The sequence below is a fragment of the Hoylesella loescheii DSM 19665 = JCM 12249 = ATCC 15930 genome, from assembly GCF_000378085.1.
GTDB lineage: Bacteria > Bacteroidota > Bacteroidia > Bacteroidales > Bacteroidaceae > Prevotella > Prevotella loescheii.
Genome location: NZ_KB899223.1, coordinates 1 through 57,671 on the forward strand (window position 1 = coordinate 1; position 57,671 = coordinate 57,671).

Consider the following 57,671-nt stretch of genomic DNA (forward strand, 5'->3'; position numbering starts at 1 on the left):
AGCACCTCTTGCTCTCGGGGGCTGCGAGCCCCCTGCCGCAGGGCACCCCCTCGGTGTTTTTCATGGCCTTGTTTTCATTCACGCAAAAAAGGCCAGCCCAAACTTGGACGGCCAACAAACAATGCTTAACTTTGCAAACGGATGGCAGCTGTAAACCAAATTTGGACTTTGGAGAAGGACATGACAACCTAAATACAACATAAGGATTTTTCTTGTCAACCAAAGGAGTATTTAACAACGAAAAGTGTCAACTAATCTCAGTACACTACAACTTGTCTGTAGTCACGCTACAAGCCTTTTGTAGTGGCAGTACAAAGGGTCTTGTACTGCCCTAGCAGCAAAAAAGCGTTCTGTTTAAGCAAAAAAGGCTTTCAACATAGTAAGCTTCTGCGCTACCCTTGCTCAACCAACATGGGTAAATATAGCCGTGTTTGCAGTTCGGCAAGCCAAGCCGAATGCGCAATTAAAGCATCTATCTGCGCTGCTGAAAGTGCCACAAGACTTGTGCCAACATGTCGAGCCAAATCCACACTTTCGGCACTGGGTGCGCATTCTTCAAACTTACTCCATACCACGTTTGCCTTGATGTGCTGCATAATGGTGGCTTCCGCTTCGGTTCGGGGCGTTCCTTTATCCTTCAAGGCAGATATTTCGGCCTCGCTGATACCATGTGCCTGCCACACATCGGGATGCACATTGCCGTTGCGAAGATTGTTAACGAAGCCCTGCAACAGGCGTTCGCTGCAATCCCATTCAAGTGGCACGTAAGCAAAATGCTCCTTTTCGGTAACCCCCTCGTAAAGGTTGTCGCTGCGTTGCATCTTCTTTATGCGGTTCATCATCATGCTAATGGTATTCATAGCGAGGTTAAAGAAGTGCGTGGTACCCATTGCATTCACCTTTCCATTACCCGCATCGCTCACCACGATGTAGTCGCAATGAAATCGGCTTTTGTCTTGGCTCAGCTTATGCGCCCCTTGATTATCGTACACACCACCATCAATCAGCTTGGGCGGTTCTGGCTTTTGCTCGCAATCATCATACTTACCGCGCACAAAAGCTGCTCCAATGGTTATCGGTGTAAAGCCGTATGGCACACACGAAGAGGCCATCACGGCTCGTGAAAGTGGAAAGCCGCTGGCATCGAACATGGATTGGCCATTGATGCGATAGGCATGTTCACCCATCATTCCACGCGAAAAAGTAAATGGCAACTGCGTAGCAAGGTTGGTTGAATTGATACAAAGCAGGGGAGTTTCGGGCAAGTCGGACAGCGTTTTACGCTCGAAAAACACCTTATCGTAAAGTTTTGAGATGAGTTTGCTTGTTGGTAAGGCCGTAAACGAGTTCTTCAAGATGGCTAATAGCGCAAGGGTCAATGCGCATACACCTACTAACGTGGCTACACTACCTGCCCAAATGGGATGGTTCGGCCATAAAGCGCCCATCACCAACGATGTGATATAGCCCAAAGCCACGGCAAAAGCAAGCACAAGAACACCTAAAAAACCTACATAAAGGAACGAAGACCAAAGTACACCACGTTGCAAACGCGCCTTAAAACCTTGCTCGAACGCCTCGTAATCGTCTTTATGTAGGGCGTAATAGGCCGTGGTTATCGACCCACCCGACACCGAAGAAATTACATCTACCTTGTTGAGGATGCCCAACTTGTGCAATGCCCGCAACGTTCCTACATGATAAGCGGCAGCCCGATAGCCACCTCCTGATAGGGCTAAGCCTATCTTCTTTTTGTCGTTGTTCATCTTTAGTTTTTATTAGGAGTAATCAAAGGAGTTGGTAGTAAAGGGAGTAAGGAGTAAAGGTTGTAAGGAGTAACGGGAATAAGGCGGTAAGCAAGTAAGCTGTAAAGCTAGTTAAAACTAGAACATCTAGAACACATAAAATATCTAGAACAACTAAAAACAACCTCGCCTATCAGCAATCCGCCCCATCTTCTCCTCTTTAATACACCTTAATATCAGTAATAACCAATGCCCCCACTTGTTCATTAAGTCGTCGAACAAGTTGTGTTCGCATCATCGTGAGGTCGTGGCGCAGTGCGGGATTAGTGATTTTAACAAGCAAGGTTTGGTTCTTGATAAACTTCTCAGTGGTATAACGCGCCACCATTGGTCCTGCCACCGTCTCCCAAGCGTCGATTAGGCGCTTTTGTTGCAAAGGTGTTTCAAGTCCTTCGTCACGTAGAAGCTTCATCAATATTTCGCCCAGAGGCTTCACTTCACGCCTAAACATTGTCACCTCCTTTCTCGGTTATCTCCCCGTTTTCAACGTAAAAAAGCTTATATTCAGTTGTTCCCGACTGCAATATGCGGTCTAGATGCTCGCGGTTGGTGTCTGTTATGAATATCTGTCCATAGCTATCGCCCGACACCAACTCCACAATACGCTCCACACGCTGGCTATCTAGCTTGTCGAAAATGTCGTCGAGCAAGAGCAAAGGTGTGGTTTTAGATGCCGTTCGCTTTAAAAAGTCGAACTGTGCAAGCTTCATGGCCAAGGCGTATGTTTTGCTCTGACCCTGGCTACCCTCGCGCTTTAGCTGATAGCCATCTATTAGCATCTCCAAATCATCACGATGAACACCATGCAAAGAGTAGCCCACAGCCCTATCCTTATGCCTATCTTTGCGTATCACTTCGAGCAAATCGCCTCGCTGGCAATGCGAGATATAACGCAGCGAAACCTGTTCCGATCCACCCGAAATTCGTTCGTGAATGTTTTGAAACACAGGGATAAACTCCTCTACGAAGGCCGCACGCTTGGCATAAACCACCTCGCCTTGTGTCGCCATTTCCTCTTCCCACAGTTCTAGCAAGGCTAAGTCGGGTTCGGCTTCCATCCTTAGCAAGGCGTTACGTTGCTGCAAAGCCTTGTTACATCGGGTTAAGGCTTCAATATAAGTGGTGTCGTATTGCGCAATCACCATGTCCATCAGTCGTCTGCGCTCTTCACTGCCACCGTCGATAAGTGCTGCATCGGCAGGCGAAACCAACACCAAGGGAATCAACCCAATGTGCTGCGACAATCGTTTGTAAGCCTTCTTGTTACGTTTAAACTGCTTTTTCGCACCGCGCTTCATGCCGCAATACACATTTTCGGCATCGCCCACCTCGCTAGAGTAGTCGCCCTCCACCACAAAGAAGTCTTGTTCGTGGGTGATAAGCTGCGAATCAATCGGGTTGTACGCACTTCTACAAAACGAAAGATAGTACAACGCATCGAGAAAATTGGTCTTTCCCGACCCATTATGCCCGATGAAGCAATTGGTTTTGGGCGATAGCTGCAAGTTGACAGCACGCAGGTTTTTATAATTGATAATTGAAATGCTATTCAAAATCATAAATCGAAACAAACAGTTAACTCTCTTGCAAAGTTACGCCATTTGGGTATGAAAAACGAAAAAAGTAGCTGATATGTTTCACTATATGCGAGAAAATCAGTAATTTTGCCCCACTTCTTAGAATAATAACAACGTTTAAATATAATGGCAAACAAAAACAAACAAGGCGTTGCCGAAACTTTCGACGCATCGCAAAGCTCTGAAGCATTCTTTTCGAAGAACAAAAAAATGATACTTGGCGCTGTTGCTGCCGTAGTTCTCATTGTTGCTGGCTTCTTTATGTATAAGTCGCTCGTGGCTGGACCACGCGAAGAAAAGGCTAGCACAGCATTAGCCAAAGGACAGGAATACTTCAATCAAGAGCAATTCGACAAGGCCCTGAACGGCGATGGAGCTGGTTATGTGGGCTTCGCACGTATTGCCGATGATTACAGCGGTACCGATGCGGCCAACTTGGCCAACCTATACGCTGGTCTTTGCAATGCTAACCTCGACAAATGGGAAGCTGCCAAGAAGTTCCTCGACGCCTATTCACCTGCCTCGGATGCCATGGTTAGCCCCGCTGCCGTTGCAGCATTGGGTAACGCCTACGCACACCTTAACGATCTGGACAAGGCTGTTGACAACCTGAAAAAGGCCGCTAAACTAGCCGATGACAAAGATGCCGACGGTGCAAACAGCAGCCTTTCACCCCTGTTCCTTATCCAAGCAGGCGAAATTCTTGAGTCGCAAGGCAAGAAAGAAGAGGCTTTGGCCATCTACCAAGACATCAAGAAGAAGTATGTTAACTCCATACTCGTACAGGGTTCGGAAATTGACAAGTATGTGGAACGTGCTTCAACGAAATAATGGCTACCGCATTACATAACCTTTCGGAATACGATTTATCGAAAATTCCCGATGCTAGCAACATGTGTATTGGCATCGTGGTGTCTGAATGGAATGCTGAAGTGACTGGCGCACTGCTAAATGGTGCCGTACAAACACTAGAAAGACATGGCGCACTGCCCGAGAACATACACGTAAAGACCGTTCCTGGCAGCTTCGAATTGGTTTATGGCGCACACCAAATGGTGCTTAACGGCGGCTATGATGCCGTTATCATCTTGGGTTGTGTTATCAGGGGCGAAACCCCACACTTCGATTATATCTGCCAAGGTGTTACGTATGGTATCGCAAAACTTAACGCCACGAGCGAAATACCTGTGGTGTATGGCTTGCTAACCACCAACGATCAGCAGCAGGCACTAGACCGATGCGGAGGTAAATACGGCAATAAAGGCGACGAATGCGCCATAGTGGCCATTAAAATGGCTAAATTTTAAGGCCTCGTAAGCCAAAGCGAACCAACATAAGACTAGATAAATATATGGGCGGAACACGTGGATTGTTCCGCCCGTATCGTTTAAATACATAGAAAACAATGAAAAATTTTGCCGCCATAGACTTCGAAACGGCCAATTTCAGAAGGGAAAGTGTGTGCAGCGTGGGCCTAGTGCTGGTAGAAGAGGGTAAGGTTGTGGGTAGCTATTACCATCTGATACAACCCACGCCCAACTATTTTGAAGAGCGGTGCGTTACCGTTCATGGGCTTACCACTGCCGATACCAATGGCCAACCCACATTTCCTGACGTATGGGCAGAGATTGCTCCGCTGATACGTAACAAACCACTTGTGGCGCATAACAAAGCTTTCGACGAGTCGTGCCTTAAAGCGGCTTTCGCCGCCTACGACATGGAATACCCCGATTATCCTTTCTACTGCACGCTATTGACAGCACGACATAAGCTGAAAGAGGCTGGATTGACCGACTTTAAGCTTCCTACTGTGGCCAGCCACTGTGGATACGAATTGGATAAGCACCACCATGCGTTGGCCGATGCTGAGGCCTGCGCGGCGATCGCACTGAAAATACTCTGATTGGGAATATCGTTCCCCATCGTTTACCCTATAAAACAAAGCACGTATGAAACTGCAACAACTTTTACAAGGTTATCAATTCGACGACCTCATGCCCGTTGTCGCCGACATGTTTCCTGGCACGGGCAAGTTTCGAGCAGCTCTCGAACAAGGCTATAACATCCTTATGGACCTACAACCTGTAGCCTCGAAGAAGAACATCCGCTACAGAATAATGGCCGATCCCAACAGCGACGCATCGTTTATGGGTGCCGAAGACGCGGCTTTCGACACTACATGGGAAGTTTGCTTGGGCAAAGAGGTGGTGAAAGAAAAGGGCGTAGACCTCACCGACATTGAACTTGCGGCCAACTGTTTGGTAAATGTCTGCCTCATCGGACGACATCCCAAGGCCTTCGACGAAGCCTATCGCTCATTGAGTAAGGCATAAAGACAAGTTGAAAAAGCAAAAGATGGTTTGCGGCAATTGCCCCAAACCCACATAAACAAAAGTTTCGCGGGGCGCTTATGGTAGTTTATATCACTCACCATAAACGCCCCGCGAAGCGTATTTACATATCGAAGTGGCTTACAACACTACTTCTTTTTCAAGCGTGCAAATTCCTTTTTAGCCTTCTCCAGCTGTTTGCGGAAACCCTCATCAGCATGCAGACGCGCCACGGCAGCACTTGCTGCGATACGTGCAGCGTCAACATCGCTTTGATAATGATAGCCCACAATCACCCTACTCTCGCCATACTCGTAGCCACGCACCAATATCTCGTCTTGCCTTTCAGGATTAATCTCGGCCAAAACCAAAGCCATGGCCCAGCCACGAGCAGTATGTCCCGAAGGGAAAGAGCCTGTATGGCGCAGTTCTTCCTCATCGTGGGGAACAGATGTACGTTCTCCAAACTGCACGTATGGGCGTTTACGCATGTATTTCTTTTTTCCACCACGCACTGAAAGTCTGCCATCGTTCTCCACACACTCCATTAAATAGTACAGTTCGGGTGTTGTACTTTTAGTGATAAGCATGCCAAAGGCCTCTGAAAAGCCTTTAAGCACCGAGTCGGGATCAACCGATGCATCGTAAATGGCCTGCTTTCCGCGTTCTGTATTGCGTATCGACTTGCCCCACTGATAGCGATCGAAATCTTTGAGGTAAGCAATGCTCGACGTATCGGGTGGTGCAGGGATGAATTTAGTTTCATCAGCCAAATCCGTTTTCTTTAGAAACGATGGCCAGCGATTATTCTTGGAGGCCTCTTGGGCATTCAAACACAGCGTAGCAAACAAAGCCACGAAGACAAAAGCAGTTTTCTTCATTTTGGTTTTAAGTTTTGTGTATTCTATAAGTTACCCTTTTCCAACACCTGCGCAATAACTTCGGGGAAATGAGTTTGTTCTAATTGGTGCACCTTCGCAGCAATATCGTCGGGCGTGTCGCTGTCAGTTACAGGCGTTGAGAACTGCGCGATAATCTCGCCAGCGTCGCAATCGTCGCTCACCCAATGGATGGTGATGCCCGTTTCTTTCTCTCCCGCCGCTTTAACAGCCTCGTGAACATGGTGTCCGTACATGCCTTTCCCACCAAACTTAGGTAGCAGGGCGGGATGGATGTTGAGCATGCGCCGATGAAAAGCAGAAACAAGGAAGGGTGGAATCATCAATAAGAAACCAGCCAAGACAATGAAATTCACCTTGTGGGCTTTCAACAAGGCCATCACTTTGGCTTCATCGTTAAACTCGGCTTTGGTTAATACGGCCGTAGGAACATGGTGGTTTGCGGCACGAACAAGGGCGTAAGCATCAGACTTGTTGCTCAATACCAAGGCGATATGCACGTTGGCATCATCGGCAAAGTGCTTGATGATGTTTTCGCAGTTGGTTCCACTACCCGAAACAAAGATGGCAATGTTGGTCATAGGGTTTGTATATGCGTTATTGTTTATGTTGGTTAATGTCGTTATCACCACAAAAGGGTGTAAGGAAAGACGCTTGTTGCAAGTTTGTGCATACCTCCAAGTAGTAGGAAATGCTCGCTTACAATCTGCGCTCGATAAACTTATTCGTCGCCCTCGTCTTCATCATCGAAGCCGAACATTACAGGATCGACAAAGGCATCTAATGCTCGTCGCTCTTTCTTCGTTGGTCGACCCGTGCCGTGCGCCCTGTCTATAAACCCACTTATACGGCTCATTTGCAACAGTTCGTATTGCTTCGGGTCGGTAACGTTCTCGTAAATCTCGGGTAAAAGCTTTGCTCCCACACGCTGTTCGATGGCTTTCAGCACCTTGAACGAATAGGTTACGGGGGGCTTCTTCACGCTCACCACCTCGCCTTCCTTAATGGTTCGGCTCGGTTTCATGTTCATCCCATTGAGCGTAACACGTCCGTTCTTACAAGCGTCGGCCGCTATCGAGCGAGTTTTAAATATCCTCGCGGCCCACAGCCATTTATCTATCCTTGCCTCGTTCATCTCCAAAGGTTATGCGTTCTTTTTGTTAAACTGGTTCATTGTCACCGTTATTCCGGCCAAGGCAAAGCTTTTGATTATCTCGATACTTTGCTCAATGGCGGGCTGCAAGGTTTTAAGTTCCTCCTCATCGTATTCGCCCAGCACCCAATCTACCTGTCCTCCGCGTGGAAATTCGTTGCCGATACCCACGCGCAAACGGGCATATTGCGGTCCGATAAGTTGCTGAATATGCCCCAGTCCGTTGTGTCCGCCATTGCTGCCATTGCCTTTCAGACGCAACGCACCAAGTGGCAAGGCCAAATCGTCTACCACAACGAGCAAGTGTTCTTGTGGAATGTTCTCCTTGTCGAGCCAATAACGCACGGCGTTTCCACTGAGATTCATAAACGTAGACGGCTTAAGCAGAAACAGCTTGCGACCTTTCACCATGGTGGAGGTAACAAAGCCATAACGCTTATCCTCAAAAACAATATTGGACGCTTTAGCAAAAGCGTCCAATATCATAAATCCAGTATTGTGACGGGTTGCCTCGTATTCTCGTCCGGGGTTTCCCAAGCCTACAATTAAATATTTTTCCATTCAGAAAAGTGGTTGTTCAAAACCCACGTTTTACTTACCGGCAGCAGCGGCAGCAGCAGCGGCAGCGGCAGCACGCGTCATCTTAACGGTGCAAACGATAACGTCTTTCGGCGTTACAACTTCCAAACCTTCGAACGATACTTCGCCAGCCTTGATGCTCTTACCAATAGTCAGGGCAGTAACATCGATATCCAGCTTCTCGGGAATTTGCTTGTAAGGAGCCTTTACCACAAGCTTGCGGATAGAAAGGCTAAGACGTCCACCATCGCGAACACCCTGAGCCAAGCCCACGAGGTTAACAGGAATACCGATAGCGATGCTCTTTTCTTCGTTGATTTCGTAGAAGTCAGCATGCAACAAAGCGTCTGTTACAGGGTGGAATTGCAACTCCTTCATGATGGCGGTGTGCTTTTGGCCATCGATATCGAGGTTAACCACATAGATATGGGGCGTATAAACCACCTTGCGAAGTTCGGCCATGGGCACAGCGAACGAAAGTGCTTCGGGCAGTCCGTCGGCATTTTTCTTCTCGCCATAAAGGTTACAGGGAATCAATCCCTCTTTTCTCATCTCCTTAGAAGCCTTCTTACCCAGGTTGCTTCTGCTCTTACCTGCTACATTAATTTCTCTCATAATGTGTTACTCTAAATTAAGTTGTTAAATAATTGTGCTTAATTCGCCATCACACGAAATATCAATTTCTTGATTGATGTGCTTCAAAAAGCGGTGCAAAGTTACGTCTTTTCTTTGGATTATGCAACGTACGAGCGTTAAAAGTGTATCGTTTAGGGGCTTGCTTCGCCCATCTTTACCGACATTTTTACTTGCGTATGCGGTTAAGGCGCAGTCCGCAGAGCATACCATCCATACTTCCAAGCAGCGACGCGGCAGTTTGCAACGAACTGTTGCTGCTGTAACGACCAACAACTTTGAGGTATGTCAGCAACTTTGAGGCATCCATCACAATGAGCAAGTCGTTGCCGTCTACCTGCGTAGTGCCAACAAGCTGCTTTATTTCGCCCACATATTTCAGTATTACTTCTTTGCCTTTGATGGTGAAAGTTCCACGCAATCGGCGTCCTGCGATGGTTTGCGTAAAGCGTCCGTTGCGTGTAAAGGTCATGTTCATTGCCCCTTTGGTAATGCCCACCTTGCTAAGTTGCGTCTCAATAGTCTTTTCAATGGCACTCGATGCCAGTTTCCCGCCTGCCTTTTTCAGCAAATTCTCGCTCATAAACACCACAGCAGGTTCGGTGTACGACCACTCGCCAACAAGGTCGTCGATAGTGGCCACTTTCTTATCAGAGAAAATAGATGTTATCCCCGAAATCAAATCGTCGGTTGTTCCGCTATTTGATAATATGTCGGCACCGTTTTGCAGAATCTTCCCAAAGTCAAATTGGGCGTACGCGTTGGTGCTTATTAGTGACATGGCAGCAATCGCCAGCCCTGCAATCATTTTCTTATTCATTGTTATACCCTCAATTTTTGTGATGCAAAGTTACGCAAAAATGTGGGAAAATAAAGTTTGAGGATAATATTTCTAGGGTAACGATGAGCGCATAGAGAACTAGGATGCCTAGAAAAAAGATGAAAACTAGGATAACTAGAAAACCTAGGATAACTAGGAAGCCTAGGATAACTAAAACACCAATTACCCCCTCACTCTTCTAGCTTTCTCATCCCCAGCTCTGCTTCTAGCCTTTTCACTTTGGCCTTTAAACGTTCATTCTCCACTTTCAGTTTCTCTAACAGTTCGTCTTGTGCTTGCCTATACCCCGTGCGAGCAGCGTGCATGCGTTCCTTTATGCCGCCCTGTTCCACAAAACGTCTCTCTAATACTTTCAGATAACTACACATCATCTTATCCGTTATGTGGCAAAGCGTAAGCAGCGTATTACAGAACTCCTCAGCCGTCCATTTGCCAGCGTAGGGTAAATAGCACTCGGCTTTATTATTTGCCCTACAAAAATTGAGCATCGAATTGTATCGAGGATGCTCTTTACCCCAACAAGTTAGACCACGCGTATGTAGATAATCGTCATAATCTTCGCGCAATTCACGAAGTGAACCACGAGCCACATTAAGCAATTTAAGTTCCATCTCGGTCGAAGTACTACCGTCTTCGATGCCCTCCACAATGTTCTGCTTACTCGACCGTGCCGCTTGAACCATCTGGTCTACGGTGCGGTCGCCATACTTAGGCAAGAAGCGTTTGCAGAAGATATACGTTAGCTGGAAAATAACATCCGTCTTCTGATAGAAATGCAAGTCGGTGTATATTGTGTTTCTTCTCAGTACGTCTTTTGCTGTTTGATGTTTTTCTTCTGGCAAATAGGTCATAGATGCAAATTAATCTTTCGTTACAAAATTACTATTTTATAATCAGATAATCGAAGAAGTTTTCGTCTTTAACACACGCAAATCACTCTTTAAAAAAAGACTTGACAACAGAACACACCTTTCCTTTTAACGCCTGTTAAAAACATTATAACTAACAAGGTTTGACGTTCACATTTTTTACATTTTTGAAAAACAACATACTACTCCTAAATACGTACTAGTAAAACTCCCTCGCGCGCGCGTATATATAATGAGTCTTTATTTTTGAGAAGAACAACAAAGTGCTTCGGGCATTAATTCCTTATGCGAGTTCAGGATAAAACACAATCGGTGTGCCTTCTGTCGCGTAGCGCGAGTTGGTAAGATAACCATTTCTTTACCTGTCCAATCTTGTTCAGAGAGCATCGTTTCTTATCCCAAACTCGCCAATTAGCCATTCCGTCGTTCGCATCTTCATCGTTCCAGCAATGCACCTTCTAAGCCCTGATGATGTATTATAACATTAACCGCCGTGTTAAACATGTTTTGGACGGCCGTTCCATGTTATCCGGAATGCTGTTCCAGTTAATCTGGAACCCTGTTCCGGATTAACTGGAACAGGGTTCCATCTTAGCTGTAACAAAGCGAGAGCTTAAAAAGCTCATAACTAAGGCTTATCGGCCGATTGGCAATGGCTATTTTAATGTCTTTTTGTAGCTAACCAATAGCGAACTTTTACATTGTCAACTCCACCACATAATCAATGTCGGTGGGCACTTTTCCCAAATGTAAGGTGATGCCATCGGCATGCTTGGTGAAGCTCAGACGCTTGCCCGAGGCATACTCCGTGGCCGACTTCGGCATGCGTTTACCCAATGGCAGGTAAAGGCCAGACTCTTGCAAGTCTAATATATGTATGTAAAGCTTGTTGCCATGCTGTGTACTCACACCCCAATGGTGCGGCGCAACCAGTCCGCCACGCGTGCCATAGATGGTGTTGCCATACTTAGATAGCCATTGGCCAACCTCTTTCAGGCGAGCCACAGCCACTGCAGGGAGTTCACCACCTGGTTCTGGGCCAACGTTTAACAGCAGATTGGCGTTTTTACCAGCAGCCCTCACCAACATCTGTATCAGTTCTTTGCCAGACTTGTAGTTGCTGTCTACCAGCGAATAGCCCCAATGTTCGTTGATGGTTTGGCACGACTCTAAGGGCAGATGACTAATGCTTTGACCCGAAAGGCCTGCCTTATTCTCGCCAGGAAGGTCGCGTTCGAATATCTGGATGTCCTCGCCTGCAAAGGGCGTTTGATGGTGATTGTTGCCAATTAAGCATTGGGGTTGCAGCTGATGTATCATTGCGTATTGCTGCGGAAGCTCCCAATCGAAGGGGGTTGGGTCGCTATCATGGTCCCACCAGCCATCAAACCAAATGGCACCAACGGGTCCATAGTTGGTCAATAGCTCGGTTAGTTGCGTATTCATAAAGTTGTAGTAGCTCTTCCAATTAGCTGCGTCCTTGGGTCTACCCGTTCCTTTGCCCGTTCTTCCTACGGGATAATCGGTGCGATACCAATCTAGATGCGAGTAATAGAGATGTAGTTTGATGCCTTGGCGTGCACAAGCGTCCGCCATTTCTTTGATAATGTCGCGCTTAAAGGGCGTTCCGTCTACCGAGTTGTACGTACTGGTAGCGGTTTTGTATAGCGAGAAGCCATCATGATGACGCGTAGTGATGGTTACATACTTAGCTCCTGCGGCCTTAATGGCAGCCACCCACTCGTCGGCATTGAAGTTTGAGGGGTAGAAAGTCTGCGCCAACTTGGGGTATTCCTTGTAGTTGATGTTGCGATTGGTCATCACCCATTCGCTTTCACCAATCATCGAGTACAGTCCCCAATGCAGAAACACGCCGAACTTTTGGTCTTGAAACGCTTCGCGAGCGGCAAGGTTTTGTGCCGTGGGCACGTAATTGGAAAACGCATTGCTGTTTTGTGCCACCGCTCCAACGAAAGAAAGCAGGGCAAAGGCAAGTAAGATTGTTTTTTTCATTGCGTAAGTTAGTTTAGACATACATATATATAATAAGGAGTAAGGGCTGCAATCTAAAGGCCATTTGGAACAAATGGTTACCCAGAAGCGTGCTCATTGCATCGGCCCATACGTGTTACAAACTTCATTTTTTAGGTTTTAGAGGCTGCATCGGCTTGCGAAATGCGCAGATAAGTGCACAGTTTAAATAGCTTGAAGGCTGTGAGTGAGGGCTTAAAGCCTATGATGCGCCGATGCAATAAAGGCATCATCCAGTTTAAAACCGTGAATACCGCGCCATCTAATCGGCATCGGCGCAATCGCCTTTCTAGACGAACGATAGGCGAGAAACCAGCCAACTCGGTTCGAAAGGCATAGAGCGTATGAAGCCCTTCAATGGTTTTACCCACGAAAACCACGTTGTTATCGTAATGATTAAAGCCAACGGGGTTGTCGATATGGGCTACATCAATGCCTTTTTGCGCCAAAGACATACCCCAAAACACATCTTCATAGCCGTAGGTGAGAAAGCGACTGTCGAACGGAACGGCCTGCATGACGCGCTTTGACACTAGAATGTTAGACGTATTGAGGTTCTGATTGGGACGTTTGGCACGCTGTTGGGGTGTAAAATGGCGTTCGGCTGCCTGTTCGTAGCGAACTTTCAGCAGTCGTTCGTCGTTCCAGGCACCGCCATTGGTGGTGTTTCCGCCGTAAACCACGCTCCATTCGTCGGCCGTTTGCAAATAACGCTCCACGAAAAGAGGTGAAACCACGCGCATATCGCTGTCTATAAAGAGTAGCCAAGGCATGCTAGCTACGTCTGCCAAGTGGTTTCGGATAACCGCGCGTCCAACGTTCTCCTCACGAACAATGTGCTTACAATGGCTCAAAGCCATGATTTCGGCATTTCGTGCAATCGTTTCGGGTTGGTCGCTACCATCTTCGGCCACCACAATCTCGAACTGTAAGCCACCAATGGCACTTGCTTGCCTGTGCAGTTCGCGAACTAGTGGCAGGCAAACATAGTTGTAGGTGGGGATGAGAATAGACAGTTGCGTCTTCATTTTCGTGCTGACCTTTGGTGTATTGGGCTTATTCTAGAAGTTTCGCATTGATGGCTATGCCACGTTAAGCCGGCCTCTAAAACCGATCTGGCTATGCATTGTCTGCGGGTTTATTGGGTTTTCGGCGATTATAGCCGCCCCGCGAGCGGTTGTTCTTTCCTCCATTAGCCTGTTGGTTCGTGGGTTTCGCATTGCGATTATGCCCTCCATGCGAGCGTCCATGCCTTTGTCGGCCACCATGCGAACCTCTTGCGCCACCTCTTTGTTGTGCTCGCGGCGCTGTTTTATATTCAGGACCGTCGCCAATGCCATCGGGCAGCGGCACCTTTTCTATATCTTTCTCCAAGAAACGTTCGATTTGTTGGAAGTAATAAACGTCTTGGTCGCTGATGAGGGTTATGGCAACACCATCTCGTTCGGCACGTGCCGTTCGGCCAATGCGGTGTACATAGTCTTCAACATCATGCGGAACATCGTAGTTGATCACCATCGTGATATCGTCGATATCGATGCCACGCGACAGAATATCTGTTGCAACGAGCACATCGGTAGCACCACTCTTGAACTTGAACATCACGCGGTCGCGTTCTTCTTGCGAGAGGTCGGAGTGCATTTCGTCGCTGTTTACCTTCATTCGCACCAAGGCGCGGTTAATCTCCTTTACCTTTTGTTTCTTGCCCGAGAAGATTATCACGCGATTAAGGCTGCCTGCCTTGAAGATGTCTTGCAGCACTTTGAGCTTCTGCGGTTCGTAACACAGGTAGGCTTTCTGAGCTATTTTCTCAGCAGGTTTGCTTACTGCGAGTTTAATTTCAACGGGATTCTTGAGCAATGTCTTAGCCAACTGCTCTATTTTAGGTGGCATCGTGGCCGAGAACATAATGGTTTGGCAGGTTGGTGGCAACTGTTTGGCAATGGTCATGATGTCTTCCGAGAAACCCATGTCGAGCATACGGTCGGCTTCGTCTAACACAAAGAACGACACTTTGCTTAAATCCACATTGCCAAGCTGAATATGTGAGATGAAACGACCAGGTGTTGCGATGATGATATCTGCCCCTAAGCGCAGCGATTTTATTTCTTGGTCGTAGCGGTTGCCGTCATTTCCACCGTAAATGGCCAAACTACTCACGCTATCTAGATAGTAACCAAATCCCTGCATAGCCTGATCGATTTGCTGCGCCAACTCTCTTGTCGGCGACATGATGATGCAATTGATGGCATCGTGTGGGAACCCGCCATCGTCGAGCATCGACATGATGGGTAGGAGGTAAGCGGCTGTCTTGCCCGTGCCCGTCTGTGCCACACCCAAGATATCTTTTCCTTCTAGAATCTGGGGTATGCAATGTTCCTGAATGGGCGTACACGTTTCAAAACGCATATCGTAAAGTGCGTCGAGAACGTTGTCGTTTAAGTCTAATTCTTCAAATGTCATGTTGTGTAAGGCACATTTTCTTCTTTCCTCGTGCCGTCTTTTTTAATATAATAATCTTCTTGCCTTGGGCAGTTTGTCGTTAATTCAAATTGTGTTTATCCTGCATTAGTTGGGCGCGCTGCGGTAACAGAAGTAGGCCACAACGGCAAAGAGCAGGTTAGGTATCCATGCCGCGAGCATGGGAGGTGTGTCGGCGTTCACGGCAAACGTAGCCGAAACGGTTTGCAACAGTATGTAACCGAAGCTCAACGCTAGGCCGATGCCGAGGTAGAGCCCCATTCCACCCTTGCGTTTGCGCGACGAAAGCGACAGGCCAATGGTGGTTAGGATGAACGAAGCAAAGGAAGCGGCGATGCGTTTGTGGTATTCCACCTCGTATTGCACCACGTTGCTGCTACCCCGCCCTATCTGCTTGGAGATGTAGGCAGAGAGTTCGGGGTTGGTGAAGGTTTCTTGCTGACCCTTAGAAAACACCAAGTCGGCCGGTTCCATCATGATTAGGGTATCTTTTCGGTCGCCGTATGTTATCTTCTCGCGCAAGGCTTTCATCTCGCGAATACGCCAATTAGACACCTGCCAATGATATTTTGAGTCGCTAATGGTGTCGTATTGTATCTCGGAAGCCGTCATGTGGCTCACCAGTTTCTTGTTTTCAAACTTATCTAACGAGAAGCCATATCCCCGTTTAGCCTTGTCGTCGTAATGTTGAATATAAGCTATCACGCCCCTATCCACTTGCAGCTGCACGTTTTCGGCCGAAGTATTTTTCTTGCTGTTCTTATACATCGACTCGAAATTTTGCTTTATCACCGTGCCATGGGGTATTACGTAACCGCTAAGATAGAACGAAAGACCCGATATAAGCAAGCAAGACACCATGTAAGGACGCATCAGGCGATTGAAAGAGACGCCTGCGGCCAACATCGAAATGATTTCTGACGTGCCTGCTAGCTTGGAAGTGAAGAAGATAACGGAAATAAATACGAACAGCGGACTAAACAAATTGGCGAAGTAAGGCACGAAATTGGCGTAGTAATCAAATACGATGGCCTTTAATGGCGCATGAAATTGGGTGAACTTAGCCAAGTTCTCGTTTACGTCGAACACGATGGCGATAGAGATAATAAGCAATATCGAGAAGACGTATGTGCCTATGAACTTGCGAATGATGTACCAATCGAGTATCTTAAGGTAGCGCGAAGGTGCCAAAACACGCAAAAAGCCTAGGTGAGTAACGAGCCATGCCACCCACTTTTGCCTCATGCGCCATAGCCTCAACTGCTTGATATAGCGTCTTGTTTGCATTCGTTTCATTTCTTTTTGCCGCCTTATACGCGTCGGTTAAGGTTGTCGATCACACTAGCTTTCCATTGCACGAAGTCGCCTTGCTCAATGTGCAAGCGGGCATCGGCCGTCAGTCGCAGGTAGAAAGCCAAGTTGTGGATGCTGGCTATTTGCATGGCAAGCAGCTCTTGCGCCTTAAACAGATGGTGCAAGTAGGCTTTCGAGTGGATGCGGTCTATCTCGCAGCCGTCGGGATCAATGGGCGAGAAGTCGTCTTCCCACTTCTTATTGCGCATGTTCATTGTACCTTGGTAGGTGAAGAGCATGGCATTACGCCCGTTTCGGGTAGGCATCACGCAGTCGAACATGTCTACACCACGCTCGATAGCTTCGAGAATGTTCTGCGGTGTACCAACGCCCATGAGGTAACGGGGCTTATCTTTAGGCAGAATCTCGTTTACAACCTCTATCATCTCATACATCACCTCGGTTGGTTCGCCAACTGCCAGTCCGCCGATAGCGTTTCCGTCGGCATCTTTATCGGCTACATGCTTGGCCGCCTCTTGTCGAAGGTCTTTGTAAGTACAACCTTGCACAATGGGAAAGAGGCTTTGCAGATAGCCATAAAGTGGCTCTGTCTCGCTAAAACGTTTGAAACAGCGATCCAACCAACGCTGTGTTAGCCCCAAACTTTTCTTTGCGTATGCGTAATCACTATTGCCCGGGGGACACTCATCGAATGCCATCATGATGTCGGCACCTATTATTCGTTCGGTGTCCATCACACTTTCGGGTGTGAACACGTGCTTGCTGCCGTCGATATGCGAACGAAATTCGCAACCATTCTCGGTTAACCGACGTATGCCAGTGAGCGAGAACACTTGAAAACCACCCGAATCGGTGAGTATGGGCCTATCCCACGTGTTGAACTTATGCAGTCCGCCTGCCTTTTTCAGCACGTCTAGGCCTGGCCTAAGATAAAGGTGATAGGTGTTGCCAAGTATTATTTGGGCCTTCACCTGCTGGCGCAGCTCGCTAAAATGCACACCCTTCACCGACCCGCATGTGCCTACGGGCATAAACACGGGTGTTTTTATTTGTCCGTGATCGGTGGTGATGATGCCCGTTCGAGCGTCCGACGCCGTGTCGGTATGTTGCAATTCGAATTTCATCTAACTATCAATCCTTTTTCTTCTCTTCTTCAATATCGAACTTAATGGCATTTTCCACCACTTCGTTTGTCAGTGCAAAGTCCCAAACGTCTTGCACATTCTCCACGTAATGGAACTTAACGCCTGTGAGATATTTCTCTGGAATTTCTTCGATATCTTTCTTATTGGCGCGACACATCATAATATCTGTAATGCCTGCGCGCTTTGCAGCCAATATCTTTTCTTTTATTCCGCCCACGGGCAGCACCTTTCCGCGAAGCGTTATCTCGCCAGTCATGGCCGTATTTTTGCGTACCTTGCGCTGGGTTAATGCCGAAGCGATGGAGGTTGCAATGGTAATACCAGCCGACGGACCATCTTTCGGGGTGGCTCCTTCGGGTACGTGGATGTGGATATTCCATTGGTCGAACAGGCGATAATCAACGCCAAGCTTGTCTACATGGGCCTTAACGTACTCCAAAGCAATCACTGCCGACTCTTTCATCACATCGCCGAGGTTACCCGTAAGCGTCAGTTTTGCCCCACGACCTTTGCTCAACGAGGTTTCGATGAACAGAATTTCGCCGCCAACGCTTGTCCAAGCCAAACCCGTAACCACACCAGCGTAGTCGTTGCCTTGGTAGATGTCGCGGTAATAAGGTGGCTTGCCCAGCAAACCCTCTATCTCGGCAGGCGTTATTTTTGCAAAAGGCAACTCGCCATTAAGGGCTCGCAGGTAGGCCATTTTGCGCAAAGCCTTGTCTATTTGCTTTTCAAGCTGCCTCACACCACTCTCTCGGGTGTATTGTTCAATAATCTTTTCAAGAGCCGCCTTGTTGAAGTTGGGCTTCTCCGTGGCGTTTTTAGCCAATCCCGTGTTCTGCAATTCGCGCGGCACAAGGTGGCGTTTGGCAATCTCGATCTTCTCTTCGGTGATGTAACCGCTCACCTCGATAAGCTCCATACGGTCGAGCAAGGGGCGCGGAATGGTGTTAAGGTCGTTGGCGGTAGCGATAAACAGCACGCGCGAGAGGTCGAAATCAACATCGAGATAGTTGTCGTGGAAGGCATTGTTCTGCTCAGGATCGAGCACTTCGAGTAATGCCGACGACGGGTCGCCATGCAAAGTGTTCTGCGTTACCTTGTCTATCTCGTCGAGAATAAACACAGGATTGGACGAGCCTGCTTTCTGGATGCTCTTGATAATTCGGCCTGGCATGGCGCCAACGTATGTTCGGCGGTGCCCACGAATTTCCGATTCGTCGTGCAATCCACCTAACGACATGCGCACGTACTTACGATTCATGGCCGTGGCAATGCTCTTTCCAAGACTGGTTTTACCCACTCCGGGAGGTCCGTAAAGGCAAATGATGGGCGATTTCAGGTCTCCGCTAAGCTGTAACACGGCTAAATGTTCCAAGATACGGTCCTTCACCTTTTCCATTCCATAGTGGTCGTGGTCCAATACCTTTTGGGCGCGCTTGATGCTGAGGTCGTCTTTGGTGTATTCGTTCCAAGGCAAGCCCACCATCGTTTGCAGATATGTGAGCTGTATGCTATAATCAGGACTTTGCGGGTTTAGTGTATCGAGCTTATCCAGTTCTTTATAGAATATCTTGCTCACCTCTTCCGACCACTTCTTATCCTTCGCTTTCTCCTCCAATTCACGGTGTTCGGGCGAGCCTTCACCGTTGCCCAGCTCTTCCTTGATGTTCTTTATCTGTTGTTGCAAGAAGTATTCGCGTTGCTGTTCGTCAATGTCTTCGCGCGTTTTCGAACGTATGGTTTGCTTAATCTGCAACAGCTGCATCTCCTTGTTTAGGGTTTTGAGGGCGATATACACGCGTTCGAGCGAGTTATCGGCCTCTAACATGCGCATCTTATCATTGATATCGAAGGGCATGTTCGAGCAGATGAAGTTGGTAGCGATAACGTCGTGGTGTATGTTTGCGATGGCAAACTGCGCCTCGTCGGGCATTTCCTCGTTCATCTTGATAAATTCCACGGTCTGGTTGCGCAAGTCTTCCATGGCCGTATGATATTCGCTGCTGCTTTCGTCGATAAAAATCTCGGGCTTCTTGGTGACTTGCCCCACAAGATAAGGCTTGCGTTTCACCACGTCTTCAAGCTGGCAACGTCCCAACCCCTGAACAATGGCGGTGATGTTGTTACCTGGTCCCGACATCTCGAGCACCCTAACCAACTTGGCATACACACCTAGTGGAAAGAGATCTTTCTTTCCAGGCTCTTCTACATCGGCATTTTTCTGGCAGAACACGGCAAAGATCTGCTCGGGGTCTTTCTTTAACTTGTTAACAAGACTTACGCTTGCGGTTCTCCCCACAAGTATCGGCGTCACCACACCGGGGAACAATACGAGATTGCGAGTTGCCAAAATGGGCACCACTTCGGGTGTAGGCGTGTCGAAAAGCGTGCTGATATCGCCCTCGTAGTCGGCAATCATTTGTATTGAAGTATTGTTTCTTCTGTCCATTTATTCTTTTTTGCTCTTTAATAGGGCTACAAAGGTACGAATAAATCACGAGATTAGGGCATTTACGCACATATTAATAGCGAGTTCAGACACTATCCCCAAAGTAAGGTAAGGCCTGTTCTGAAAATCCCCCGCTGCGCTTCAAAGCTACTTTTACCGAGTAGCCCCTTGGTGGCCTTTTGCCTTTATCTGGCAACTTTCACTTGCTCGCCCTGTGGCTTAGCCCCCTATGCTTCTTCAACAGGCGAGCGAAATCCACTGAAAATAAAGCCAAACAAACCCTCAAAGGCAACTTCCTTGAACCTGCTTAAGCCATCGTTTGCAAGGCATTACTACAAATATCGGCCCATTCGTTTGGCTGTTTTGTAATAAAAACCTACCTTTGCCGTTGGCTATTTATCAACAAACACGCATGTCGAAGCATATAACAGCACAGGCGAACCTCCTTCATCACATTGTTGCCTTCGTAACGGTGGCCATCTGGGGTTCGACATTCATCTCCACCAAGCTTCTTATTTACGCGGGCCTTTCGCCTGCGCATATCTTCACCTTGCGCTTTATCATCGCCTATTTGCTGATGTTGGCGTTCGCAGTTCTTGGTCCGCGCAGGGCAGGAGGTAGAAAATTGTTGAGCGACAGCCTTGCCGACGAGGGCTGCATGATGCTACTTGGCATCACGGGTGGCTCTGCATTCTTCCTGATGCAGAACGAAGCGTTGCGCTTTTCTACAGCCACCAACGTGTCTCTCATCGTCTGTTCGTGCCCATTATTCACCATGGTGCTCATGCGTTTGCTTGTTCGTGGCACCCGTTTGGGGGCTTTGCAGGTGGCGGGAACGCTTTTCTCGTTTGTGGGAATGGCCACGGTGGTACTCAACGGCAAGTTCGTGCTTCACCTTTCGCCCCTAGGCGACTTCCTGGCGCTGTCTGCCTGCTTGGCGTGGGCTTTCTATTCCATCATCATCAAGCGCATGAACGAACGCTACGACAGCCTTTTTATCACTCGAAAGGTGTTTTTCTACGGTCTGCTCACCATGCTTCCCTACTACATCCTTGTGCCGGAGATGCCGCCGCTGCACGCACTTACGCGCCTCGACGTTATCAGCCATTTGCTTTTTCTCGGCGTATTGGGTTCCATGATTTGCTTTCTCACGTGGACATGGGTAATGGGTAAGCTTGGGGCAATGCGTGCAACAAACTACATTTACGTTAATCCCATCACCACCATTGTGTTTGCATGGCTCGTGCTTCACGAAACCATCACGCCCTATTTCATTGTGGGCACGGTGTTTATACTCGTGGGATTGTTCCTTAGCAGCAAATCTAAAACCAGATGACAACACTTGGCACGCTCCTCGTATCTCTCTTTACGCTGGTGCAACTCAATTGCGAGAACCTTTTCGATTGCCGTCACGACAGTCTGAAAGACGACCATGAGTTTCTGCCCGAAGCTTATCGGCATTGGACTCCTTCACGATATTGGAAGAAACTAAACCGCATTGGACAAGAGATTGTGGCCTGCGGAGGGGAAGGTAAGCAATGGCGTCTGCCCGACCTTGTGGCACTTTGCGAGGTGGAAAACGACAGCGTGCTGCGCGATCTCACACGTCGCTCGCTTCTTCGCACGGCTCGCTACGAATATGTAATGACCAATTCGCCCGATGTTCGTGGCATCGACGTGGCCCTACTCTACTCTCCCTTCACCTTCGCACTTGTTAAAAGCTATGCCTTACGCGTTAATCCGCTTGCAGGCATGCGTCCCACACGCGACATTCTCTATGCCAATGGCGTAACCGCAGGGGGCGATACGCTGCACGTTTTTGTGCTTCACGCGCCCAGCAGGGCTGGTGGCGAAGCCAACACGCGCCCTTATCGGTTGGCCGTGGCACGCCGATTGTGCGCTGCCATCGACTCGATTAGACAAGGAAACAGGGCCGCCAACATCGTGGTTACAGGCGACTTTAACGACTATGGCGACACACCCGCCTTGCGTTTGCTCAGCGACAACGACCTTACGGATGTGTCGGCCAACGCCATAGGCAACAACGGGGCAAAGGGAACTTATCGTTATCAAGGCGAATGGGGTAGCTTAGACCATATATATGTTAGTCGGTTGCTGCACGAAAAAGGCGTTTCCTGCCGTATTTTCGATGCCCCTTTCTTGCTGGAAGACGAGGAAAAATACGGAGGGAAACGCCCTTGGCGAACCTATCAAGGTCCGAAATATCTTGGCGGATTTAGCGACCACCTGCCCTTGGTGGTAACTTTTGGCATGCCTGAAACAACCGTTAAACCTTGATACAAAGCGGAAACGGAACGACTAACCCTAATAAACAAACGGCATCAACTTGCTGTTTGCAATATCCACAACATGCTTATGCTAGCGCGATGATCACTTACGTATGCGTACAAGCTCATTTGTAGCCACAGTACAAGCCCATTTGTAGTCACACTACAAGTCGTTTGTAGCCACACTACAATTCGTTTGTAGTCACGCTACAACTCGTTTGTAGTCACACTACAAAACACTTGTAGTCGCAATACAAACCGCTTGTAGCCTAACAACCTGTTATTATCGCTCTTTCTTTGCTGCTGTTTGGGCCTCGTCGAACACAACTTTCGTCTTGTCGAAACCTAGCGAACGCAGCAAGCTAGTGAACTGTACGCGAGCGTTTTCCTCGGCCAACGCCATATTGGTAGGCGTTAAACAGCGTTTGCGCATCATGGCATTAGCCTTATAATAAAGGCGGTCGCGGTCGGCATCGCTCCATGTTCCCGTTGAGAAAAACGATTTGGTGCGCGCCTCGTCAATAAAATTGTTGTCTAAAAGCTTTACGGGCGGTAGCGTAGCGCAAAGCGTGTCGCCCTGCATAGACAGCCAACGTGGGCCTGCCTCGCGCAGATTAACGCCCAAACGCAGCGTGCCGAAATAGATGCGCACCAGTTTATCGTCGCCAAAGAAGCCGTATTTAACGGTGTCAACCAACTCTTCATCGTCGATAGCCAAAAACTCCCACTCGCCAATAGCCTCTATTTGCTGTATCTGATTGGGTGTAAGTTCTATCTTGTCGTTGCTTACCACGCTTAGGCTATTGTCGTTTCCACAGCGACAAACAGCCACACAAACAACCACGAACAACACAACCGCCAATGCCAAGTATAGCCAATAGCGGAAGGGAACAAACGAAATTAGGGTGCGAAGCTTACTCATTGCCAGTTCTCCTTTCTGTATTGCCCAACAAAAGGCGCATAATGTCGCCGTAATTAAAGTCCTTACGGAAGTTCACCGTTATGTTTTCTTCCTTAAATCCCATCTGTGCCACCATGGGGATGATAACGTTGGCAGCGTTCTGGCGTGCTTGTTCCATCACTTTCATTTGGGGAATAGACTTCACAACCGACTCTCGGCCCTGCCTTTCGTAGGCCGTCAGCTCGGCATCGGTGAAGTTAGAGCGCGCAAAGTCTACGTACCGTTTAATGCCCTTATTGTCTATGCGCGTGCCTGTGAGCTCTATTTGCGGGTCGGGAAGGGTTATCTCGATGCGGTCGCCACGTCTAATCACATTTTCTTCGCTAAACTTTCCGAAGTCTACATACGCCTTCAAGGTTGCCTCCATGGGTATGGCCACCTGCCGTTTGCTTAGGGGCAGGTTGATATTGAACTTGTTCCCAAGGAACGAGCCCTTTATGGTTTTCTCGTCGTTATGCGTGATTATCTTGTGTACGCGTATCTCGGTGGTGTATAGTCGCGAACATTTTTTCAGTTGTGTCACCATCATTGGCACCGTGTCAGCAGCCTCTTGGGCTGGCTCGGTTTTCTTATCCGAACAAGCCAAGACCGTAAAGGCCAATGCCAATGCCATAAAAATCGTTCTGTACATGCGTCTGAATGTGTTACCTATGCTGCAAAGGTAGTAAATAATGTGCACATCATTTCGTTTTTTACGCTATTTCTTCTTACCTTTGCGTAATAAAAAACTACATGCAAATGAAAAAACATCTCTTGGCCCTCGTTACCATGAGCGTGGCCATCTGCTTAGCCTCGTGTGGAGGTAAAAAGGAAAAGACCGATATTATCGCGCGCAAACCGATTGTTGTACGCGCGAAGGAAACGCGTGCTATGGGCGACCATCGCGAAAGCCGAAAAGTGCAATGGATTGGCGCCAGCTACACAGTAGACACCGAATTCAAAGCCGACAAGTCGCTGCCCCTTATCAGCGATGGCGAACAGAAGTATTACGACAACCGCGCCACAGTGAAAATACTTCGCAAAGACGGCACGGTGTTTTTCAACCGAACATTCTCTAAAGCCGATTTTATCAACCAAATTGACGCCAGCTACAAAGGTGGTGCATTGCTTGGCGTGGTTTACGACAAATGCGACGGCGACAACATGTACTTTGCCGCCAGTGTTGGGTCGCCCGATAAGTCGAGTGACGAGTACGTGCCACTAGTCGTTAAGATTTCCAGATTTGGCGATGTAAGCATCAAAAAGGATGCTACACTAGACACACAAAGCGAAATGGGCACCAGTAACACCACCATAGAAGAGGAGGAAGGCGTATAGATTGGCGCGTTGCCAATGTGCAAATACTGAACACCTTTTATTTATTATCGCCCAACGAGATTGGAAGAAACATGGTTATGTCTGGCACAACAAACGTTTCTTTCAAACATTTTTTATCAGCACATAAACAACCAATGCTTTGCAAGTTGTGAATATAGAATATCGAAAGGCCCTATAAACCAACCATTGAAAGCGGTTTATAGGGCCAATTCTTGTTTTTATCGGATGTTCGATGGTTCCAGGCGGGTTCGACATTGAGGATTTCTCTGTGTTGATTTCAACCTTACCGTTTGGTCTGATGAGAATTCCATACTTCGGTATAGTCGGACATTTCTCTTTAAACAGGTGGAACCTGTATTCGGGCGAGGCCTAGAACCCATCAAAAAAGGCTTGCAGGGGGCTTTTAGCGTTTGCCTTTTCGCGACCAACCAAATTGTAGGCCAATGATAAACAACACCAACAGCACCTCACCCAAAGCTACAAATGTATCTCCAGGTATACGCAACCATCTTAATGTCTGCATAAAATCTTGTTGCATGAACTCAGCCGATCTAGCCGACCAGTATGCATTGGTGATACTTTCATGGGCTTGCAAGATGCCAATAGGCAAGATACTCACCACCGTCATCAGTAACAAGCCAATGTTTATGCACCAGAAAGCAGTACCAATAAGTTTGTTGTTCCACTCGTAATCAGGATAAAGACCACGCAAAACAAATAGCATCAGACCTATTCCCAAAATGCCATAGACCCCGAAAAGGGCTGCATGACCATGCACGGCAGTGGTGTTCAGACCCTGCAAATAATACAAGGCGATTGGTGGATTGATGGAGAAGCCAAAGATACCTGCACCCAAGAAGTTCCAAAAGCACATCGCAATGAAGCAATATATCGGCCACTTATAGGATTTTATCCAAGTCGTAGAACGGCTTAGCTGATAGTTATGGTACGCCTCCATACCTATAAGCACGAGCGGAACAAGCTCCATCGCACTGAATGTGGCTCCAAGTGCCAGCACCGCCGTTGGTGTTGCACTGAAATACAAGTGATGGAAGGTTCCTAGAATACCACCTGCAAGGAACACGATGGTGGAGAACAACACCGAAATCGTGGCACTCTTTATCTTAAGCAGCCCCAAGCGGCAGAACAAGAACGATGCAACTACTGTGGCGAACACCTCGAAGAAGCCCTCAACCCAAAGATGAACCACCCACCAACGCCAATATTCGGCAATGGCCATGTGGGTTTGGCGGCCATACATCAAACCTGCGGCATAGAAGAAAGCAATTGCCAACGAGGCAATTACAAAGAGAATAAGCAAATGGCGACTTTCGTCCTTACGTTTGAGTGCAGGAATCAGGGCACGTATCATTAAGAATAGCCAGAGCACTAACCCCGTAAGCAACAATATTTGCCATAGACGACCCAGTTCGACATATTCGTAACCTTGATGTCCAAACCAAAAGTTCTCAACCAAGCCAAGCTTTTGCATCACTCCAAACCATTGGCCAGCCAACGAGCCTGCCACTACGAAGACCAATGCGCCAAAGAGAACGTTCACGCCCAAGGCCTGATATTTGGGCTCAACGCCTGATACTGCCGGAGCTATATATAAGCCCGTGGCCAACCAAGACGTTGCAATCCAAAGGATAGCTAGCTGAACATGCCAGCTACGCGACACAGCATAGGGAAAAATCTCTTGTATAGGCAAGCCAAAGAAAGCGTCACCCTCTACACCATAATGAGCCGTTATCACACCCGAAATCATCTGAACCAACATCAATGCACCAACTACCCAAATGTATTTCAGCACTGCACGCATGGACGCAGTGGGTTTAAGATCCCTCATAGGATCCGTTTCAGGAGCCTTCGACACATGCTCCTCCTTATGCTGTGCATAATAGTAAACCAAAATTCCTACACAGAAGAGCAGCAACAACACACTAAATCCCGACCAGAGGTGCAGTGAGGTGGGTGCTATGTTGCCTATTACGGGGTCGTGTGGCCAGTTATTGGTATAGCTAACGTCGCTATTGGGTCTGTTGGTTACACACACCCAGCTAGACCACGCGAAGAAAGCGTCCATCTTATCAAAACGCTGTTCGGCCGAAAGACCGTCTACTGCCTCAACAGATTTCTCGCGCATAGCATACGCATTGCGCAACTTAGCCATAGAGGGATCGTTCAAGAACAGCTTGGCATAATAGTTACGCAACTGTTTAGCCACCTTAGCGCGCATGTCGCTAAAAGTGATAACGCCTGTTTGCGCATCAAATGTATTCTTACGGAGCTCTTCTTGCAACAGTACCTTGTACTTAGCCTTGTCCGCTTCGGCTAACTGTGCATACACCTTACCATCTTTTTGGGCTAATTCAGATAGCATCAGTTCCGACTCCCGATGTAAATAGTCGGCCGTCCAATCAGGAGCTACGTATGCGCCATGCCCCCAAACGCTACCTACTGTTTGGCCTCCGATAGACTGCCAAACATTCTGTCCGTCCTTAATATCTTGTCCTTCAAACAACGTCTCACCACTCTCAGTCACCACCTTGTTGGGGAAAGGCGGCATCTCTCTGAAAATCTCAACGCCATAGAAGCATAAAACAGCGAACGATCCAATAATGACCGCCGCCAAAGTCAACCATAATTTCTTTGGTGTCATGTTCTTGATTTTAGCTTGTTAATGTTTAATTTAAACCTTATATTCCATATCCGATTGGGACATACCTTGCCCTTCTCTCAATATAATGCACAACAATGGGTATGCCACAAGCCCACAAAGTATACCCAAAAGAAAAGAAAACCCACATTAGGTAACATTTGTTGCTTTTGTGCAATGCGCATTGGGTAACAAATGTAACCGACAAGTGTGACGCGTGAGTTATGCCACGCCACACATCTTTTCAAGAAATCCCATCTTCATAAATGAACAACACCATCCAACAAAAACAAATATGCAACAAGTGTGCCATGAAAAGACGATGGAAATCTCTACAAATAAAACACAACAACCGATTGGGATTAAGGGCGTGTACCAATTTTAATACAACAAACCTCATACCTAAATGAACAGCCAGTTGGACACAACAAAAACTTCAAAAAGATGCCAATTGGTTCCTAAGTTTTACTTTTTCACCCGTCAAGAAGATCTAAAATAACATCTTCTTCATTCTAATTCAGCTCCTTTACTTATTTATTTGTGTTGTATGTTTTCAGTTTGTCGTAAACCTTACAGGGAAATGAGCCAGTATGGGAGCATCTCCTTCAAGGCCAGTGATGTCGCTTTCCACTTCACGAACGGCCTTCAACAGCATCGTTTTATATTTCGCTGGCAATACGTCCGTCAGCCTTAACTCCGCTATATTCAATTCGGGAACAGCCAATAAAAGGACTATTCCCCGTACATTTGTGCAGTTAGCATAGTCAAAACGTATTTTATCCAAGACCTTATCTGCCAAAGTTGATACCCAATGCACATCCATACTCCACGTGGCGTTCTCAATTTCCTGTCCACTTCGGGTAAGATAACAACACCTAACAACCTTTCCATCTTTCCTCCAAACTTGCTTATAAGCAATGCCTTCTACATCATACAACACCTCTGTTTCTAACTTACTCGGTTGCAGCCCCGTCTTACTCTGTCCCCATAAATCAATAGGAATAAGGCTTAGAAAGATGCAAATACACAAGATTAACCTTTTCATACCATCACCTCACTTTCTATATATAAACATACTCATTATGCACATTTTATCTGTATTGAACAATGTTACAGTTCATTTCCCCTACTTTGCCGTTGATTTCTCCTTACTTATCGTTTGTCGTTTCTGTCGCAATTCGCGGCGAAGCCTTACGCCCCACCTTTCTAGTGTTAAGAACATGCAAGGAAAAGAAAGGCTCATATCGAACGTTTCCTTTGTCACAATGTCCACTGAGGGTTTATAAGGGATGCTCTTAACAAACGCCAAGAAAGCGGCATAAAAGCCAGCATAGGTGGCAGAATCAGGCGGCAAACGACTATACTTGGCCATAACCACTTTGCCTTCCTTACTCACTGTTATACTGATTTCTGCGTTCATTGTGTCAGGACACGCATTCATGGCATGGTAAACTCCACATATCGAGTCTATCTTTCTATACAGAGTGTCGGTCTGCATCCCTATTTCTGCCGTCCTCATGTTAAATGGATTCAATGCAGGCTTTAATGGAAAAGACTGGTCTTTGCTTTTTATGTATATGGTACGTCCACGTACACCTTTCCTCTTTACAATCAACGTGTCCTCCGTCAGTTTCAAAATCTTCCCTTTCCAATCAAGCTCCGCCGGGTAACGGCTGCTATAACGAAACACTTTTAATGTTCTTCGCTGGTCAACAGAAAAGAAGGTAGACAACCACATACACGCTCGGGTTACATACTTTCGATGCCTCCCCTCGTCGTATTCCATGTATTCACAGCTCTGTTTCTGTAAAGCCACGCCTCCCCTACCACCAACGCAATCCCAATACTTAATGCTGTCGGCCGTTAGGAGTGAGATATAGCCAGCCACTTTCTGTCCACGGCTTTGTTTATTAACCTTACTCTGTCCCCATAAGACAAGGGGGACAAAGCTTAGATATACACAAATACACAAGAATAACCTTTTCATGCGCGATATTGTAAATTAAATTACGGCTCTTTTATTACACATTCAACATATTGTGCTTTTAACATGGAGCTCTTTATTAATACTTGCCATTGACCAAAAGACAAGACGTACATTCTAACAATCTTACTCATATAACAACATTGCCACATTGAAATAAGCAGGCCTGTTATAGGTTTTATGATTAATTTCTTTAACTTCATGATATATCAAGTTTGTTAGCCAGTGATTTTTTTAGGCTATGCGTTTCCGACTTCTTACGCTTGCAAGGTTGCAAAGAGATGGCAGATTGCCGTACAAGGCGATAACTTGTGGGGCAACTTACCAACTACGCAACAACGGTCCTAAAGTCTACCAACTCAGAAACTTATAAGCTTAAAAACCAAGAAACTCACCAACCTAAAGTTCACCAACTTACACTTACTTCAACTCGAACTTAGCCGTTGCACGCACATCTGTTTCACTAGCGCAGACGTAAGCGGTGAATGTGCCTGGTTCGGCAACAAAGCCGTGGGTGCGTTCTGACCAATATTCAAGATCGCTAGACGTGATATCGAAGCTTATCGTTTTTGTTTCGCCAGGCGCAAGAGCCACCTTGGCAAAGTTTTTCAGCTCTTTCTTAGGGCGTTCTTCGCTACATTTATCATCGCCAATAAATAGCTCAACAGTTTCCTTACCAGCCATGCGACCCGTATTGGTAACAGCAACAGAGAGCGTTATTTTACCATTCTTATCCATCATTTGGGCCGAAAGTGTGGGCTTGCCATACTTAAATGTGGTGTAGCTTAGCCCAAACCCAAAGGGAAATTGCGGTGCAATCGCCTTGGTGTTAAACCAGCGATAGCCCACGTAAATAACCTCATCATAATACACCTGCTTATCTACACCGGGATAACCACGCTTGCCAAACTGGAAACAAGGATAGTCGGCCTGTCGCTTGGCAAAGGTTATGGGCAGCTTGCCACTTGGATTTTGCTTGCCCGAAACCAGTTCGGCCAGCGTTTCACCCGACATCGAGCCCAGATACCAACAGTGCATCAAGCCCTTAACGCTATTTATCCACGGCGTAGCAAAGGCATTTCCACCGAAAGTAAGCACAACAATGTTCTTCTCAACCTTTGCTAATGCTGCTATCAACTCATCCTGTCCATACGATAAGTCGTAACTCTCGCGGTCGCCATTTTCGCAATCTTGCCTGTGGTTTTTATTTAATCCGCCCACAAAGATAATGAGGTCGGCCTTTCTGGCAGCCTGCAAAGCCTCTTCTTTCAAGCGTTTAAGCGAGTCGGCGGATAAGGGTTCTACCGCATCATAAAGCGGTTTGCCAGCATAATAGCCACGTACAAAGGTGATTTTATCACCGTAAACAGACTTCAATCCATCGAGGGGCGATATGTCGAACTTGGTTTTCAACTCCGAACTTCCGCCTCCTTCGCTCATATTTCGCACAGCATTGTCGCCCACCACCAATACTCGCTTATAACGATTAGGTGCAATAGGCAATATGTTATCTTGGTTTTTAAGCAACACCGCACCTTCTGCACCAACGCTCTTGCATACGGCATAATGTTCGGGCGAACATAGGTTGCCAATGGCTTTATTGTGATTCATCGACGTGCGGAAGATGGTTCGCAACACGCGTTCAACCTTATCGTCAAGCACCGACATGGGTATGCGTCCTTCCAATACAAGCTTTTCTAACGGGTTAGCCATATAATAGTAATCGTAACCTAGCAAACGGCCATCTGTTTTACTTCTGGGGACAGTGCCCATTTCGATATCTAGTCCGTTCATGGCAGCCTGCCAGGTGTCGTGAGTTCCCTCCCAGTCGCTCATCACCGCTCCATCAAAACCCCATTCTTTCTTTAATATCTTGTTCAACAGCGAATCATTGTGGCATAGGTGCTGACCATTCCACTGCGGATAGGCAGCCATTATGGTCCAAACTCCCGCTTGTTGCACGCATTTTTTAAATGCAGGCAAGTAGATTTCGCGCAAAGCGCGTTCGCCCACATTAACATTAACGGTGAAACGGTCTATCTCCTGATTGTTCAGTGCAAAGTGTTTAAGGCAGCAAGCCACACCGTTGGCCTGCGCCCGCTTAATGTATGGCACGGCCATTTCGCCTGCCAAGTAGGGATCTTCACCCATATACTCGAAGCTACGACCGTTAAGTGGCACACGACAGATGTTTGTTCCTGGTCCCAAGAGGATGTCTTTGCCCCTGAAAGCAAACTCTTCGCTTACGGCGTGGCCGTATTCGCCAGCCAAATCACGATTCCATGTGGCGGCCAAACAAGTTAATGAGGGGAAGGCACAGATGGAATCGTTGGTCCATTGGGCTGATCCCCATGTGCTCCAATTCTGTTCGGCGCGCACGCCGTGTGGTCCATCGCTCATATTTAACTGCCTAATGCCCAGCCTTGGTACTCCTGCCGAGGTGAACATGCTTTGCGCATGTATGAGCTTTACTTTCTCATGAACGGTGAGTCGTTTAAGTGCATCCTGCACGCGAGCCTCAACAGGTGCGTCGGGATTAAGGTAAACGGGAAGTGCTGTTTGGGCTGATGCCATAAGCGCAAAGGCCATCGACAGTGCAGCCAGGGTTAACTTACTTTTCATATCATCGGTTATTTATCGTTGTAGAGGTTTTTAACCTGACAACAAAGTTCGCAAATTTATTTGAAAACGACAACAAAAGAGAAAAGAAAGTATTAGATATCAAGTACTTTAAAAAAGCAGTGAATCGATGGAAAATATGCTTAGCACGTTCTTTCTCGTGCAGATTAGGCAATCATAAATTGCACACTTACATTTATTTTGCTATTTTTGCATCAATAATCATTTACTAACAATCTGTTTATAATATGATACCAACGTTTCAACAAATTCGCATACAAATACTTGGAGAACTAACATGCAGGGTGTGAAAAGGTGAAAAGGTGAAAAAGTGAAAGGGTGAAAAGATAGCCAACCAATATGCACAGAGAACGTCAGTATCTTTTCACTCTTTCACTTTTTCACCTTTTCACCCTTTCCTTATTCGTATCTCATCGAGGCGGCAGGGTTTATTTTCGACACCAAATAGCTGGGTGCGATAAGCACGAACACACTAACGAGCAGTGTGGCCACGTTGAGCAAGAGCCATACAGGCAGGTTAAACTCAACAGGAACAGTGCTTACATAATAGGTTGCAGGGTTAAGCTTCACCAATCCCGTATAATGTTGCAGGGCTATAAGTCCTATACCGATGAGGTTTCCGATAAACATTCCCTTGCCAATGGTGAACACCGCAAACCAAAGAAAGGTGCGACGGATGGTTACATTGCGTGCACCTACGGCTTTAAGGATGCCTATCATGGCCGTGCGCTCTAAGATAATGATGAGCAAACCCGAAATCATGGTGACACCAGCAACCGAAAGCATCAGGCCGAGAATAATCCAAACGTTGAGGTCGAGCAAGTCTAGCCACGAGAAAATCTGTGGATTCATCTCCTGTATGGTTTGCGACGAATAGGTCTCGCCATATCTATCAATGGTGCGATTTACCTTATTTACCACGCGAGCTGCCGTTTCACTTAACCGATCGAAGTCCTTAACGGTAAGCTCGGCACCACTGGCTTGATCCGTTTCCCACGCATTAAGTTTCACTGCCGTATAAAAATCGATGAAGCACGTCACCTTATCGTATTGTGAAAGGTTGGTTTGGTAGATGGCCGCAACGGTAAAACGCCTGGCCTTTACACCCGTGTTGTCGATGAAATAGGCAAAAACCTTGTCGCCTAATTTAAGGTTCAGCTGGTCGGCAATGGCCTGCGAAATCACCACTTGCTGTTTTCCTGCACTATCTGAGAAATGCGGAATGGCACCCGCAACAAGGTTTTGGTGAATAAAAGTGGTGTCGTAGTCGGCCGCTATGCCCTTGAACGCCACACCCAGAAAGTCGTTATTGGTTTTAAGTATGCCTTGCTTCATGGCAAAACGCTGAACATTCCGTACGCCAGGAATGGCTCGAAGCACCCGTAACATCGAGTCGCCCATCTGTATGGGATATTGTTCGGATGCTTGAAGGGTCATAAAATTGGCCACTTGTATGTGGCTGCCAAAGCCCACCACCTTGTTACGAATGGTGTGTTTGAAGCCGAAAACAACGCTCACAGATACCAACATCACTGCCAAACCCACAGCTACGCCAGCTATGGCAATGCGTATGGCAGGGCGGTCAACCCGCGTTTTGTCGGTGTTATTGGTGTAAATGCGCTTAGCAAGGAAAAAGGGTAAGTTCACGTGTTGATATGTTTACAAATTGACAAGATAACTAGCGAACGAGTTAATGAGTTAACAAGCTGACCAGTTTACGAGTTGACAGGTTGACCTGCTTACGAGTTGACAAGCTTACAAGGTAACGAATAGACAAGTTGACCAGTTTACGAATTGGCAAGCTAGCGGGTTTACAGACCGCGAAATGCGGTTCGTTTTAATGCGCTACGTCATGCCAACGCCTTTCTGGGCATGCCTTTTCATCCTATTGTCGAGCCGTTTCTTCTTCGTCAATACGGCCTGGATAGGCTTCAAGAGCCTTACGCAATATCGTCAACGAACGTTTCAAGTCTTCTTTTTTCAGAACGTAGGCAATACGCACTTGGTTATATCCTGCGCCCGGCGTTGTGTAAAAGCCTGCCGCTGGAGCCATCATTACCGTTTCGCCTTCGTAACTAAACTCTTCCAAACACCATCGGCAGAACTTCTCGCAGTTGTCTACGGGCAGCTTGGCCACGGTGTAAAAGGCGCCCATGGGTATGGGCGAATATACGCCTGGTATGCGATTGAGCCCGTCGATAAGGCATTTACGACGCTCTACATACTCTTCGTACACACTACGATAATAGTCGTCGGGCGCATCGAGCGATGCCTCGGCCACGATTTGTCCCAACAATGGCGGCGACAAACGTGCTTGACAGAACTTCATCACAGCAGCCTTCACCTCGGCATTCTTCGTGATAAGCGCGCCCACACGCACCCCACATTCGGAATAACGTTTAGAAACTGAGTCGATAAGCACCACGTTTTCCTCTACGCCTTCTAGATGGCAGGCGCTGATATAAGGCGAGCCTGTGTAGATATACTCGCGATACACCTCGTCGGAAAACAGGTACAGGTCGTATTTTTTCACCAAATCGCGTATCTGATTCATCTCGCTACGCGTGTAAAGATAGCCCGTTGGGTTATTGGGATTGCAGATAAGAATGCCTTTTGTACGCTCGTTTATCAGTTCTTCGAACTTCTCTACCTTGGGCAATGCAAAGCCTTCTTCTATCGTTGTGGTGATGGTTCGGATGGTTGCACCCGCCGAAATGGCGAAAGCCATATAGTTGGCGTAAGCAGGTTCGGGGATGATAATCTCGTCGCCGGGATTCAAACAGGCCATAAAAGCAAAGAGCACAGCCTCCGAACCGCCTGTGGTGACGATGATATCGTCGGCCGTTATGTCTATGCCGAACCTCTTATAATAAGTGGTGAGCTTCTCTCGGTACGACTGATAGCCTTGCGAGGGCGAATATTCAAGTACCGATCGGTCGATGTTTTTCAAGGCATCAAGTCCCACTTGCGGTGTAGGCAAGTCGGGTTGGCCTATGTTCAGGTGATAAACTTTCGTTCCTCTGGCTTTTGCCGCTACGGCTAACGGAGCGAGTTTTCTAATTGGCGACTCTGGCATTTCCAGTCCACGAACAGATATTTCAGGCATAATAATATTGTTAATGGTGATATGCAAAGTTATCGAAATTAATCGAAAAGTAATACCGACATCGTAAGTTTATTTGAATAAGATATGATTTTTTTGTGCCTTACGGATTATTTTGTTACTTTTGCCAATAAAATCAATAAGCAAAACAATAGCATGAGACAAAGAACGGCAGACTGGTTTGAAACCAAAATCAGGTATGACAAGACCATGGACGATGGCATGTTGAAACCCATTACCGAACAATACGTGGTAGACGCACTGAGCTTTACCGAGGCCGAAAATGCCATTATCGAAGAGATGTCGGCATTTATCGCAGGCGACTTCAAGATTACAGGCATCAAGCCCGCTCCCTACCACGAGGTTTTTTTCAGCGAAAACGACAACGACGACAAATGGTATAAGGCCAAGCTGCAATTTATTACACTAGACGAAAAGACCGAAAAGGAGAAGCGTTCGAACGTTAACTACTTGGTGCAAGCTTCTAGTTTGCAAGGCGCAGTGAAGCATATCGACAGCGTTATGGGCAATACCATGATCACTTACGATATTGCCAGCGTTACCGAAACGCTCATTATGGACGTGTACGAGCATGTGGCTACCACAGCAAAAGCCGCTACCAACGATAAACCCGAGTACGAAGAAGACCCCAAAAGCACCGAGGAGGCTGAATAATGGCTACCGATGTGGCAGGAAACCTGAAGCGCGTGGTGCAGAGTTTACCACCCAACGTGAAGCTCGTGGCGGTGAGCAAGTTCCACCCCAACGAAGAACTGATGGCCGCTTACGAGCAGGGTCAACGCATCTTCGGTGAAAGTCACGAACAGGAGCTAAGCCGAAAGGCGGCAGAACTGCCCAAAGACATTGCTTGGCACTTCATCGGGCACTTGCAAAGCAATAAGGTGAAGTACATCGCACCCTACATCAACATGATTGAAGCGGTGGATAGCCTGAAGCTTTTGCGCGAGATTAACAAGCAGGCAGAGCGCTGCGGTCGCGTCATCGACGTGCTACTCGAACTGCATGTGGCACAAGAGGCCAGCAAATTTGGCTTCACCCTCGACGCATGTCGCGAATTGTTGGCTGGTGGCGAATGGCGTGAGCTAACTCATGTGCGCATCTGCGGACTGATGACTATGGCCTCGAATGTTGACGACGAACAACAAATTCGCACCGAAATGACCACCGCATGGCGCTTCTTCGACGAGATGAAAAGTCTGCACTTCGCACACGACGACGCCTTTAAGGAACGTAGTTGGGGTATGAGCCACGACTATCCCATCGCCCTGCAATGTGGAAGCACAATGGTGCGCGTGGGTACAAACATCTTCGGCGAACGCCAATACTAACACCAACGCGCGACTTATACCCATCAACTGGCTAACTTAACAACCCGTTAACTTGTTGGTTGGTTATCTTGTCAACTCGTCAATCGGTCAACTTGTTAACTCATTAACAGGTCAACTCGCAAACTCGTCAACTTGAAACGTTAAACAACAAATATAGCTTAAACACAATGAAACAAACGATATTAGTAACTGGCGGAACCGGATTTATCGGTTCGCACACCACCGTGGAGCTGCAACAAGCCGGCTACGACGTAGTAATCGTAGACAACTTGTCGAACTCTAACGCCGAAGTGGTAAACGGCATCGAACAGATTACGGGCATAAGACCCGCCTTCGAACAAGTAGACTGCTGCGATAAGCAAGCGTTGGAGGCCGTTTTTGCCAAATACAAGGACATCAAGGGCATCATCCACTTCGCAGCATCTAAGGCCGTGGGCGAGAGCGTAGAGAAACCGCTACTTTATTATCGCAACAACACCGTATCGTTGATTAACTTGCTCGAGCTGATGCCTGTTTACGGAGTGAAGGGTTTCATCTTCTCTTCGAGCTGTACAGTGTATGGTCAGCCCACAAAAGAGCATCTGCCCGTAACCGAAGACGCACCTATTCAAGAGGCTGTAAGCCCTTACGGCAACACTAAACAGATTAACGAAGAGATTATCCGCGACGACATTCACAGCGGCGCACCCATTAAGAGCGTCATCCTGCGCTATTTCAACCCCATCGGCGCTCACCCATCGGCACTCATCGGCGAACTTCCCAACGGCGTTCCAAACAACCTTATCCCCTTCGTTACGCAAACGGCGATGGGCATTAGGCAAGAGTTGAAGATTTTTGGTAACGACTACGACACGCCCGATGGCACGTGCATTCGCGACTACATCTACGTGGTGGACTTGGCTAAGGCACACGTTAAAGCCATGCAAAGGGTGCTCGACATGGACACCGACCCAATAGAATACTTCAACGTAGGTACTGGCCGTGGCGTTAGCACATACGAAGTAGTAGACAAATTCGAAAAAGCCACGGGCGTAAAGGTGAACTGGAGCTACGCCCCACGCCGCGAAGGCGACATCGAAAAGGTGTGGGCCAACCCCGATAAGGCCAACAACGTGCTGGGATGGAGGGCCGAAGCCAACCTCGAAGACACGCTGCGGTCGGCCTGGAACTGGCAATTAAAGTTGCGCGAAAAGGGTATAATGTAAGTCAAACACCCCCATTCGCGCAACATTAAGGGCTATTTCGCACGCGAAATGGTAACAATACGACAACCACTGCACAAGAAGGGAAACTTCACAATTCACCTTCTTGTGCAGTTTTTTTGTTGCCATGAACACCAAACAACAATCTTCTGAAAAATCTTTGATCACCCTTTAATAATAAGTGTATAACAAAGCGTGGCGACGCATCATGCCTACAATATTGTTTAATACGGCATTCAAGAGTTCGGGGTAACAAGTAATATATTATAGCGCACGTACAAATGAGGGGAAGTTACACAAACAAACGCATGGCGATGAGCATAATATTTTACGCGAGTTCAGGACAAGAGAAATTCGTTATGCCAACTACCGCGTAGCGGTTGATCTGTTGATAGGGCAGGGTTGCGAACGAAGTGAGCTACCCTGTCTTGCAGATGGAATAATAAAGCTAGGCCGAAGGCCTTGGCCTTTTTACATTTACCGCATCTGTCGTCTAGTCGAAAGACGGATATGAAGGCAAATGTTATTGACGAATGACAGCGTTTTTATCCATTGATTTACCTCAAACAGATAGCTCAAAAGTAAAAAGGCCAAGGCCTTCGGCCTAGCTTTGCTCACGCACAACTTAGGCAGGGTAGGTCGCCGTTGCTCCCAACCCTGCCCTACCAAAAGACCAACCGCTACGCGGTAGTTGGTGAGGTAGCCATCCGTTTTTATCTAATCATACTCAAAAAATATCGTATCTTATCTCGAATTCACGTAACAAATTTCTCTTACACCTCCTTTGCCTTACTTAAAAACGTATAGCTTCTTATCCCCAATTCGCATACAATAAGGTGTAAATGGATTTTGAATGTGAGAAAATATAGCTACCAAAGCGATGAGGGGCTCAGCAATATCTGGTGCAGACGGTAGTCTTCACAAGGAAATTCAACCAAATCAGCCAATTCATATAAACAGTTCCATTCATCCCTTAGTTTTCCAACAACGTCAAACCTAGTAACCAATCTTTACAAATAAGCATCGATTTTTCACACCATTCTAGAAGAGTTATTCTGCAAATAACGGTAAAAACAGATCTTCACACCTTGCTTTTTCTACCTCGCCCCACCCCACTCTACCCACCATCCCACATGTTTTAGCAACTCCCGATTTCACCTAAGGACAAAACAGTATTATTTTCACGCCCCCAAATTTACAAACCAACGAACGGTATAACATTATCGCTTGCAGTGTGTTTTTAGTCTAAACACTGGATTTTTTATAAGAGGGACACCTATTCCATTTAAGCTGGAACAACGTTCCATATCATCTGGAACATGGTTCCATCTCACATGGAACAGCATTACACCTTATCGAAAACACGGCGCTTCACCTTAAAACACAACGAAAGAGGCGGAAAATCGTCAAGTAAAATATAAAGTAACAGAAAACAGGAGATGAGGGATTAGAAACTTAAAATTTACGTCTAGAATACGCAAATCTTGCTGTAAAACGCGCCAAAACCCTATTTAAAGCCTCTCGTCTCATTGATAACAACAACATAAACTGCGCTACATCAGTGCGTTTCACACTTTCGCGAGAATCAATTAAATGCAAGTCGATGACACGTTTGTGAATTAGACAGGCACTCACAATGTTAAAAATCGGTACAAAATATTTACAAACAAAAGGAAAGGTTTCATTAAGCGTTTCCGCTTTACCACACATTTCGACCCTACAGCAGATGTGTCATATTTTCTACCGCGTAAATTAAATTTCACAAACAGCCTCGAATGAACTTCTAAAGGTTAAAAAAGCATAGCATAGTTTATAGCAGAGGTAGAAATGTGACGTTGAAGAGCAGATGTGGGTAACTTTGTGCATCAAATGTAAAAAGAGAAATCGGAACGATGAAGAAATTTAAACTATTATCGATGTTTGCCATCGCCCTTTTGGCCGTTGGCACTTTATTTGCGAGTTGCAGTAGTGATGATGATGGTCAAGAGCCGAACACCATTACCAACAACAAAGGTACTTACAAAGTGAATGGCGCGTCTATTACGGACCTTAACGACCAGTATAGTATTACTCTGGCTGCTCATCCGGGTAATGGTGTTAAGGTGACCATTCTTAAAACAGATATTGGCAAGCGGATAGACCTTAGTAAGCGTGGCCGTTGGAAAGTAGACTCGCCCACTGTGGTGGCAAATGGTGAGATGGAAACGCTAGAAAGCGGCAGTTACGTACACGTGAAGAGCTATGCCAATGGTCAGATTTCCATTAGCTATTGTATTAAAAAGTCGGATGGTAATGGTTCGCGAATGGAGAAAGGCAATTATAGTGGTAGTATAAAGCCCTTCACCTTTCAAAGGCCATAACGGCACTGCCTAGCTTCAATAGAAATGAATGTCACAATCCCTAGTTGCCCTGAGCAATTAGGGATTGTTGTATACATGAGGGTGGGATGATGGCTGTATAATGTCTCCAAGAAAGACACTGACTTAAAACCTATTTTGAACGCTTCTTCTTAAACCTGATGTAGTGTTGCACTTATTCCTGAAGTTCGCAATTTTAATTGATAACGCCTTATATCTCTGGATTTAGTTTTTCCGCAACAAACTGGGGTTCTTATTTTTTCTTTTCAAGAATTTCTGCGATCTTTTCAAACGTTTTTCCGTTTCGAATGGTAATGTGTTTATAAAAGTCTTGTTTTATAAGTTCCTTATGATATATAGATTTCAGATATTCAGCCTCATCATATTTGCCCCAAAATATGGCTTTTTTACCTACATAAACTATTTCGTTGTAGAATTCAGATGCATTTATAAAATCAATAATAACAGATTTATCAATATGATTGGGCATAAAAAGGACATCTCTTCTTGCCAGCTCTCCTTTCCACCAATCAGGCAGTTCCGCTTTTTCTTTTAAATAATCTTCTCTGCTAATCAAAGCAAACGGAATAGAAAAGTCATAGTTCTTTTCCAGCAAACGCGCTATTTTTGAGATGCATTTTTCAAGACTTAGAACACTTTTGAAAAACAAATTTCCACTGTTGATGTAAGAATCAACATCTTCAAAGCCAACATCTGAAAGTGTCTTTTTCAAATCGCCCATAGACACTTTGTTCTTTCCACCTACGTTGATACCTCGCAACAAAAGTACATATACCATAAATTTATCCTCCTCAAAAAAATCTCGTTAAAAATATTATTATAAGCATTACCCACCATTGCTAAAGTCGAGAAACCGAACTCAGTCGTTTGGCGCCATACCGTGACGTGATGCAAGCAGCCTAATCCAAATAAGAATCGTAGCGAATCCATGTCGGCAGCAAGACAATTCGTCAACCCTTGACAGTCCATATCCCGTAGGTCAATGGTCATCTTGCCTTCTCCAATCAGTAATTCATCATTAAAATCCCGATATCGAGACCTCAGACCCAATGATGTTCGTTCACAACAAAGGTACTCCTTTTAGAGGATATAAACGAATAAAAATAGAGCAGGATGTGCTTAGGCTTATTAAATAATGCTTCCTTGTCTCACTAAACATTCCCCCTTCACTACGCATATTGACCTACAGCAGTATGTGTTATATTTTCTACCGCGTAAATTAAATTTCACACATAACCTCCAATGAACTTCTAAAGGTTAAAAAAGTATAGCATAGTTTATAGCAGAGGTAGAAATGTGACATTGAAGAGTTGTTGTGCGTAACTTTGTGTATCAAATGTAAAAAAGGAATCGGAACGATGAAGAAATTTAAACCATTATCAATGTTTGCCATCGCCCTTTTGGCCGCTGGCACTTTATTTGCGAGTTGCAGTAGTGATGATGATGGTCAAGAGCCAAACACCATTACCAACAACAAAGGTACTTACAAAGTGAATGATGCGTCTATTACGGACTTTAACGACCAGCAGTATAGTATTTATCTGTATACTAATACGGGCCTTGGCGTTAAGGTGGCCATTCTTAAAACTGATATTGGCAAGCGGATAGACCTTAGTAAGCGTGGCCGTTGGAGAGTAGACTCGCGCACTATAGCGGCAAATGGCGAGGTGGAAACGCTAGAAAGTGGCAGTTACATACACGTGAAGAGCTATGCCAATGGTAAGATTTCCATCAGCTACTGTCTTAAAAAGTCTGATGCTTATGGGGCACGAATGGAGAAAGGCAATTATAGTGGAAGTATAAGGTATGGCACCTTTCATAATCCATAATGGCACTGCCTAGCTTCAATTGAAACGAATGTCACAATCCCTAGTTGCCCTGAGCGACTAGGGATTGTTGTATATATGATGGTGGGATGACGGGCGTATAATATCTCCAAGAAAGACTCAGACTTAAAACCTATGTTGAACTTATCCTCCTCAAAAAAATCTCATTAAAAATATTATTATAAGCAATACCCACCATTACCAAAGCCGCGAAACCAAACTCAGTCGTTTGGCGCCATACCGTGACGTGATGCAAGCTGCCTAATCCAAATAAGAATCGCAGCGTATCCATATCGGCAGCAAGACAACTCGTACACCCCTGATAGTCCATTATCCCACAGGTCAAAGATCTTTTCACCTTCTCCTATCAGTAATTCATCATTGAAATCCCAATATCGAGACCTCAGACCCAATGATGTTCGTTCACAACAAAGGTACTCCTTTTAGAGGATATAAACGAATAAAAATAGAGCAGGATGTGCTTAGGCTTATTAAATAATGCTTCCTTGCTGGAGGTATTTACCCATTAGGAGCGAATAAAATCGGGAAAACATTTGGTGCTTATCGAAAAAACAGCTACCTTTGCACCGCATTTGAGACAATGCCCCGTTAGCTATAAGCAGGGAAAGGCCGATATGGCTCAGTTGGTAGAGCAATTCATTCGTAATGAATAGGTCCCCGGTTCGAGTCCGGGTATCGGCTCAAATGCGGTAATAGCTCAGTTGGTAGAGCACTAGCTTCCCAAGCTGGGGGTCGCGAGTTCGAGCCTCGTTTACCGCTCACGGTAGCAAACCAACATATTCAGGATTTTCGGTAGGTATATATCATATAATGTAGAAGAAACGTAGATGCGTTTCTTTTTTTCGTTTTATACGGTTCGGGCACAGAAATTTAGCTTGCTTGAAAATAATTATCCTGAGACCATAACATTTCCTTTACAACCCTTTCTACTTTTCGAAAAAAGGATTAATTTTGCATTATAATTCTCCGAAGGATTATAAAAGGCTTTTTTATTAATTAATTTTTGTTAGTCACTATGCAAAAAAGATTGTTTTTTCTGTTCGCCATTGTGATGTTCCTCACATCTCCCCTCATGGCACAGGTTACAACATCAGGTATCAACGGAAAGGTTGTTGCTGGCGGTGAAGAGGTTGTTGGAGCCACTGTGGTGGCCGTGCATAACCCCTCAGGAACACGCTACAACGGCATAACCAACGAGAAAGGGCGCTACTCGATACAAGGTATGCGCGTCGGAGGACCCTACACCATCACCATCTCGTACGTGGGATACAAGAACGAAGTGGTCGAGAATATTAACCTAGCTCTCGGCGAAGCAAGCGTTTTAAACGCTGACCTAAAAGAAGACGCTAGGTTACTGGGCGAAGTAACCGTAACTGGCAAAGCCGGAGTTGGCACTACTGGCGCCTCGACACAGTTCTCGAAGGCGCAAATAGACAACACGCCAACGGTTAGCCGCAACATTTACGACGTGGCAACGCTATCTCCACTGGTGAAGGCCAACAAGAAAGGCGGTATCACCATTGCGGGAACGAACAACCGCTACAACTCGTTCCAAATAGACGGTATGGTGAGTAACGACGTGTTCGGCTTGTCGAGCGGTGGTACAAACGGCGACCAAACCAACGCCAACCCCATCGCACTGGATGCCGTTGAGCAGATACAGGTGGTGGCTTCGCCTTTCGACATCCGTCAAAGCGGATTTACAGGCGGTGCAATCAACGCCATCACGAAGTCGGGTACAAACGATTTTAAGGCTTCGGCCTACACCTATTACACCGACGAGAACCTCTATGGAAGGTGGAATCAAAACACGGGACTGAAAGAGAAATACCAAAACGAATCCACCAAGACCTTCGGTGCAACCTTCGGAGGCCCCATCGTGAAAGACAAGCTCTTCTTCTTTGTAAGTGCCGAGTATAAGAAAAATACCTACCCTGCCACTTACTATGCTGGCGCACCGAATTACTTTATGACCCTAGAGATGGCCAAGGCTATAGCCGACCGATACAAATCGATTACGGGAATAAGGGAAGATTATAGTCGTCCCGACATCACTTCGGCCGCATTCTCGCTCATGAGCCGTATCGACTGGAACATCAGCAACAACACAAAGTTCTCTTTCCGCTACCAGTTTAACGACTCACATAAAGACGAAATAAGCTCAAGTTATAACGTTTATAACTTCGTAAACAGCGGATTTAAGCGCAACAACCACATGCATTCGCTTGTGGCCGAACTTAACTCGCGCTTCAGTAGCTCGCTCTACAACGAATTGCGCGTGGGATTGACCATGGTACGCGACCGTCGTGACATCCGTTACAAGGCACCATTGGCCAATATTAAAAATGCTGGCGCTTACGATCCCGCTACTGGAACAGAAACGGCTGGCGACAAAACTATCAACATCGGTACCGAATATTCTTCGGGATTGAACGCCCTCGAACAAAATATCTGGGTGCTGGAAGACAACTTGTCGTGGTACATGGGTAACCACAACATCACCTTTGGTACGCACAACGAACTTTACGACATGAAGAACGCCTTTATGCAGGCCTATACAGGGCGCTATATCTATGGTAGCAAGACCTTGGGTGGCATAACTGGCTTCATGACAGATAAGGCCAGTGAGTTTACCTGGAACTATGCCGACGCAAATGTTACAGGAACAAGAGAGTGGAAAACGCCATTCCGAAGCGGTCAGTTAGGCTTCTATGTTCAAGACAAATGGGACCTGAACACCTTGCTACAATTTACTTACGGCGTTCGCTTCGACATTCCTTTCTATCTCAACAGTCCCTCAACCAACGACCAATTTAACGCTAGCGAGTTTTCATCGAAGTACGATGCCGTTGTGGGTCGCAAGCCTAAGTCGATGGTGATGTTCTCACCCCGCTTGGGATTCCGCTGGTATATGGATGAGACACATAAGACGATGTTCCGTGGTGGGCTAGGTATATTCAATGGTAGAGCACCTTTCGTATGGATTGAAAACGCATGGGCCAACACGGGTATCGAACAAAAAGGCGTTTCGATCCGTGCAAACGACAAAACGGGTGCTGTTGCTCCTTCGTTCGAACAATACAAGAACGATGCCGAAGCAGCCGCTAAGGCACCCGGACTTAATGCAACTGCAGCTAAGCCAAACATCGCAACTGTGGCACACGACTTCAAGTTCCCACAGGTGTTCCGTACTAACTTGGCATGGGAACAGCAACTGCCTTGGGATATGAAGTTTACGCTTGAATGGCTCTACTCGCGCAACCTGAACAACGTTTGGTTTGAAAACCTTGCGCTGGTGAACGACGGCAAGAGCAGCGTATATGCCGTAGAAGGTGCCGACAACTCGTCTACCATCTACTATTCGAGCAAACCTGGAGGCTATTACAGCATCATCAACATGACCAATACCAACAAGGGCTATAGCTATTCGCTAAGTGCACAGGTGGAGAAATCGTTCAAGTTTGGACTCGACCTCATGGCGAACTACACTTTCGGACGCTCGTATTCGGTTCATGACGGTACATCTTCAGTGGCATCTTCTAACTGGGGCTTCTATTATAATGTAGATCCCAACGAGCCAGTGCTGGCTCCTTCGATGTTCGATGTTCCTCACCGCGTTGTTCTTACAGCCAACTACAACAGTAAACGCTATGGAAATGGTCGCTGGCAAACCCATGTGGGACTTACCTACAACGGCACTAGCGGACAGCGTTATAGCCTAACAATGAGCGATAAGACCACTGCTTCGTTTAATGGAGATTATCGTGGCGGTAACTCGTTGCTGTATATCCCCACCAAAGATGAATTGGCAAGGATGAAGTTTGTGGACAAGAAGGTTGGGACGAACACCATTACGGCCGACGAACAGAAAGCACAGTTTGAACAATGGATAGAAAGTGACGACTATGCACGTAAGCATCGCGGACAGTATGCTACACGCAACTCTCACCTTTCGCCTTGGGAAAATCGCTTCGACCTGCATATCTCGCAAGACTTCTTCTATATGAAAGAACGCGGAGGCAAAGTAGAACTGGTATTCGACATACTTAACGTGGCCAATCTGCTGAATAAGGATTGGGGTACAACCTATGGTTCGGTTTACAACATCAACAAATTGCAGGTTCAAAGTGTTGACGACGGAAGCGCACCCAATACGAAAGTGGCCTCGTTCCAGTATTTCGACAATACGCCACATGTTAGTGATGTGGCCAGCCGTTGGCACGCACAGATTGGCTTGCGCGTAACGTTCTAAGTTAAAGTGCTTGACACACACGATGGAGTTATACCCATCGTGCCAGTTTAACAGCGCATTTATTATATAAAAGAGGGCACTTCCTATAAGGGAGTGTCCTCTTTTTTTGCTATCTTTGCAAAGTAGAAATAAAGAAAATATTATGCACATCGACTTAAATAATTTGGAAGAAACTAAGATCGTTGGTTTTAAGGGTGGACATGGTGAAATGATCATGCGCGCCTTTGTAGACGAGAAATGCCGCATTATGCGCAACGTTTTGAAACCTGGTGCTGCAAGCGGACTGCACAAACACGAGGAAAATTGTGAGGTGGTATTCGTTTTGAGTGGTGAGGGAACATTTTATTGCGACGGCAAAAAGGAAACGGTCTTGCCCGGACAGGTGCATTATTGCCCCATGGGACACGCCCATTATTTTGAGAACAACGGTACGGAAGACTTTGTGTTCTTCGCCATCGTACCCGAACACCATTAACAATAGTGCAGCCGAGACATGTTAATACCCACACATGCCTCATGGTTAATTACTTGTTTTCGCTATCAATAACAAGAACGTGAACATCTTCTCTCGCCTCTTACTTATCTTGCTGATGTCTGCCAGCCTTGTGGCTTGCAGTCATAAGAAGCAAAACAAACCCGTGGAAACACCATGGGGCACAACGCTTGGTGCTGACAGCACAGCTTCGGCAGAGAGTGGTTTCTCGCTCAACGACATTATCCACAACGGCGAACTCATCATGCTCACCCTCACAGGACCAGAGAATTACTACGACTATCGTGGTCGCGGAATGGGTTTGCAGTATTTGCTTTGCGAACGTTTTGCCAAAGCACTGGGTGTTTCGCTTCGGGTGGAGGTATGCAAAGACACGGCCGACTTGGTGGCTCGATTGAAAAATGGTGACGGCGACTTGGTGGCTTTCTTCTTGCCTAAAAGTGTTGAGGGTGTGGACTTTTGCGGTGCTTCGTCTGCATCAGGCGGTGGTCAATGGGCCGTTCAAAAGGGAAATGAGGCTCTGGCAGATACCTTAAACAGATGGTTTAAACCTGCTTTGATAGCAAAAATTAAGTCGGAAGAGCAATTCGCGCTCTCATCACGTAGTGTAACACGCCATGTATATTCGCCCATGCTCGACCGAAAAGCGGGCGTTATATCGCAATACGACCATCTTTTCCAGAAGTATGCACCAACCGCTCGATGGGATTGGCGGTTGCTAGCGGCTCAATGTTATCAGGAATCCACTTTCGACCCGCAGGCTCATTCGTGGGCTGGCGCCAGGGGATTGATGCAAATTATGCCTGGCACGGCTGCTCATTTGGGCTTGCCTGCTAGTCAAGTGCACGAGCCTGAGCCCAATGTTGCGGCGGCTACAAGACTCATCAGGGAACTGGATGGGAAGTTCAACGACATTGGCGACCGCATGGAGCGCATACGTTTTGTTCTTGCAAGCTATAATGGAGGTGCCGGACATGTGCGCGATGCAATGGCTTTGGCACGTAAATATGGTCGAAACCCACAACGTTGGGAAGAAGTGGCTCCCTTCGTTTTACGCCTCAGCACTCCACAATTCTATAACGATCCCATCGTGAAGAACGGATATATGCGCGGCAGCGAAACAGTAGATTATGTGGAACGAATTGGTAAGCGGTGGCAACAATATTCGGGAATGGCTCCTGGCGGAATATCGGGCAGCTATGGCTCGATGGTTCCACAGCGTGCCACGAAGAAGTATCGGTTCCATCTCTAAGCCATCTTTAACACCATCTCTATGCCACTTTAAGCCATCTCTAACCCATCTATCCCTTCCCCATCAAGTGCTGCCTTCTAAGGCATGATTTTAAATATTTCTGTAACTTTGTTTATAAAAATTCGAACATCGTTTGCCAAACCAAAAAAAAGTGTTACCTTTGCACCGCCTCACCACAAAAGGCCATTTAATTAAGGAGAGATGGTAGAGTGGTCGATTACAGCGGTCTTGAAAACCGCCGTACCGAGAGGTACCGGGGGTTCGAATCCCTCTCTCTCCGCTTTAGGTACTCTGAACAGACCAACAGAGAAATCCTAACAAAAACGTAAGTATCATAGCTACAAGTAGTTATGATACTTTTCTTTTATATACATTCTTCTTCTTAGAGTACGTACAGAGGGCGTAAATACTCCCTAAATACTCTACAATGGCTACAATCTGGCTACACTTTTTGAGGCAAAATAAAAATTGTAGCCAAGAGTTCGTACAGAGTACGCATAGAGTACACGCAAATTGCTGTTATTCAAATAAATATGTCGAACTTTGCAGCGTGGTTACAGAAGTTTATCTCGCTAATAATTCAATCTTTTGGCTACAATTCTATTAGAAGCTGGCTACAATTATTGAATTTTGGCTACAACTTTCCTTTCCATGGCTACAATTAAACAACAGCAGCGCAAATGAAAACCATTTTCAGAGCAGTCTTCTATTTAAGAAGCAACTATGTGAACAAGGAGGGTAAAACACCCGTGATGTTGAGAATCTATCTCAACAACGAACGACTTTCCATTGGCTCAACAGGTATTGCCGTTCAGCAGTCGCAATGGGATAGTGAAAAAGAACGGCTGAAAGGAAGGACTACAGAGGTCCTTTCTACTAATCTCGAGTTAGATAACATCCAAAGCGGATTGCAGGCTATCTTCAAAAAGTTGGAAATGACAGATGCCATTTCTTTGGAACGTATCAAGTCGGAGTATCTCGGCAAGAAAGAAGAGGTAGAAACGATGATGACACTCTTCGATAAGCACAACAAAGATATTGCTAAGCAAGTGGGCATATCTGTAAGTGCTGCCACTTTTCAGAAATATAATGTCTGCAAACGACACTTCACAACTTTCTTGCAGGATAAGTACAAACGTTCGGACATACGCTTGTCTGAACTCACCTATATTATCATACACGACTTTGATATTTATCTTCGCACAGTAGTTGGTCAGAACCCGAATACAGCCACCAAGACAATGAAGACTTTCAAGACAATTACGATTTTAGGAAGAAAAATGGGGGTAATCCATCATGATCCTTTTCTTAATCATCGTTTTCACCTTGAGCCAGTCAATCGCGGTTTCTTAACAGATGAAGAAATTTTGAAGATAGCCAATAAGAACCTGGGCATACAACGTTTGGAATTAGTTCGTGATTTATTCGTATTCTCGTGCTTTACAGGTTTGGCGTACATTGATGTAGCCAACCTTACTCCCGAGAATATTGTTACCCTTGATGACAAACAATGGATAATGACAAAACGACAAAAGACGAGTGTTGCAACAAATGTTCTTTTATTGGATATTCCGAAGAATATCATTGAAAAGTATAGTGTCAAGACCTATCGTGATGGTAAACTCTTCCCAATGCTAACTAATCAGCGAACTAATTCATATCTGAAGGAAATTGCAGATATTTGTGGCATTAAAAAGGACCTAACCTTTCACATGGCTCGCCACACATTTGCAACAATGTCATTGAGTAAAGGTGTTTCAATGGAATCAGTTTCTAAGATGCTGGGACATACCAACATTAAAACCACACAAATCTATGCCCGTATTACCAATAAGAAAATAGAACACGATATGGAACAGTTGGCGGGCAAGTTAGATAAGTTCAATGTTGCTATGGGCATCAACTCAAAATAATGTACAACCCTAAACCAAGAAGATTATGACAACAACAAAGAAAGAACTTTCTTACTTCCGTTTGAAGTTAGAGAACTACCTCAGTGAGCATTTCCCAGAAATGCTGGCTGACAACCCATTCATAACGGCAAGAGCTGATGAATCCCTTACTACCTATTGTGATGCAGTGGCACAGGGCTTCTCGCATCCCGAAGCAGAGACAATGGCAAGCGAAGTCTTATATCAAGGTTTGCATTTTTCCAAGTATGACACGCTTGTGTCTGTCTTAGAGAATGAGTTCGAGAAAGAACTACCCTCTCCTCTTCCTGAAAGACTAACACCAATGCTTCTGAAGAATAAGGCTGTGCAAAGCGTTTTCGATAAGTATGAACTGACGGACGATTTTGGTGCAAGTCCAGAGTATGAGAAACTCTACACCGAACTGACAGGGACAATCGTTTTGCTCATTGAGGTCAATGGTCTGCCAACCGTCAATAGTGAGAACATGACTTGATGTAACACCATTGGGAGCTTTTGTAGTGTCAAGAGCCAAGATAACTATTCTTCCCCACACGCCAAGAGTTTAGGCAAACACTTGGCTTTGTGAGGCAGAATATCTTGTAACTGCTCTTGAAACTATTAAAAGCCCCGATATGAATACAATCATCATGAATCAAGATGTCCACACACCTGCCTTCATCAAGGCAGACGCATCGAACAAAACCGATAAAATCAAGCAGCAGTCGATTTCTCCCAAGCAAGTCCGCCGCTTCTCTTGGACACGCTTCATCGAACTCACTACCCTGCTTTCCGTCGTTATCGGTGCCATTTGGCTTATCTCGAAGATGGTAACGCCGCAAGTCGTAACTGCCGTTTCTGTCATTGCAGGTTTTCTGATACTACGTTTTATAGTCAGGGTAATTCTAAAAGTGACGTTTACGCTGCTGAGTATTCTCTTCTGGCTGGCAATTCTCTGTGCCATCCTGCTATGCGTGCTTTGAGAAGCACAGTTCAGTAAAGACTTTCATGTTATTTCATCAGGTGGTTATCCCGTATTTTGAGATAGCCACCTTTTCTATTTTCCACTACGAGCGTTGCACTTTTGTTTCTTTTCCAATGCTCCACGATATGCGATGACAAGGAGACGGATGCTGTTCCCTTTTTATTCGCAAAGGTAGTACGGGTCTTGTGGCTTTCCCAAGGTCCTAAGCCGCTTGGTTTGTCTGGAAAATCTCCACACCTACGGGTTGTATTTTCCGCCAAAACCTTGTGCAAGCCCGCCCCGCTACCTCTATTTTGCTACAAAAAGGAATCAGCATACTCCGATCTTTGGACGCATAAAAAAATGTCGCTATGGATAAGCAAAAAGTAAATACAACATCTTCGATGAAAGAAAAAGGATATAGCTCCTCCTCTCATTACCGCATTAACCCTACGGCTGAAAAGAGTGAGCAAGTGTTGGCAATTAAGTTTGTACAATGGGATGTACTCCCTTTGGAGAGCCTTTGTAATAGCAAAGTATATCTCCTGCGTGTGAAACTCAATCGTGGCGAAATGATGAGCCGTGAAGAAAAGAATTGGTTATGTGAAGCGGTGAACTCTAACACCTATTTCCGCACAGCCGTTCCACTACAAGGCTATCGTTTTGACTTCTTTGATGTACTGAAGAAATACCTTGTCAGTCAGTACGGACAATGGACAGAGTATTACGCACCTGACAGAACAAGCCTAAGAGCCTACCTATATGGGCGTATCAATCAGATAGTAGAAATTCCCAAGTATTAATAACATCAAAACATATACGACAATGAAAGGAACAGAACATTTCACACGGACAATAGCCGAGTATCTCAATCAGCGTGCTATGGCAGACCCCTTATTTGCCCCTAACTTGATGAAACCGAACAAGAATATCGAGGAGTGCATCACCTACATTCTTAATGAAGTGCAGAAAAGCGGTTGTAATGGCTTTGATGATGATGAAATCTTCTCTATGGCTGTTCACTACTATGATGAAGACGATATTGAGGTGGGTAAGGCTATTTCTTGCCAAGTTGCCGTTAATCACATTGTAGAACTCACGGAGGAAGAAAAAGCCGAAGCAAGGCAGGAAGCCATTAAGCAATATCAGCGTGAGGAACTTGCCAAGTTACAGAGCCGTAACGCACGAGTGAAAAAGACTGAGAACGCAGCAACCCAAGTACAACCATCACTATTCGATTTTTAAGCCTATGAAACCGAGAAACAAATTTGAAAAGGCGGTTTTGGAACAAAGCAAGCATCTTCGCCCGATAACCAAGACACAAAGTAAGTGGGCATTCCGTGAGTGCATAGACCACTTCGCCTACCGCTTGCCAAAAGGTCGCACCACTTGTATGGATTGTGGGCATAGTTGGGTAATGGACAAACATAGAGAAACTTGCACTTGCCCTCATTGCAGGGCAAAGTTGCAGGTCAAGGAAACCTATGAGCGCAAGTTGCAGCAGAAGCAGTATTTCACCCTACTTACCACTTGTGGAGAGTTTCAAGTATTACGTATGTTCCTACTTATTGTGGGTATGGAGAAAGGTTACAAAGCACAAACTTCTATAATTGAGATTGGGCAATATTGGTGGAATATGCAGGGACGAAAAGCTGTGGTTGCCATACAGAGGGTATTGGGACACTATATTGATACCTTTTCCTATTATAGTCCTATGGCGATACGCAACGATAATGAAGCCTATCAGCATATTGCCTACTCATCGATATATCCGAAGTTCAAGGTTACAGACATACTTCGCAGAAATGGTTTTAAGGACAATTTCTATGGCATCGTGCCTACTCAGCTTATTCCTGCATTGCTTACAGACAGCCGTGTGGAAACATTGTTAAAAGCAGGTCGCACAGACCATTTACGTTACTTTCTTGGCAACAAGAAGGCTTTTGAAGAACTATGGCAGTCCTACAAGATTGCAGTCCGTAACGGCTATGAGATAGCAGACATTTCTCTTTGGAGTGATTATGTAGATACACTTAGAAGATTAGGTAAGGATATTCATAATCCAAAATATTTATGCCCCACAGACCTTAAAGCCGAACACGACCGCAGACACGATGAACTTCTCAGAGTGCGTGAAAAGGAGGAGATAGAACAGAAGCAGCAGAAGGCAATGGAAGATGAAAAGCGTTTCAAGGAACTCAAATCCAAGTTTTTCGGTATTTGTTTCACGGACGGCACAATTCAAGTCCACGTATTAGAGAGCGTGCAAGAACATTTGGAAGAAGGTGTATCAATGCACCATTGCGTATTTTCTAATGCATACTACCTTAAGGAGGACTCCCTTATCCTTTCGGCTACCATTGAAGGTAAGCGAATAGAAACTATTGAAATGTCTTTACGAACTTTGGAAGTGGTGCAAAGTCGTGGAGTATGTAATAAAAATACGGAATACCACGAGCAGATAGTAAACCTTGTCAACGCCAATCGAGGTCTTATAAGCCGAAGAATGAAAGCTACAGCATAAAGTATGAACTATTAAATTATCAGAGATATGAAAACAGAGATTGAAAACATCATCTATAACTATGCAGACGAGATACCGCATATTCTCATTAGGGTTATCAACGCAATAACCTTATCCGACAGCAAAGAGGAGTTAAGGTCAGCTATCAATAAAATAGCTGAAGAAACAGAACTTGACAAGTTCTTTGCCTACGGATATGGTGCGCATCACTTTTGGCTCACACATCGCAAATTATCCAATGGAAAGCCAAAGGAATACAGATTATTAAAAGTTGAATTTTAAGATTATGAAGAAGAAAGTTTACAGAGTTCGGACGCAATACATCTTCGAAGGAGTGTTTGATGTGGTTGCGGAGAGCAAGGAAGACGCACGGCAGAAAGTTCTGCAAGATTGTGGGTTGGTGATGGGCAGAGGGGTTCACAGCACACTTCCCGATGAGGAAATCAATTGGGATTTTGATACCCACCCCGAAGAGCGGGTAATAGAAACAACCGAAATACCATAATACAAATGAGCCACGCTACCTCAAAAATTGCGTGGCTTCTTTTCTTTTTCTTTGAACGAGCAGACGACCAAAGAAAAGAAGCAAAAGAAAGTCGCAGAAAAAACATTTCAAATAGTTATAAAACTGTTAAACTTATACCTGCATACTTTTCTACATAAGAGCTAAATTCTTGTAATGCTAATATGGTTGATTCTTCGTTTATAAAAGAACTCATAGGGAAGGCATATAGAATTCGTTTATTTCCACATTCTTCTGTCTTATGGCAATGTGTAAAACTTGATTTACAGTAACGCTTAGAAAGAGCTATACTTTTAACATCCCAAATCCAATCTTTCTGTTTAGGTTTTAGTTCAAAATAGAAAAGAAGTTTTGATGCAGAATTTTCCTCAGGAATAAAGTTATCTACATCCAATCTATTATCCAATTTGCTGTCAAAATACCCTGTGTCCGATATTTGCAAAAGACTAATGGCATATTGCTCACTACTTTCAGAAGAATTTGCCCTTTCTTTAGTGAATTTTTCTCCCAAATAATATTCAAACTCATACGAGCATAAGAAATCCCAAGCCCAATTATTTTTAGATAGTTTGAAGTATTCATTTTTACTTGATCTATAAAGAGGGTCAGAAAAATGTTTCCAGCCTCCAACTCCATTATATATAGGAGGAAAATCAAGTTTTTGGCGGATAAAATCTATTAAGTCTATCATTCTACGTTGATATTGATAGATGAGCCGATGTGCTCGTCTAACATTCAACATTGCTTCATTGAAATTATCAAGTTGGTGTTGGTTTATATTTTCCATAGCAAACTATTAATATTAGAATTATATATCTTTCTTGATTTAAGTCCTCCTAATAATGTAGGAACAAATTTGATGTATTCTTTATTCTCTAAATTTATGTTTACATTATATATTGATTTTAGCCAATCAATTTGAAACATCTGATGCTGTTCAAATGCGAGTATTATATCACTTAATATCCTTTTGGCGGAATTGTTTGATTCTTCTTTTACCTGTTTAATAACTGCATTTAATAAATTATACCAAGATGCAGCATGAATAGTATGATTTACACCATCTACTGTTATTGTCTTGTTTTGCAGAATTTGATTTCCTCCTAAAGCTATAAAAAAGAGTCTTTTCTGTAGTTTTCCAAAATGGAGGTTATATGATTTTACTTCTTTCCGCCATTGCTCCTCATACTGTCCTCCCCCATCATATTTTTTTGCTTCTATTATAATGAAAGCCTTTTCAAATTCAAGCCATACATCAGGCTCAACTCTTGTCGTATTTATATCTCCATCAGGTGTCCAGCTATCCCAAAAATTTACAGATAATATCTGACCTATATTTTGGGGCATACCTGAAGAAAAACCACAACTTGACTTAAGGAGTTTCCATACCAACTCATCAGGAAGATATTGTAATAACCCGATTATAGAAGATGTTGTCGTATCCTCTGTATGGTGAAAGTGCGTATCAGTAAAAGCTCCTTTTAATTTATGATGTATTAATGCTTGTAACATATAAAATATAGACAGCCTTTGCAAAGATACTCATTTATCCTCAGAATATGAATTTTTGGCTATAAAATATTGAATTATAAATTGAATCACGGCAAACAGAATAAAGTATATTCTACTTGTCTTCGCCTTAATAATCCACGCAATACTTTGCCCTTATATCTACAAAATGCTACAAACTCCTTATAGAAATTTCTATCCCCTGCTTCTATTTTGCGTAGTAACTGACTTTTAGGGTGTTTGCCATATCCCAAGATACGCCCAACTCCGATGTTGTAAGAAAGCACGGCAAGCAATAGGGCATCTTTTCCGTACTTCTTGAATATCTCAATGTGTTTCATTAGGTCGGCACGGAGCAGGGAATCTGCCTGCCGTTCCGTCATATCTGCCGTAAAGTACTCTCCCCGTTGCAGCTGATGCCCATACCCAACATACGGATAATTCTTCCAGCCGTGCAGTCCCTCAAAATATTTCACAACAACTACTGCACGCTCAAAAGGTGGCAAGTCTGCCAGCCGCACCCTGCGCTGGGCAAGGGTCGGCTGACAGAACAGGCAGAATACACAAAGCAAAATGAAAGAATTTATCGTTCGCATCAATTATGGTCTTAGCGACGAGAAGATGTAGGCTTGTCCTTGCCCTCTTCTCGCTCGTTGTTGAAACTAAAGGTCAGCTGCTGCACCTTACCGAAACTATCCTCCACATATACATCAATCGTCTGGCGGTCAGATGACAGAGAAGTGTAATATAAGCGGAACACATCCTTAGTCAGCGGATAGCGGTCGTTAGGCTTGAAAACCGTACCGTTATCATTTCTTAGCAATCCTTTGCCGTCAGACTGAAAATAACGTATCGTATAGCGAGTATCGGCAAACTCACCGCCTCGCTTCAGCGTACAGCGTATCTCAGCCGTCTGCCCCCTTATGATGTCCTTCTGAACCGGCATTGTCTCCACCGAAAACGGATAAGACTGCTGAACATCCAAATCCCTATCACAAGCAGATAGGCAAAACACGGCAAGGGTCAGCACACCCATTACCCAAATAGTATTCAATATCTTTTTCATTTTTTCTTCTACTTAAAAGTTAAACCTTAGTCCTGCTGAAACTGCCGGACGGAAACAATGCACGTCTGTTCCAAAGAGGAAACGTCCCTGCGCCTTTACAAGAAAGAGAACCCTGTCCGTTAGAAATACGTCCACCGAGCCATGCACGGCACCACCATAGACAAAGTGGGAGCGGTCGAGCAGTGTCGCCCCATCGGGCAGCAGCTTCTTGTCCTTGTTCAGCTGCTCATAGCCACCCAAGGCGGATATACCACCATAGAGAAACACGTTCTTACCTCTGTCGGAGAGAACAGGGTGCATATAGCCCACCTGCAAGAGAGCATCCTTGAGTTTTACGTTATAATCTCGGTACGACATATTCTGCTGTTCATACTCTGCCATAACAAAAGTATAGTTCTCACGCCCCAGATATCGGGCGAGTGATGCTCCCATGCCGAAATTGTCAGCAGCAAGGAACTTTTCACCCTTAATAAGTGGAACACTTCCTACGACCTCTACGCCCCTTTGCTTGGGTATCAGTCGCTGTGCCTGCGATGGCAAGCTAAAAGCCATTGCCACCGCTGCACAAACCGATAAAATGATTTTCTTCTTCATAATGTCTACCATTTCAGTTTGAGGTTATCAATCTTCTTTGCCAGTTGCAGGTCCTCTGCCGTTACATAGAAGGTCAGCGTACGACCGCCATTTCTCTCATAGAGCGTCACTTCAAGCTGCTTGTCTTCCGCCAGAGAAAACTGCTCGAGCGCAAACACAGTGTGTTCACTGCCCATGCCACGCACCTGCATTACCTGATGATAGGCACGAAGTGGCTGAAGCACCTGTTCCTGTATAGCGGTGCGCTTTGCCATCTTCTTATCAACCACCTTAAAGGTGATAAAATCCACCGAGTATGGCATATTCGTGCCGTTTTCCATACGAATGTGGAAATACAGCAAGCCATTATGGGCATACAAGCCACGAAGCAGGAACTTCATGCCAAACTGCTGTGCACCAATGTGCTTGATGCAGCGTCTGTCATTCTGATAGATAGTCTGCATCATCAGCTTTACTAATACGGGCGACTCGTTGCCAAGTTCCTTAAAGTAAATGTCAGAGCGATTGCTTGGCAGGCGTCCGTCCGTTGGTGATAAGAAGTCCTTCATCTCTATGCTAAGCTTCTCCGGTTCATCAGCATACTTGACGTTGAAAGTATAGAAAGAGCCGTCGTCGCAGATAACACTCATATTGGTTTCCGTTTCAAAGTCCTTCACCGACGCCTTTACACGTAATACGTTCTCAGCATCCTCCGCTTTCCCTGCGATGATGTTCTGTGAACCTAAGTCTACATAGCGGATAGTAGAA

General features: G+C 45.8%; 55 protein-coding genes, 3 tRNA genes and 1 pseudogene (1 of these 59 running past the window's edge). 28 read left to right on the top strand and 31 right to left on the bottom strand.

All coding sequences use genetic code 11. The features are described 5' to 3' along the window. Nucleotides 1-203 (top strand): hypothetical protein (locus F453_RS15920; protein WP_026292596.1); only part of this gene is annotated, 203 nt, incomplete at its 5' end. A gap of 189 nt (nucleotides 204-392) precedes the next feature. Here F453_RS15920 and F453_RS0111865 read toward each other — a convergent pair. From F453_RS0111865 to recF, 3 genes are all read right to left on the bottom strand, one after another. Next, nucleotides 393-1,766 carry a patatin-like phospholipase family protein gene (locus tag F453_RS0111865; RefSeq protein ID WP_018968209.1) on the bottom strand — a complete coding sequence of 458 codons (1,374 nt, stop codon included), beginning with the start codon at nucleotides 1,764-1,766 and terminating at the stop codon, nucleotides 393-395. A 199-nt stretch (nucleotides 1,767-1,965) separates the two neighbouring features. Then, nucleotides 1,966-2,256 carry a DciA family protein gene (locus F453_RS0111870; protein ID WP_009236045.1) on the bottom strand — a complete coding sequence of 97 codons (291 nt, stop codon included), beginning with the start codon at nucleotides 2,254-2,256 and terminating at the stop codon, nucleotides 1,966-1,968. Continuing rightward, nucleotides 2,249-3,364 carry a DNA replication/repair protein RecF gene (gene recF / locus F453_RS0111875; protein ID WP_018968210.1) on the bottom strand — a complete coding sequence of 372 codons (1,116 nt, stop codon included), beginning with the start codon at nucleotides 3,362-3,364 and terminating at the stop codon, nucleotides 2,249-2,251. Before recF ends, F453_RS0111870 begins: the two co-directional genes overlap by 8 nt. 144 nt (nucleotides 3,365-3,508) lie before the next feature. On the opposite strand from recF, the gene F453_RS0111880 reads away from it, so the two are divergent. From F453_RS0111880 to F453_RS0111895, 4 genes are all read left to right on the top strand, one after another. Then, nucleotides 3,509-4,213, top strand: coding sequence for a tetratricopeptide repeat protein (locus F453_RS0111880; protein WP_018968211.1), 705 nt, complete (start codon nucleotides 3,509-3,511; stop codon nucleotides 4,211-4,213). After that, a complete protein-coding gene (ribH, locus tag F453_RS0111885) occupies nucleotides 4,213-4,689 on the top strand; it encodes a 6,7-dimethyl-8-ribityllumazine synthase (RefSeq protein WP_009236048.1) in 477 nt (158 codons plus the stop codon). Before F453_RS0111880 ends, ribH begins: the two co-directional genes overlap by 1 nt. Nucleotides 4,690-4,787: 98 nt before the next feature. Next, on the top strand, nucleotides 4,788-5,285 hold the full coding sequence (locus F453_RS0111890; protein ID WP_018968212.1) for a 3'-5' exonuclease: 498 nt from the start codon (nucleotides 4,788-4,790) through the stop codon (nucleotides 5,283-5,285). A 46-nt stretch (nucleotides 5,286-5,331) separates the two neighbouring features. After that, on the top strand, nucleotides 5,332-5,715 hold the full coding sequence (locus F453_RS0111895) for a hypothetical protein (RefSeq protein WP_018968213.1): 384 nt from the start codon (nucleotides 5,332-5,334) through the stop codon (nucleotides 5,713-5,715). Between the two features lie 146 nt (nucleotides 5,716-5,861). Here F453_RS0111895 and F453_RS0111900 read toward each other — a convergent pair whose 3' ends face one another. From F453_RS0111900 to F453_RS0111930, 7 genes are all read right to left on the bottom strand, one after another. Next, the gene (locus F453_RS0111900; RefSeq protein WP_018968214.1) at nucleotides 5,862-6,593 is read right to left on the bottom strand and encodes an acid phosphatase; all 732 of its coding nucleotides are present in this window, start codon (nucleotides 6,591-6,593) and stop codon (nucleotides 5,862-5,864) included. 23 nt (nucleotides 6,594-6,616) lie between these two features. After that, nucleotides 6,617-7,192: a phosphoribosylglycinamide formyltransferase gene (gene purN / locus F453_RS0111905; RefSeq protein ID WP_025790113.1), complete on the bottom strand. Its 576-nt coding sequence runs from the start codon at nucleotides 7,190-7,192 to the stop codon at nucleotides 6,617-6,619. A gap of 140 nt (nucleotides 7,193-7,332) precedes the next feature. Then, entirely contained in the window at nucleotides 7,333-7,746 is a 414-nt protein-coding gene (locus F453_RS0111910; RefSeq protein WP_009236053.1) for an RNA-binding S4 domain-containing protein, read from the bottom strand. Between the two features lie 9 nt (nucleotides 7,747-7,755). Continuing rightward, nucleotides 7,756-8,325 (bottom strand): aminoacyl-tRNA hydrolase, encoded by a 570-nt coding sequence (pth, locus tag F453_RS0111915; protein WP_009236054.1) that lies wholly within the window; start codon nucleotides 8,323-8,325, stop codon nucleotides 7,756-7,758. Between the two features lie 30 nt (nucleotides 8,326-8,355). Beyond that, complete coding sequence (locus F453_RS0111920; RefSeq protein ID WP_018968216.1) at nucleotides 8,356-8,958, bottom strand: 50S ribosomal protein L25/general stress protein Ctc; 603 nt, start codon at nucleotides 8,956-8,958, stop codon at nucleotides 8,356-8,358. A gap of 187 nt (nucleotides 8,959-9,145) precedes the next feature. Then, on the bottom strand, nucleotides 9,146-9,796 hold the full coding sequence (locus F453_RS0111925) for a lipocalin-like domain-containing protein (RefSeq protein ID WP_018968217.1): 651 nt from the start codon (nucleotides 9,794-9,796) through the stop codon (nucleotides 9,146-9,148). Between the two features lie 191 nt (nucleotides 9,797-9,987). Further along, nucleotides 9,988-10,668 carry a four helix bundle suffix domain-containing protein gene (locus tag F453_RS0111930; protein ID WP_018968218.1) on the bottom strand — a complete coding sequence of 227 codons (681 nt, stop codon included), beginning with the start codon at nucleotides 10,666-10,668 and terminating at the stop codon, nucleotides 9,988-9,990. A gap of 486 nt (nucleotides 10,669-11,154) precedes the next feature. On the opposite strand from F453_RS0111930, the pseudogene F453_RS16335 reads away from it, so the two are divergent. Then, a pseudogene (locus tag F453_RS16335) lies at nucleotides 11,155-11,364 on the top strand (hypothetical protein). A gap of 18 nt (nucleotides 11,365-11,382) precedes the next feature. Here the strand turns inward: F453_RS16335 and F453_RS0111935 are convergent. The 6 genes from F453_RS0111935 to lon all read right to left on the bottom strand — a co-directional run bounded on the left by F453_RS0111935 (nucleotide 11,383) and on the right by lon (nucleotide 20,109). Further along, nucleotides 11,383-12,699 (bottom strand): alpha-L-fucosidase, encoded by a 1,317-nt coding sequence (locus F453_RS0111935; RefSeq protein WP_026292570.1) that lies wholly within the window; start codon nucleotides 12,697-12,699, stop codon nucleotides 11,383-11,385. A gap of 131 nt (nucleotides 12,700-12,830) precedes the next feature. Continuing rightward, nucleotides 12,831-13,745 (bottom strand): glycosyltransferase family 2 protein, encoded by a 915-nt coding sequence (locus F453_RS0111940; protein WP_018968220.1) that lies wholly within the window; start codon nucleotides 13,743-13,745, stop codon nucleotides 12,831-12,833. A 91-nt stretch (nucleotides 13,746-13,836) separates the two neighbouring features. Beyond that, entirely contained in the window at nucleotides 13,837-15,180 is a 1,344-nt protein-coding gene (locus F453_RS0111945) for a DEAD/DEAH box helicase (protein WP_018968221.1), read from the bottom strand. Between the two features lie 105 nt (nucleotides 15,181-15,285). After that, nucleotides 15,286-16,494 (bottom strand): LptF/LptG family permease, encoded by a 1,209-nt coding sequence (locus F453_RS0111950; RefSeq protein WP_018968222.1) that lies wholly within the window; start codon nucleotides 16,492-16,494, stop codon nucleotides 15,286-15,288. A 14-nt stretch (nucleotides 16,495-16,508) separates the two neighbouring features. Beyond that, on the bottom strand, nucleotides 16,509-17,636 hold the full coding sequence (gene tgt, locus F453_RS0111955) for a tRNA guanosine(34) transglycosylase Tgt (RefSeq protein WP_018968223.1): 1,128 nt from the start codon (nucleotides 17,634-17,636) through the stop codon (nucleotides 16,509-16,511). A gap of 7 nt (nucleotides 17,637-17,643) precedes the next feature. Continuing rightward, a complete protein-coding gene (lon, locus tag F453_RS0111960; RefSeq protein ID WP_018968224.1) occupies nucleotides 17,644-20,109 on the bottom strand; it encodes an endopeptidase La in 2,466 nt (821 codons plus the stop codon). A 412-nt stretch (nucleotides 20,110-20,521) separates the two neighbouring features. Here lon and F453_RS0111965 point away from each other — a divergent pair, with 412 nt between their 5' ends. Together F453_RS0111965 and F453_RS0111970 are read left to right on the top strand one after the other, a co-directional pair. Further along, on the top strand, nucleotides 20,522-21,445 hold the full coding sequence (locus tag F453_RS0111965) for a DMT family transporter (protein ID WP_018968225.1): 924 nt from the start codon (nucleotides 20,522-20,524) through the stop codon (nucleotides 21,443-21,445). Continuing rightward, nucleotides 21,442-22,407: an endonuclease/exonuclease/phosphatase family protein gene (locus tag F453_RS0111970; protein WP_018968226.1), complete on the top strand. Its 966-nt coding sequence runs from the start codon at nucleotides 21,442-21,444 to the stop codon at nucleotides 22,405-22,407. The genes F453_RS0111965 and F453_RS0111970 overlap by 4 nt, the downstream gene beginning before the upstream one ends. A gap of 273 nt (nucleotides 22,408-22,680) precedes the next feature. Here F453_RS0111970 and F453_RS0111975 read toward each other — a convergent pair whose 3' ends face one another. Together F453_RS0111975 and F453_RS0111980 are read right to left on the bottom strand one after the other, a co-directional pair. Next, nucleotides 22,681-23,319, bottom strand: a complete 639-nt coding sequence (locus F453_RS0111975) for a DUF4230 domain-containing protein (protein WP_018968227.1) — start codon at nucleotides 23,317-23,319, stop codon at nucleotides 22,681-22,683. Beyond that, the gene (locus F453_RS0111980) at nucleotides 23,312-23,989 is read right to left on the bottom strand and encodes a DUF4230 domain-containing protein (RefSeq protein ID WP_018968228.1); all 678 of its coding nucleotides are present in this window, start codon (nucleotides 23,987-23,989) and stop codon (nucleotides 23,312-23,314) included. The genes F453_RS0111975 and F453_RS0111980 overlap by 8 nt, the downstream gene beginning before the upstream one ends. Before the next feature lie 101 nt (nucleotides 23,990-24,090). Here F453_RS0111980 and F453_RS0111985 point away from each other — a divergent pair, with 101 nt between their 5' ends. Continuing rightward, entirely contained in the window at nucleotides 24,091-24,675 is a 585-nt protein-coding gene (locus F453_RS0111985; RefSeq protein WP_009236069.1) for a DUF4738 domain-containing protein, read from the top strand. 403 nt (nucleotides 24,676-25,078) lie between these two features. On the opposite strand, the gene F453_RS0111990 is transcribed toward F453_RS0111985, so the two are convergent. From F453_RS0111990 to F453_RS0112015, 6 genes are all read right to left on the bottom strand, one after another. Next, nucleotides 25,079-27,337, bottom strand: coding sequence for a nitric-oxide reductase large subunit (locus tag F453_RS0111990; protein WP_025790115.1), 2,259 nt, complete (start codon nucleotides 27,335-27,337; stop codon nucleotides 25,079-25,081). 550 nt (nucleotides 27,338-27,887) lie between these two features. Continuing rightward, nucleotides 27,888-28,379, bottom strand: coding sequence for a hypothetical protein (locus F453_RS0111995; protein ID WP_018968230.1), 492 nt, complete (start codon nucleotides 28,377-28,379; stop codon nucleotides 27,888-27,890). Between the two features lie 81 nt (nucleotides 28,380-28,460). After that, complete coding sequence (locus tag F453_RS0112000) at nucleotides 28,461-29,321, bottom strand: hypothetical protein (protein ID WP_018968231.1); 861 nt, start codon at nucleotides 29,319-29,321, stop codon at nucleotides 28,461-28,463. Between the two features lie 417 nt (nucleotides 29,322-29,738). Next, nucleotides 29,739-31,940 (bottom strand): beta-glucosidase family protein, encoded by a 2,202-nt coding sequence (locus F453_RS0112005; protein ID WP_018968232.1) that lies wholly within the window; start codon nucleotides 31,938-31,940, stop codon nucleotides 29,739-29,741. A 417-nt stretch (nucleotides 31,941-32,357) separates the two neighbouring features. Then, nucleotides 32,358-33,605 carry an ABC transporter permease gene (locus F453_RS0112010; protein WP_018968233.1) on the bottom strand — a complete coding sequence of 416 codons (1,248 nt, stop codon included), beginning with the start codon at nucleotides 33,603-33,605 and terminating at the stop codon, nucleotides 32,358-32,360. A gap of 238 nt (nucleotides 33,606-33,843) precedes the next feature. Next, nucleotides 33,844-35,064, bottom strand: coding sequence for a pyridoxal phosphate-dependent aminotransferase (locus tag F453_RS0112015; RefSeq protein WP_018968234.1), 1,221 nt, complete (start codon nucleotides 35,062-35,064; stop codon nucleotides 33,844-33,846). Nucleotides 35,065-35,217: 153 nt separating this feature from the next. Here F453_RS0112015 and F453_RS0112020 point away from each other — a divergent pair, with 153 nt between their 5' ends. The 4 genes from F453_RS0112020 (at nucleotide 35,218) to F453_RS0112035 (ending at nucleotide 39,972) form a co-directional block, all read left to right on the top strand. Beyond that, nucleotides 35,218-35,736 (top strand): DUF4494 domain-containing protein, encoded by a 519-nt coding sequence (locus F453_RS0112020; protein WP_025790116.1) that lies wholly within the window; start codon nucleotides 35,218-35,220, stop codon nucleotides 35,734-35,736. Next, nucleotides 35,736-36,410 (top strand): YggS family pyridoxal phosphate-dependent enzyme, encoded by a 675-nt coding sequence (locus tag F453_RS0112025; protein ID WP_018968236.1) that lies wholly within the window; start codon nucleotides 35,736-35,738, stop codon nucleotides 36,408-36,410. The genes F453_RS0112020 and F453_RS0112025 overlap by 1 nt, the downstream gene beginning before the upstream one ends. A gap of 167 nt (nucleotides 36,411-36,577) precedes the next feature. Further along, nucleotides 36,578-37,615 (top strand): UDP-glucose 4-epimerase GalE, encoded by a 1,038-nt coding sequence (gene galE / locus F453_RS0112030; protein WP_018968237.1) that lies wholly within the window; start codon nucleotides 36,578-36,580, stop codon nucleotides 37,613-37,615. 1,889 nt (nucleotides 37,616-39,504) lie between these two features. Continuing rightward, nucleotides 39,505-39,972 (top strand): hypothetical protein, encoded by a 468-nt coding sequence (locus F453_RS0112035; protein WP_018968238.1) that lies wholly within the window; start codon nucleotides 39,505-39,507, stop codon nucleotides 39,970-39,972. Nucleotides 39,973-40,222: 250 nt separating this feature from the next. Here the strand turns inward: F453_RS0112035 and F453_RS0112040 are convergent, their stop codons facing one another. Then, complete coding sequence (locus F453_RS0112040; protein WP_018968239.1) at nucleotides 40,223-40,768, bottom strand: DUF1697 domain-containing protein; 546 nt, start codon at nucleotides 40,766-40,768, stop codon at nucleotides 40,223-40,225. A gap of 580 nt (nucleotides 40,769-41,348) precedes the next feature. Between F453_RS0112040 and F453_RS0112045 the strand changes: the two genes are divergently transcribed. The 15 genes from F453_RS0112045 (at nucleotide 41,349) to F453_RS0112115 (ending at nucleotide 53,737) form a co-directional block, all read left to right on the top strand. Further along, nucleotides 41,349-41,819 (top strand): hypothetical protein, encoded by a 471-nt coding sequence (locus F453_RS0112045; RefSeq protein WP_025790117.1) that lies wholly within the window; start codon nucleotides 41,349-41,351, stop codon nucleotides 41,817-41,819. Between the two features lie 626 nt (nucleotides 41,820-42,445). Next, a tRNA-Thr gene (locus F453_RS0112050) sits at nucleotides 42,446-42,518 on the top strand. Nucleotides 42,519-42,523: 5 nt separating this feature from the next. After that, nucleotides 42,524-42,596 (top strand) — tRNA-Gly (locus F453_RS0112055). Nucleotides 42,597-42,852: 256 nt separating this feature from the next. Then, the gene (locus F453_RS0112060) at nucleotides 42,853-46,089 is read left to right on the top strand and encodes a TonB-dependent receptor (RefSeq protein ID WP_018968241.1); all 3,237 of its coding nucleotides are present in this window, start codon (nucleotides 42,853-42,855) and stop codon (nucleotides 46,087-46,089) included. 142 nt (nucleotides 46,090-46,231) lie between these two features. Further along, complete coding sequence (locus tag F453_RS0112065) at nucleotides 46,232-46,564, top strand: cupin domain-containing protein (protein WP_018968242.1); 333 nt, start codon at nucleotides 46,232-46,234, stop codon at nucleotides 46,562-46,564. Between the two features lie 115 nt (nucleotides 46,565-46,679). Next, on the top strand, nucleotides 46,680-47,834 hold the full coding sequence (locus F453_RS0112070; RefSeq protein ID WP_018968243.1) for an MltF family protein: 1,155 nt from the start codon (nucleotides 46,680-46,682) through the stop codon (nucleotides 47,832-47,834). Nucleotides 47,835-48,029: 195 nt separating this feature from the next. After that, nucleotides 48,030-48,114 (top strand) — tRNA-Ser (locus F453_RS0112075). A gap of 400 nt (nucleotides 48,115-48,514) precedes the next feature. Continuing rightward, nucleotides 48,515-49,747: a site-specific integrase gene (locus F453_RS0112080; RefSeq protein ID WP_018968244.1), complete on the top strand. Its 1,233-nt coding sequence runs from the start codon at nucleotides 48,515-48,517 to the stop codon at nucleotides 49,745-49,747. A 25-nt stretch (nucleotides 49,748-49,772) separates the two neighbouring features. Further along, the gene (locus tag F453_RS0112085; protein ID WP_018968245.1) at nucleotides 49,773-50,240 is read left to right on the top strand and encodes a DUF1896 domain-containing protein; all 468 of its coding nucleotides are present in this window, start codon (nucleotides 49,773-49,775) and stop codon (nucleotides 50,238-50,240) included. Nucleotides 50,241-50,379: 139 nt separating this feature from the next. After that, nucleotides 50,380-50,727, top strand: coding sequence for a hypothetical protein (locus F453_RS0112090; RefSeq protein WP_018968246.1), 348 nt, complete (start codon nucleotides 50,380-50,382; stop codon nucleotides 50,725-50,727). 352 nt (nucleotides 50,728-51,079) lie between these two features. Continuing rightward, nucleotides 51,080-51,511: a hypothetical protein gene (locus F453_RS0112095; protein WP_018968247.1), complete on the top strand. Its 432-nt coding sequence runs from the start codon at nucleotides 51,080-51,082 to the stop codon at nucleotides 51,509-51,511. A 22-nt stretch (nucleotides 51,512-51,533) separates the two neighbouring features. Next, nucleotides 51,534-51,953 (top strand): PcfK-like family protein, encoded by a 420-nt coding sequence (locus F453_RS0112100; protein ID WP_018968248.1) that lies wholly within the window; start codon nucleotides 51,534-51,536, stop codon nucleotides 51,951-51,953. Between the two features lie 4 nt (nucleotides 51,954-51,957). After that, nucleotides 51,958-53,232, top strand: a complete 1,275-nt coding sequence (locus tag F453_RS0112105; protein WP_018968249.1) for a PcfJ domain-containing protein — start codon at nucleotides 51,958-51,960, stop codon at nucleotides 53,230-53,232. 27 nt (nucleotides 53,233-53,259) lie between these two features. Further along, a complete protein-coding gene (locus tag F453_RS0112110; protein WP_018968250.1) occupies nucleotides 53,260-53,514 on the top strand; it encodes a DUF8466 domain-containing protein in 255 nt (84 codons plus the stop codon). 4 nt (nucleotides 53,515-53,518) lie between these two features. Next, a complete protein-coding gene (locus F453_RS0112115) occupies nucleotides 53,519-53,737 on the top strand; it encodes a hypothetical protein (RefSeq protein WP_018968251.1) in 219 nt (72 codons plus the stop codon). A 115-nt stretch (nucleotides 53,738-53,852) separates the two neighbouring features. Here F453_RS0112115 and F453_RS15740 read toward each other — a convergent pair whose 3' ends face one another. The 6 genes from F453_RS15740 to traN form a co-directional block, all read right to left on the bottom strand. Next, nucleotides 53,853-54,542 (bottom strand): PM0109 family protein, encoded by a 690-nt coding sequence (locus tag F453_RS15740; protein WP_018968252.1) that lies wholly within the window; start codon nucleotides 54,540-54,542, stop codon nucleotides 53,853-53,855. Beyond that, on the bottom strand, nucleotides 54,530-55,267 hold the full coding sequence (locus tag F453_RS0112125; protein ID WP_018968253.1) for a hypothetical protein: 738 nt from the start codon (nucleotides 55,265-55,267) through the stop codon (nucleotides 54,530-54,532). Before F453_RS0112125 ends, F453_RS15740 begins: the two co-directional genes overlap by 13 nt. 86 nt (nucleotides 55,268-55,353) lie before the next feature. Next, nucleotides 55,354-55,860 carry a lysozyme gene (locus tag F453_RS0112130; RefSeq protein ID WP_026292572.1) on the bottom strand — a complete coding sequence of 169 codons (507 nt, stop codon included), beginning with the start codon at nucleotides 55,858-55,860 and terminating at the stop codon, nucleotides 55,354-55,356. A gap of 11 nt (nucleotides 55,861-55,871) precedes the next feature. Continuing rightward, entirely contained in the window at nucleotides 55,872-56,330 is a 459-nt protein-coding gene (locus F453_RS0112135) for a DUF3872 domain-containing protein (RefSeq protein WP_018967472.1), read from the bottom strand. A 12-nt stretch (nucleotides 56,331-56,342) separates the two neighbouring features. Then, nucleotides 56,343-56,936, bottom strand: coding sequence for a conjugal transfer protein TraO (locus F453_RS0112140; protein WP_018967473.1), 594 nt, complete (start codon nucleotides 56,934-56,936; stop codon nucleotides 56,343-56,345). Beyond that, on the bottom strand, nucleotides 56,930-57,671 hold the 3' portion of the coding sequence (traN, locus tag F453_RS0112145; RefSeq protein ID WP_026292507.1) for a conjugative transposon protein TraN. It continues 209 nt past the right edge of the window; the window shows 742 of its 951 coding nt (coding positions 210-951); the start codon falls outside the window, past its right edge; its stop codon occupies nucleotides 56,930-56,932. The genes F453_RS0112140 and traN overlap by 7 nt, the downstream gene beginning before the upstream one ends.

Bases quoted from the DNA above. Each gene is read 5' to 3' on its own strand.
- F453_RS0111865 (WP_018968209.1), bottom strand. From the start codon at position 1,766: ATGAACAACGACAAAAAGAAGATAGGCTTAGCCCTATCAGGAGGTGGC.
- F453_RS0111870 (WP_009236045.1), bottom strand. From the start codon at position 2,256: ATGTTTAGGCGTGAAGTGAAGCCTCTGGGCGAAATATTGATGAAGCTT.
- recF (WP_018968210.1), bottom strand. From the start codon at position 3,364: ATGATTTTGAATAGCATTTCAATTATCAATTATAAAAACCTGCGTGCT.
- F453_RS0111880 (WP_018968211.1), top strand. From the start codon at position 3,509: ATGGCAAACAAAAACAAACAAGGCGTTGCCGAAACTTTCGACGCATCG.
- ribH (WP_009236048.1), top strand. From the start codon at position 4,213: ATGGCTACCGCATTACATAACCTTTCGGAATACGATTTATCGAAAATT.
- F453_RS0111890 (WP_018968212.1), top strand. From the start codon at position 4,788: ATGAAAAATTTTGCCGCCATAGACTTCGAAACGGCCAATTTCAGAAGG.
- F453_RS0111895 (WP_018968213.1), top strand. From the start codon at position 5,332: ATGAAACTGCAACAACTTTTACAAGGTTATCAATTCGACGACCTCATG.
- F453_RS0111900 (WP_018968214.1), bottom strand. From the start codon at position 6,593: ATGAAGAAAACTGCTTTTGTCTTCGTGGCTTTGTTTGCTACGCTGTGT.
- purN (WP_025790113.1), bottom strand. From the start codon at position 7,192: ATGACCAACATTGCCATCTTTGTTTCGGGTAGTGGAACCAACTGCGAA.
- F453_RS0111910 (WP_009236053.1), bottom strand. From the start codon at position 7,746: ATGAACGAGGCAAGGATAGATAAATGGCTGTGGGCCGCGAGGATATTT.
- pth (WP_009236054.1), bottom strand. From the start codon at position 8,325: ATGGAAAAATATTTAATTGTAGGCTTGGGAAACCCCGGACGAGAATAC.
- F453_RS0111920 (WP_018968216.1), bottom strand. From the start codon at position 8,958: ATGAGAGAAATTAATGTAGCAGGTAAGAGCAGAAGCAACCTGGGTAAG.
- F453_RS0111925 (WP_018968217.1), bottom strand. From the start codon at position 9,796: ATGAATAAGAAAATGATTGCAGGGCTGGCGATTGCTGCCATGTCACTA.
- F453_RS0111930 (WP_018968218.1), bottom strand. From the start codon at position 10,668: ATGACCTATTTGCCAGAAGAAAAACATCAAACAGCAAAAGACGTACTG.
- F453_RS0111935 (WP_026292570.1), bottom strand. From the start codon at position 12,699: ATGAAAAAAACAATCTTACTTGCCTTTGCCCTGCTTTCTTTCGTTGGA.
- F453_RS0111940 (WP_018968220.1), bottom strand. From the start codon at position 13,745: ATGAAGACGCAACTGTCTATTCTCATCCCCACCTACAACTATGTTTGC.
- F453_RS0111945 (WP_018968221.1), bottom strand. From the start codon at position 15,180: ATGACATTTGAAGAATTAGACTTAAACGACAACGTTCTCGACGCACTT.
- F453_RS0111950 (WP_018968222.1), bottom strand. From the start codon at position 16,494: ATGAAACGAATGCAAACAAGACGCTATATCAAGCAGTTGAGGCTATGG.
- tgt (WP_018968223.1), bottom strand. From the start codon at position 17,636: ATGAAATTCGAATTGCAACATACCGACACGGCGTCGGACGCTCGAACG.
- lon (WP_018968224.1), bottom strand. From the start codon at position 20,109: ATGGACAGAAGAAACAATACTTCAATACAAATGATTGCCGACTACGAG.
- F453_RS0111965 (WP_018968225.1), top strand. From the start codon at position 20,522: ATGTCGAAGCATATAACAGCACAGGCGAACCTCCTTCATCACATTGTT.
- F453_RS0111970 (WP_018968226.1), top strand. From the start codon at position 21,442: ATGACAACACTTGGCACGCTCCTCGTATCTCTCTTTACGCTGGTGCAA.
- F453_RS0111975 (WP_018968227.1), bottom strand. From the start codon at position 23,319: ATGAGTAAGCTTCGCACCCTAATTTCGTTTGTTCCCTTCCGCTATTGG.
- F453_RS0111980 (WP_018968228.1), bottom strand. From the start codon at position 23,989: ATGTACAGAACGATTTTTATGGCATTGGCATTGGCCTTTACGGTCTTG.
- F453_RS0111985 (WP_009236069.1), top strand. From the start codon at position 24,091: ATGCAAATGAAAAAACATCTCTTGGCCCTCGTTACCATGAGCGTGGCC.
- F453_RS0111990 (WP_025790115.1), bottom strand. From the start codon at position 27,337: ATGACACCAAAGAAATTATGGTTGACTTTGGCGGCGGTCATTATTGGA.
- F453_RS0111995 (WP_018968230.1), bottom strand. From the start codon at position 28,379: ATGAAAAGGTTAATCTTGTGTATTTGCATCTTTCTAAGCCTTATTCCT.
- F453_RS0112000 (WP_018968231.1), bottom strand. From the start codon at position 29,321: ATGAAAAGGTTATTCTTGTGTATTTGTGTATATCTAAGCTTTGTCCCC.
- F453_RS0112005 (WP_018968232.1), bottom strand. From the start codon at position 31,940: ATGAAAAGTAAGTTAACCCTGGCTGCACTGTCGATGGCCTTTGCGCTT.
- F453_RS0112015 (WP_018968234.1), bottom strand. From the start codon at position 35,064: ATGCCTGAAATATCTGTTCGTGGACTGGAAATGCCAGAGTCGCCAATT.
- F453_RS0112020 (WP_025790116.1), top strand. From the start codon at position 35,218: ATGAGACAAAGAACGGCAGACTGGTTTGAAACCAAAATCAGGTATGAC.
- F453_RS0112025 (WP_018968236.1), top strand. From the start codon at position 35,736: ATGGCTACCGATGTGGCAGGAAACCTGAAGCGCGTGGTGCAGAGTTTA.
- galE (WP_018968237.1), top strand. From the start codon at position 36,578: ATGAAACAAACGATATTAGTAACTGGCGGAACCGGATTTATCGGTTCG.
- F453_RS0112035 (WP_018968238.1), top strand. From the start codon at position 39,505: ATGAAGAAATTTAAACTATTATCGATGTTTGCCATCGCCCTTTTGGCC.
- F453_RS0112040 (WP_018968239.1), bottom strand. From the start codon at position 40,768: ATGGTATATGTACTTTTGTTGCGAGGTATCAACGTAGGTGGAAAGAAC.
- F453_RS0112045 (WP_025790117.1), top strand. From the start codon at position 41,349: ATGAAGAAATTTAAACCATTATCAATGTTTGCCATCGCCCTTTTGGCC.
- F453_RS0112060 (WP_018968241.1), top strand. From the start codon at position 42,853: ATGCAAAAAAGATTGTTTTTTCTGTTCGCCATTGTGATGTTCCTCACA.
- F453_RS0112065 (WP_018968242.1), top strand. From the start codon at position 46,232: ATGCACATCGACTTAAATAATTTGGAAGAAACTAAGATCGTTGGTTTT.
- F453_RS0112070 (WP_018968243.1), top strand. From the start codon at position 46,680: ATGTCTGCCAGCCTTGTGGCTTGCAGTCATAAGAAGCAAAACAAACCC.
- F453_RS0112080 (WP_018968244.1), top strand. From the start codon at position 48,515: ATGAAAACCATTTTCAGAGCAGTCTTCTATTTAAGAAGCAACTATGTG.
- F453_RS0112085 (WP_018968245.1), top strand. From the start codon at position 49,773: ATGACAACAACAAAGAAAGAACTTTCTTACTTCCGTTTGAAGTTAGAG.
- F453_RS0112090 (WP_018968246.1), top strand. From the start codon at position 50,380: ATGAATACAATCATCATGAATCAAGATGTCCACACACCTGCCTTCATC.
- F453_RS0112095 (WP_018968247.1), top strand. From the start codon at position 51,080: ATGGATAAGCAAAAAGTAAATACAACATCTTCGATGAAAGAAAAAGGA.
- F453_RS0112100 (WP_018968248.1), top strand. From the start codon at position 51,534: ATGAAAGGAACAGAACATTTCACACGGACAATAGCCGAGTATCTCAAT.
- F453_RS0112105 (WP_018968249.1), top strand. From the start codon at position 51,958: ATGAAACCGAGAAACAAATTTGAAAAGGCGGTTTTGGAACAAAGCAAG.
- F453_RS0112110 (WP_018968250.1), top strand. From the start codon at position 53,260: ATGAAAACAGAGATTGAAAACATCATCTATAACTATGCAGACGAGATA.
- F453_RS0112115 (WP_018968251.1), top strand. From the start codon at position 53,519: ATGAAGAAGAAAGTTTACAGAGTTCGGACGCAATACATCTTCGAAGGA.
- F453_RS15740 (WP_018968252.1), bottom strand. From the start codon at position 54,542: ATGGAAAATATAAACCAACACCAACTTGATAATTTCAATGAAGCAATG.
- F453_RS0112125 (WP_018968253.1), bottom strand. From the start codon at position 55,267: ATGTTACAAGCATTAATACATCATAAATTAAAAGGAGCTTTTACTGAT.
- F453_RS0112130 (WP_026292572.1), bottom strand. From the start codon at position 55,860: ATGCGAACGATAAATTCTTTCATTTTGCTTTGTGTATTCTGCCTGTTC.
- F453_RS0112135 (WP_018967472.1), bottom strand. From the start codon at position 56,330: ATGAAAAAGATATTGAATACTATTTGGGTAATGGGTGTGCTGACCCTT.
- F453_RS0112140 (WP_018967473.1), bottom strand. From the start codon at position 56,936: ATGGTAGACATTATGAAGAAGAAAATCATTTTATCGGTTTGTGCAGCG.